Raw genomic sequence first — 54602 nt, 5'->3', positions numbered from 1 at the left:
TCGAGACGTCGACGCTGCCAAGTTCGGGCAAAATCAGCGCTTCGGCGCGGTAACGCGCATCCTTTGCGGATTTCCGATTGCCTTCCATCCAAAGCAGATAATCCTCAATGGCAACTTGGACGGAGTAGGCGCCCGCAACCTTGCCGGTATCACCAGACATAGCCTTGTGGAGTTCCCTGGCCTTATCCTGCGCCTGCCAGAAGGTCAGCAGTGTCGAGCCGTTCGCGTCCAACTGGTCGTCGGCATCGGCTATTGTTTCGACGCGGTAATTTTGATCGCCGACATACATGCGAACGACCCAACGCCCCGCATCCTTGCCCTTCCGATAGCCAAGGTGAAGCCCTGCGCCGATGCTCTTGTAATATGGTTTGCCGCGCGGCTTGAGCTTCGCCCGAGCATCCTTGCTGTCCAGTGTCGCATCACGAACTCGCTTTGCCATGAAGGTATCCCGCCCGTCCCGTGTCCAACTATTTGTCCAATATACAGGCGTAGACCGTATTGGACAAGCACAAACATAACTGGATGCAAAGCCTTACAGGACAACGGGTTCAGGAAATATGAATGGACAGCGCTGGACGGCTTAGAAGCCCTTTCACGGCGGTAACAGGGGTTCGATTCCCCTTGGGCGTACCAGATTTTTCAGACCTCGGTCTCTCCTTCCCGATTCTACACAGCGAGTGCCCGGCAGATTTGGCAGGGCGGCACCGCATCGACAATTTGAGGATCACGGCGTCCGTTGCGGCCGATGCTCAAGCCTGTTGCGGTGACCGCTCGGATTCTCGACCTTGTCGAGCAAACGGGCCGGTGGTTAAATGGACCGTAAGGGAGCGCTCACATGGCAGTTCACCTTTCGGCGGATACACGCGCTCCTGCGGCAACGCCTCCAAAATATCTCTTTGGTCCGCTCGCGGACTTTCTGATGCTTGGCGGCAGCGCATTCCTGATTTTGCCCGTGCTGTATTTCGTGCCGCTGAGATACGAAGGGCTCGTTGCGGCGACGATGCTTTTCCTGGCTTATCTGATCAACTATCCGCACTTCGCCCACTCCTACCAACTCTTCTACCGCAATTTTGGGCGGAAGCTGCGTGGCGACGGATACGACAGGAACCTGCAGATCCGCTACATCTTCGCCGGCATCGTCGTTCCTCTGCTCATGGGCGCATTTTTCGCTTATGGCTCGATAACGGCTAACGCCCGGCTCTTGGGGAATGCAACCAACGCGATGTTCTTTTTCGTGGGTTGGCACTACGTCAAGCAAGGCTACGGCATGTTGATGGTGGATGCCGTCCTGAAGCGCCGGTTCTTCACCGATCCGGACAAGAAAATCCTGCTGGTCAACAGCTATGCCGTTTGGCTGTTCGCGTGGCTTCAGACGAACACGGCGGTCAGCCAGGGAAAATACCTGGGGCTGGAATATTACACGTTTGCCACCCCTGCATGGCTCAATGCGATTGCACTCTCGGCCGCGGCCGCTTCCACGGCTGCCACGGTTGTGATGCTGATCAATCGCTGGACCAGGAATGGCGGCAGCCTGCCATATAACGGCATCATCGCCTACAGCGCGTCGCTATATCTTTGGATTCTGATCGTAAGGACAAATCCGCTCTGGCTGCTCGTAGTGCCGGCGCTCCATTCCTTGCAGTACCTGGCGGTGGTCTGGCGCTATCAGAGCAATGTCGAGCGTGATGCGCGCGATGCCGAAAAAATTCCGCAATCCAGAATCCTGTCGATTCTTGGTCCGGCCTACAGAGTGCGGCTCCTGGAGTTCATCAGTGCTGGCCTCCTCCTCGGTGGTCTGGGCTTCTGGCTGATTCCGACCGCGCTGACCGCCATTGTCCCCTATGACCGGGAGGTCCTTGGATCGTCGCTGTTCTTCTTCATCGTGTTGATTTTCATCAACGTACACCACTACTTCCTCGATAACGTGATGTGGCGCCGCGGCAACCCCGAGGTGTCGAGATATCTGTTCCGTTAGAGCTTTTTGCACCCAAGCGGAACCGCTTAGCGTAATGCGGAATGGACCAGGGATGGGCTCCAATCCTGTCCCGGTCGACAATCCAGCCGCATCGGGATTTTGGAGGCCTCGCCTCGGAATCGAACCGAGGCTTCCGAGATTTGCAGTCTCTAGCGTAGCCGCTCCGCCACGAGGCCATACGTGCTTTCGTAAAGGGCAGGAGTTTAAAGACTCTTGATATCTTGGGTAAAAATTTCGGCAATCCCGCCCTGCAAAAGAGCCTGTTACTGGGCGGAATGGAACCGTTCCAAACGTCCTTCGCCGACATGGCAGGGACAGCCCACGTCTAGCTGCCGACCAGCGGCACGGTAACGGTCGTCGCATAATTGATCGGAAAGGCACTGAAGTACGGGAAGTCTATGACGAACGCATAGGCAGCGGTCAGGTGCGCCATGCGAAAGCCGCCGCTCACGGGATCGATGGCGATCGTGACGTTGACATCCTTCAGACCCAGCGCAAGCAGTTTCTGCGTCGCGATCGCCTGGATGTCGGCCTGAGTCAGCGTGTTGTTAAGCTGCAGGGACCGTGCGGACGCCTCCAGCGTGTACCGAACGCTTGAGGCCGAATTCATCGACCAGCCGAAGGCGAAGATTCCGAATAGCAGCATGATGAGGAACGGTGCGATCAGCGCGAATTCGAGCGCGGCTCCGCCCGATCGATCGGCCCTGAAGCCCCTCGCATTACCGAACACGGATCAACTCCTGGTGGCCGATCGTGCTGGGGGCGGAAAAGACGCCGAAGGTGAAGGGCGGGGTCCAGGTGGCCGATGCCTGGATCTGAACAAAGACCGCCGACAACTTCGGTCCGCTGCACAGCGTCGAGGCGTCGACCACCGTCGTCCCGCATTTGTGGATCCGGCTCAGCGTGACCTGTCCGTCGTCCGGCCGCTTCTCCCAGCTCGAAAGGGCAACGGCCTGCGTTGCCGCATCGTCAGTCGACCCAGCCAGCACCAGGTTTGCCGCTGTCTTGACGCCGGCGCGCATCGACAGTGAGCTCGTGACGTATGACCAGCCGTCGACGATGCCGAGCAGCGCCAGGCACAGGAAGGGCAGCACCATCGCGAACTCAACGGCCGCAGCGCCTACCTCATCTTTAAGAATTGAGTACGATCGGCGATCCACGGAAGGTTACTCGACCAGCATCACGGACTGCGCGGCGAAAATATCGCCCATTCCCAGGCTCGTGCAATCCTGATTGATGGTCGCGTTGCCGGACCATTGGATCATGTCGGCGACAACCTGAGTGCACCCGCTTTTGCCGGAGAAATTCCCGAGATAGTTTACCTGCTGCCTGGGGAAGTAGAGCGCGCCGGTCAGCAGCGAGGTTGCCGTGCCGTTAAAGGTACTCTGTCCGCCGGTGGCCGTTCTGTCGCCATACATCAGCACGCCCGAGTAACTGCCGGACGTCGGCGCGCTCAGATTGACCGTGGCGTTGCCGTTCATCGACACACGCGAGGCGCCGGCGAGGTAGATGGTGACGCCGTCACCGAAGACGTTGGCGTTCGCATTCACTTTGAAATCGCCCCCCTGGACGACGTAGACCCCAGGCGAAAGGGTGACATCGCCGCTGAGGCTGAGTCCACTGCAGTAGGTCCCCGGCTGGATCGTTTGCGTCGTCTTGTTGCCATTGATATTCTTGCAGGGGTTCGAGGCCGCCGGGGCCGGCAAGCCGGCAAATGGATCCGCGGCAGGCAGCGCCTGGGTGATCGGGGCCGCGCAAACGGTGGTGACGGGATTGCTGAGAGAGACGCCGCCCGCCGTTATCAGACAATCGGCCTGGAGACCCGCCGATCCCTGAAGCTTGATGGCATCCGAGGCGATCGAATTGGCCATCACCGAGCAGCCGGTGAACTTCACGCCGGTGTTGCCTGAAAACAGGGCAGCCTGCGAGGCGGTCGGATCGAGCGCGAGTATGCAGGCCTTCGAAGCATTGGTGATGAGGGCCACGGCCCTCGCCTGTTCTGGAACCTGGGTCTGAGTGAAGATCAGGGTGAACATCCGATCGAGCTTTTGGCCGACGATCACCTCAACCGCTTTCTTGGCCGTGTTCGGTCCGGACGCGGGCGGCGTATTGACGACGATCGTGCCTGCGCCAAGCCCATTCGTCGCGGCCGACTGGGTCGCCGCCGCGACGATCGTCGGCGTATCGGAACCCGAGATCTGCTCCAGCGCGCCGGCATAGGCCGCGGCATCCGCCGTGGCCTGCAGTCTCAAGCTGTTATAGTACCAATAGGAGGTTTCCACGCCAAAACCCGCCGCACCGACAACGATCGGCAGGGTGAGGGCAAAGATGGTGGCGACGTTCGCGGCTCTGCTGCGACCTATGCCAGCCGCCGTCAGCCGTATCCGGGTGAAGCAGTTGAATACCATGATCAATTAGAAAGCACGCATATATGAACGAATGGCTAAAACTTAGGCTCATTTTCGATCAGGGGTGCCATTGTTTGATCGGAGATGCCATCGTCTGATCGGCGTCCGCCGCTTCAGGCGGAAAGAACTGGCACGGACTCACTGTTCGACTCAGCCAACAATTCTCTTTGCACGGCCAGGAAGAACCTGCGCACTTCGTCGCTGGCTGCCGTTCTGTCCCTGCCCGTCCCGACAACGAGATCGAGCAACTCCGTCGCTTTTGCCTTCCAGAACGAGGTGGCGGTCTCGCCATGCAGATTGCCGAGCTTGGCGGCAACTTCCCTGACCAAGAATAGCTGACGATCGATCGGGAACGCACGGACTTTTTCTGGGTACATCTTCCGAACCATGAAACTGACGCAACGAATCAACCATTGCCGAACAAGCAATGGCTAACAGCGAAGGTGGAAACGGAAGCTTAACGGTGACCGGCCGATGCGTCGCGCACGCGAATTGTCATGTACTTTCGAACCCGAACTGGTTCACCCGGCGGCCCTCAGGCCGGCAGTGCTCTCGCCTCGCCGCCGCGCTTGCGCGGCACCATCATGTCGCCGGCCATCAGTCCGGTGACACGGCAGAACGCCATGAACGCCCGGCAGGCGTCTTCGGTCTCGACCACATCCACCGTGGCACCGAAACAGGCATTGAAGGCTTTCTGATACACCGGCCCCTGCCGGCGTGCCGGCCAATCCTGCAGAAAATCGAGCGCCTGCTCGACGCTGTAGATTTCCTCGACGGGCAAGCCGGGGCCTGGTGCGATGCGCACCGGCACCTCGAATTGCAATCTGTCCATTCGACATCTCCCGAACCGGCATCGCCCAAGCAACGCCGTTCGTCGTCAAAAGTTGCTTCGTTCGTTTTGTGCCACGGAAATGTGTCGTCACTGCGGAAAGTCGCCGCTTTGCTGCAGCGGCAAAGGCAAAGCCTGCCGGCACCAGGCGGCCCGGCAGTGGAAAGCAACGCCGCGAAAAAACGGGAAAGCATTGCCTCGGCAAGCGAATATCCGGGCGGCTGAGACCGCATCAGGCAGTTCTTCCTTGAACCTTTCGCCCCCAAGTGCCAAATCTGGTGGCACTTACGCGTCTCACTCCTGCCGCGCGCCACCTTCTATATGGACAAAATGGTCACCTATCTCGACGCCGCCACTGCACCGCTCAGAAACACCGGCCAGATCCGCCTCTATGGCGAGGAAGGCTTTGCCGGCATGCGCAAGGCATGCGACCTCACCGCGCGCTGCCTGGACGAGCTGGTGCCAATGGTCGGTCCCGGCGTCACCACGGACACGATCGACCGTTTCGTCTTCGAGTTCGGCATGGACAACGGCGCGCTGCCGGCCACACTCAACTATCGCGGTTACACGAAATCGTCCTGCACCTCGATCAACCATGTCGTCTGTCACGGCATTCCCGACAACAAGCCGCTGAAGGATGGCGATATCGTCAACATCGACGTGACCTACATCCTCGATGGCTGGCACGGCGATTCCTCGCGCATGTATCCGGTCGGCACGATCAAGCGCGCCGCCGAACGCCTGCTCGAGGTCACCCATGAGTGTCTGATGCGCGGCATCGCCGCGGTCAGGCCGGGCGCGCGCACCGGCGCCATCGGCGCCGCCATCCAGACCTACGCCGAAGCGGAGCGCTGCTCCGTGGTGCGCGACTTCTGCGGCCACGGTGTCGGCCAGCTGTTCCATGATGCCCCCAACATCCTGCATTATGGCAGCGCCAATGAAGGCGTGGAAATGCGCGCCGGCATGATCTTCACCATCGAACCGATGATCAATCTTGGCCGGCCGCATGTGAAAGTCCTGTCGGACGGCTGGACGGCGGTGACGCGCGATCGCTCGCTGTCGGCGCAGTATGAGCACACGATCGGCGTGACCGACACCGGCTGCGAGATTTTCACGCTGTCGCCCAAAAAGCTCGACCGCCCCGGCCTGCCGATTTAGGACGCCGTGGCGAGGGTCTTGAATAGCGGCCTATTTCCAGTGTTTGCGCGGCCGCCAGTCTTCGTCCTCATTCATATCTCGTAGCCAGCGCATTATTGCCCGGCAACTGCGCGGACGGCCATCGCTAACCCTGCCATTGATGCAGGGATCGTAGCGTTCGCGCCGGTAATTGTCGTGCCGTTCCCGATAACGCTCCCGGCGGTCCAGCATGCGCAGGAGCTCCCGGCAGTTAACGGCTGGCCGTCGCTGTAACGGCCGTCTGTGCAGGGATCATCGTATTGGATGAAATGGATCGGGAGGTTCTGATCAGAGCGGCTACCGGCGGGTACGGCATCGATCACCAGGGCAGCCATTGCAGGGCTGAAGCTCAGAAGCAGCCCGGCAGACAGCAGGATACGAACGAGGCTGGGCATCTTGGTTCTCCGATGCGGGGCCATCAATGGCGATGCCGTGAGCTTGCGCGACCCCCATTGCCGCAACATTGCGTCGAGGTCGGTGGCTAACTTATTCCTTGCCGCCGAAAAGACCTCGACCGCCCCCGCCCGCCGTCCTAGTGTTTCGCGGGGATCAGCGATCATTGCTCGGGCTGGATGGGCGGCACATGGCGACACAGGGCGATGACGACGAGCGGAGTTTCTTCTCCGAGGTGCCAGTGCGGCAAGCCACGAAGGCCAGACAGGCTCCCGCCGAAAAGCCTCACTATCTCGGCCACCGTGATCGTCTGCGCGAGCGCTTTGCCTCGGCCGGCCCGGATGCCTTGCCCGACTATGAACTGCTGGAACTCCTGCTTTTCCGCCTGATCCCGCGCGCCGACACCAAGCCGGTCGCGAAGGCGCTGCTGGCCCGCTTCGGCACGTTGGCCGAAGTGCTCGGCGCGCCCGTCGGCCTATTGCAGGAGGTCACGGGCATCGGCCCGACCGTGGCGCTCGAGCTGAAGGTCATCGCGGCGACCGCCCAGCGCATGGCGCGCGGCGAGGTTCAGGGCCGCGAAATCCTCTCGTCATGGCAGCAGCTCCTCGACTATTGCCGCTCGGCCATGGCGTTCGAGGCGCGCGAGCAGTTCCGCATCCTTTTCCTCGACAAGAAGAACGCGCTGATATCAGACGAGGTGCAGCAGACAGGCACGGTCGACCACACGCCCGTCTATCCCAGGGAAGTGGTCAAGCGCGCGCTCGAACTGTCGGCCACCGCGATCATCCTGGTCCACAATCACCCCTCCGGCGACCCGACGCCGTCGCGTGCCGATATCGAGATGACGAAAGAGATCATCGAAGCCGCCAAGCGGCTGGGCATTTCCGTGCATGACCACATCATCATCGGGCGAAAGGGCTATTCCAGCATGAAGGGCCTGCTGCTGATCTAGGTCTTGTATTCGCGAGACGGCAACGCCACGGCGCTGGCGATTATCCTGGCCGGAATTTGAAATCATTCAATTGTGGAAAGAACGATGCTGATGCCGCGCACTCGCGGATCAATCTTCCAGTGGCAACAGCCCAAAAGATCGCCACTCTTCTAAAATCAAGGCCGATCGGTCTTGCAGCTGCCGGCAATCTGGCTGACCGCCTCGTCGAAGCCGGCGAGGTCGAAATCGGCTTGGCCACGCCCCGACAACAATCCGAAGCGCCATGACAGCAGCAGGCGGTTTGCCGGAACGAGGCGCTTGATGCCATCGGCGCCGTCGCGCATCAGCTGCCTGCCGCGCGTGCCGACGGACCAGCTCTCGTCAAATTTGCCGGCGCCGTCGATGGTCACCGACATGGTGATTTTCCGGCTTGCGGAGACCGCGTCGTTCAATTGCAGCCATTCGGTCCAGGCCGGCTCGCCGTCAGCCCGGCAAGCGATGGTCAGCACCGGGCTGTAGCTCAGCGCGCCGCCTCCGGTGATCAGTTTGTTGGTGGCATAGACCGACGCCGTGACGAGGCCGTCATTGGCCGTGTCAAAACGCCAATTGTCCGTACCGGCCCCGGCAGCGCCGCAGGCCAAGGCAAGGAAAAGCACCGTGGCGGCAGCGCGCCTCATTCCCACGAACACCCCCAACGACATCACCAATTACCTCTGGTCTTCCAACCAACCAGATAATGATCAAGGCTTCGTATCGCCACCGGTGCCCATCAGGAACGAATCCGATGTTGCAGTTTGGCAACGAAAAAGGCCGCCCGGAGGCGGCCTTTCGGAATTCACTGCAATGGGTGGCCTATTCGGCGTCCTTGGCGGCCTTCTTTTTCGGCGCGGCCTTTTTCTTCGGCTCTTCCGTCTCGTCAGCGGCATCGCTTGCCTTGGCTTCGGCCTTCTTCGACGCGGCTTTCTTGGCCGGCTTCGCCTTGGCCTTGGTCTCGTCTTCCTCGTCGTCGGCCATCAGCTCTTCCTTGCTGACCTTGACGTCGGTGACCGAGATCTGTTCGAGCAGGTGGTCGACAACCTTCTCCTCGAACATCGGCGCCCTGAGCGCGTTGAGCGCCTCGGGATTGCTGCGATAGAACTCGAAGGCTTCCTGCTGCTGGTTGGCCGGGAAGCGGCGAACCTGCTCGAACAGGCCGCGTTGCAGTTCCTCGTCCGAAACCGTGACGCCGGCCTTCTCGCCGATCTCGGCCAGCACCAGGCCAAGGCGCACGCGGCGCTCGGCAAGGCGCATGTATTCGGCGCGCGCATCTTCCTCGGTCGTCTCTTCGTCGGCGAAGGTGCGGCCGGCGGCTTCCAGGTCGCGGTTGACCTGCGCCCAGATGTTGTTGAACTCGGCTTCGACGAGCTTCGACGGCGCTTCGAACGAATAGGCCGCATCGAGCTGATCGAGCAGCTGGCGCTTGACCTTCTGGCGCGTCATCGAACCGAACTGGTTCTCGATCTGGCCGCGCACGATGTCACGCAGGCGCTCGAGCGATTCCAGGCCAAGGTTCTTGGCGGTCTCGTCGTTGATTTCGAGCTCGCCGGGCTTCGACACTTCCTTGACGGTGACCTCGAAGGTCGCTTCCTTGCCGGCCAGATGCGCCGCCTGGTAGTTTTCCGGGAAGGTCACGGTGATCTGCTTCTCGTCACCGGCCTTGGCGCCGATCAGTTGATCCTCGAAGCCCGGAATGAACTCCTTGGAGCCCAGCACCAGCGGCTGGTCGTTGCCGGCGCCGCCAGCGAAAGCCTCGCCGTCGATCTTGCCGACATAGTCGATCGTGACGCGGTCGCCTTCGGCGGCCTTGCCGGTCTTCGGCTCGTAGCTGCGCGCCGATTCGGCGACGCGCTTGACCTGGTCGTCGATTTCCGAATCCGGAACGTCGAACACCTGGCGCGTCACCTTGATGTCGGAGAAATCCTTGATCTCGATCGCCGGAATGACCTCATAGTTGAGGCGGAACTCGAAGTCGGCGCCGCCGGCCAGGATCTTCTCGGCTTCTTTCTCGTCCTCGGTCATGATGACCTCAGGCTGCATGGCGGCCTTTTCGCCGCGCCCGGTGATGATCGAGCGGGTCGAGTCGTTGAGGATCTCGTTGACCACTTCGGCCATGAACGACTTGCCATAGACCTTGCGCAGGTGCTGCACCGGCACCTTGCCCGGACGGAAGCCGTTGATGCGGACCTTGTTGCGGGCGTCCGACAGCCGCGCCATCAGCTTGGCTTCCATATCACCGGCCGGCACGGTGATCTTGATCTCGCGCTTGAGACCGGAATTGAGAGTTTCGGTGACCTGCATCGTAAAACCTTTGTTTTCACCAATGAGGCTGCCAAACGGCTCCCTGCCGTTCACAGCCTGCCGGTAATTCTTGCCGGGAATGGCTTTTGGTACGGAACCTGGCGATTTGACCGGAAATACGGCTCAAACTCTCCCAAACTGCGTTCCAAAATGTGAATAAGTTCTTGTTTTTCCTACTTCTTATCACATCTTGTAGAAGCGGATCGTCGCGTTCCGTCACATTTGACACGCCTTTTGTCACAGGCGAGCCTAATTTTCAACAGTCTTCGCGTTTAGGCGAATAACCAACATTCCGGCCCTGAGCCGACATCTTGTCTCCGACATTGACAGAATGATGGCTACATGGGATTGCCGGGCCACGCGGGTATGGCGGAACTGGTAGACGCACCAGATTTAGGTTCTGGCGAGAGATCGTGGGGGTTCGAGTCCCTCTACCCGCACCACTTTTTCGCGCTTTGAGCGTCGGGTGGCAGGCCACCCGACGCTCGCTAGACGAAGGAGCGTCCTGCGAAACCTGGCGAAGAGGACCGGCGTCGTTATCGCGCGTCCCACGGTCTAATAAAGCGGCTCCTCGAAAAGCGTCTTGTCGCCATCCATCAGCGCCTTGATCTGCGCCGTGCCGTCGGCGGCGAGCGCCAGCTTGATCCCGAACGGGCGCACCCGCATGTCGCTCTGGATCGCCATCCCCTCGCCTTCGGGCAGATAGAAGCGCTCGATGCCGTAATCCGGCGCGATCGTCATGCCTTCGCCGCGAAGATCCCAACCTGCGGCGACATGGCCCGAAATGTCGGCTTCGTCCGCGGCGGCCGGCGTCGGTGCCGTGCCGAACCAGGCGGCGGTCGGCGTCCAGTAGCCGTCGGCGCCCTTCTTCAGCCGGACCACGATCGAGGTGTCGTCGCTGGACTGTTTGTCGGACGCAATGTTGGCGATCATTTTCACCGGTATGCGCGAGATGTCATAGCCGAGGACGATATAGTCGCCGCGCAGCAAGTCGCGCGGATCGACTGGTTGGATCTTCAGCAGCACTTCCTTGCCGTTACGCAGGATCGCCGCACGGCTGGCAATGATCCAACTGAGAAAACCGAGTTGGACGAGCGCCAGCACCAGCGCCGAGATGACAAGCCTCTTCCCGGTCATCATGCCGTGGCTCCCCCAATGGCCGGACCCTTCATGCGTTTTTCGACGCGGATGATGACGATCGCAAGCACGCCCTGCAGCAGCGCGGCGGCGAGGAAGAAGCCGGCGGTGTCGAGCATCGACTGAAGCGTCACGACATAAATGATGGCGAGTTCGAAGGCGAAGCCGAGATAGGCCAGCCAGCGCAGCCCGCGGCTCTCACGGCCTGCGAACACGACAGCCGCGACGATGCCGGCCAATGCGACGACCGAAGCGATGACGAAACCGCTGTTGTAGGTGCTCTCGTCAGCCAGTTCGAACTGGATGATGGCCAGGCCGGTGAGGAAGCCGAGCAGCGCGTGTAGGGGCAAACGACCGCCGAGTTGCACGATCCTGTCGACCGGTTCCGGCGCAAGAACGGCAGCTGCGAAAAGCGCGACGGAGACGATGACCAGAGGGATCGCTACCGGCAGTGTCGCGTGATCCATGGCCAGGAGCACCAAATAGAAAAGCAGCGACAGGATGATCAGATGCCGCGCCGGCTGGCTGCGGGTCCAGAACGATACGGCAAACAGCACCACCGCCATGACGATGAAGGCGTGCGGAAACTCGCTACGGCTGTAATAGTCGAACCCTTTCAGGAACAGCCAGGCATCGGCGATACCGATCGCTGTCACGGTCAGCGCGTTGGAGCGCAGCGCCACGGCCGCCAATGCCGTGCCGGCGCCCCAGGTGACCAGGGCGGAAGCCTCGTCGCCGGACAAATGGTACATCTGCCCGATCAGCGCGATCGAAGCGCCGAACGCGGCCGCCGCCACGACCCACAGGGCTTCGCCGATCGCCGCATGGTCGCGCGTCTTCAGCACCGCCCCGCCGACATAGCCGCCAAGGATAACGGCGAACAGCGCGGCCACCCGTGCCAGCCGCGGGATCGCTTCCCAATTGGCGGCGACGAAGATCAGGATGGCCGCTCCAAAGAGCAGGGCTGCCATCATCGCGAGGATCGAGCCGAAGCTGAGCGACTGGCGGCCGTTGGCGTCGACGTCACGGGTCAGGGAATCGGCTGTGGCGGCGTCGATCAGGCCTGCCTGCCGCCACCGCGCGATATCGGACCTTAGTCGTGATGAATAGCCCGCCATTCCCCTTCTCCCCCAGTTGGTCTTTTTTCAGCCGATCAGCCCAAACCGTTGACGTCACGGCACTTTCTGATTCTGGCTTCTTTGTGTCGGGTCGGTGAAACCGCGTTAATGTTGCATTGCACAATTTGCATTGCTGCCATGCAGCCATAGCGCTTTTAAATCGATATGGGTCCCCCTACTTATGGTTCGTACACAAACGGAATGATCCGCAAGAAAGACGAAACGAGAACTACCATGAACCTGATCCGCAACTACCGCAACTGGCGCCGCTACCGGGACACCGTCTCCGAGCTGAGCCGCCTGAGCAACCGTGAACTGACCGACCTCGGCATCAGCCGCAGCGACATCCCTTACGTCGCTCGCAAGGCGGTCTAATCCTTCGGGCCGCAAATGGTCCGAACCAGTTTTGAAAAAGAGAACGACAATGAACTTGATCCGCAACTATCGTAACTGGCGCGTTTATCGCGAGACGGTTACCGAGCTGGGTCGCCTTTCGAACCGCCAGCTGCATGATCTCGGTATCGTCCGCGACGAAATCAAGATCATCGCCCGCCAGGCGATCTAACCAAGGAATTTCGCTGGGGTCGACCTCCTCCCCGACCCAAGCGAAATTCGGTCCGCCCTTACCTCTCCCAAGGGTTGACCATCAAAACGGCGCCCGCCGCACCTCCTCCCGCGGCGGGCGTTGTTTCCCCGGGGCAAAAGGATTTTGCCCCAGAGGTTTCGCCCTCTCTAAAAATGCGAAGAGAATTTCGTCTGAGCCGACCTCCTCCCCGGCGATGACGAATAGGCCCAACCTTCACCTCCTCCCGAAGGTTGGCCACCCAAACGGCGCCCGCCGCACCTCCTCCCGCGGCGGGCGCTGTTTCCCCGGGACAAACGAATTTTACCCCAGAGGTTTCGCCCTCTCTAAAAATGCGAAGAGAATTTCGTCTGAGCCGACCTCCTCCCCGGCGATGATGAATACGGTCGGCCTTCACCTCCTCCTGAGGGTCGACCCCCAAAACGACACCCGCCGGACCTCCTCCCCCGGCGGGTGTCGTTGTATTCAGGGGCAGGTGTTCCCGACCAGGCGTTTCGCGTTACCGCCACGCGACAATTGCAATCGCCGCGGCAAGCGATTATTCCGGCGGCCATGAGCAAAAATCCAATCCATATCATCGGCGGCGGCCTCGCCGGTTCCGAAGCGGCATGGCAGGCGGCCGAGGCCGGTGTTCCCGTCATCCTGCATGAAATGCGCCCGGTTCGCGGCACCGATGCCCACAAGACCGATGGCCTGGCCGAACTCGTCTGTTCCAATTCCTTCCGCTCCGACGACGCCGAAAACAACGCCGTCGGCCTGCTGCATGCCGAAATGCGGCTGGCCGGCTCGCTGATCATGAGCGCCGGCGACGCCAACCAGGTGCCGGCAGGCGGCGCGCTGGCCGTCGACCGCGATGGTTTTTCCGACGCAGTGACGAAAAAGCTCGAGGCACATCCGCTGATCACCATCGAGCGCGAGGAAGTTCCCGGCCTGCCGCCGGCGGAGTGGGACCAGGCGATCATCGCCACCGGGCCGCTGACCGCGCCGTCGCTTGCCCAGTCGATCGCCGAAGCGACCGGCGCCGATGCGCTCGCTTTCTTCGATGCCATCGCGCCGATCATCCATTTCGACACGATCGACATGGATACCTGCTGGTTCCAGTCGCGCTACGACAAGGTCGGGCCTGGCGGCACCGGCAAGGATTATATCAACTGTCCCATGGACAAGGATCAGTACCTCGCCTTCGTGCAGGCGCTGGTCGACGGCCAGAAGACCGAGTTCAAGCAATGGGAAGGCACGCCCTATTTCGACGGGTGCCTGCCGATCGAGATCATGGCCGAACGCGGCGTCGAGACGCTGCGCTACGGACCGATGAAGCCGATGGGCCTCACCAATGCGCACAATCCGACGGTGAAGGCCTATGCGGTCGTCCAGTTGCGGCAGGACAATGCGCTGGGCACGCTCTACAACATGGTCGGCTTTCAGACCAAGCTGAAGCACGCCGAACAGGTGCGCGTGTTCCGCACCATTCCGGGCCTCGAAAACGCCGACTTCGCCCGCCTTGGCGGCCTGCACCGCAACACCTACATCAACTCGCCGACCTTGCTGGACGCCTCGCTGCAGCTGAAGTCGCGACCCGGCCTGCGCTTCGCCGGCCAGATCACCGGCTGCGAAGGCTATGTCGAGAGCGCCGCCATCGGCCTGCTCGCCGGGCGCTTCGCCGCGGCCGAGCGGCTCGGCCATGCACCATCGCTACCGCCGCTTACCACCGCCTTCGGCGCGCTGCTCAACCACATCACCGGTGGCCACATCGTTTCCGACGACGAGCCGGGCAAACGCTCTTTCCAGCCGATGAACGTCAATTTCGGCCTGTTCCCGCCGGTCGAGGCGCCGAAGAGCGAGGGCAAGCGCATGCGCGGCAAGGACAAGACCGTCGCCAAGCGCCACGCCATCACCTCGCGTGCCCTGCAAGACTGCCGTGAATGGCTGGGTGTGCCGGCGCAGACGGCTGAGGCTGCCGAATAAGCTCGCGGCCTGATGGACGCTCGGCGTAAAGTAGGATACTATCCTACTTTACGCCGAGCGGAGCCGTTCCATGGAAGCAGCCGAGAAACTATCCGTCACCGTCACACCCGCGATGGCACGCATGATCCGCGAAAGAGTCGAGGACGGTTCGTTCGGCTCGGCCAGCGAGGTTATCCGCGCAGCTCTTCGCGCTTTCCAACGCGAAGAAGAGGAACACGCCGAGCGCATGGCCTCGATCAGGGCGCGTGTGAAGGCGTCGATCGAGGATACGAGACCCGCCGTTCCGCTCAATGAGGCAATCGACAGAGTAAAGAACCGCATTTCGCAACTGGCGCGAGACAATGATGATTCAGCGTCTCGCCGTCGTTCTTAGCGAAGGAGCTATATCCGACCTTGAGGCTATCGCCGCCTATGTGCTTGAGAGCAGCGGAAGCGAAAGCATCACCAACGGTTTCGTTGACCGGATCAAGGAACGCTGCCTGGGCGTTGGAAACGTCCCTCGTGGCGGTCGCCCGCGTGATGACATCGCGCCGGGACTGAGGACGGTTCCTTTCGAACACTCCGCTGTTATAGCCTACGTGGTCGAAAGCGATGTCGTTCACATCGTCAACATCTTCTACGGCGGCCGCGACTACGAAGCGCTGATGCGCGATAGCGACAAGCCCTCTTGATCGGACAGCTACTCGGCCGGCTCGGCGGTCGCTAACGGCAAGCCTGGCTTGCCCGCCTCCGCAGGATTTCGCCTGACATAAGCAGCCTTCAGCGTCTCCGAAGTTTCGCGTGAGCCGTCATGGCTCCAGCCTGGTGGCTTGATCAGGTAGTTCAGTCGCTCGCTCACTGTCAGCCCCGGCGCGAAGGCATCCCTGAACATGCCGATCCATTCGTGGAACGCCACTTTCAGCGGATTGAAAGTGCCGAGATTTTTCACGATTCCGTAGCGCGGGCGGTCCTCTTCCAACTCCTCGACAAAGGTACCGAACATGCGGTCCCATATGATCAGCGTGCCCGCATAGTTGGCGTCGAGATAGCGCGGGTTGGTGGCGTGGTGGACGCGGTGGTGCGAGGGCGTGTTGAAGATGAACTCGAACCAGTTCCACATTTTGCCGATCGTCTCGGTGTGGATCCAGAACTGCCAGACCAGGTTGAAACCGAAGGTGAAGGCAATCACCGCCGGATGGAAGCCGAGCAGCACCAGCGGCGCCTGCAGCACGAACATGAAGGTGAACAGGCCGGTCCAGCTTTGCCTGAGCGCCGTCGACAAATTGTAGTGCTGGCTGGAATGGTGGTTGACGTGCTCCGCCCACACCCAGCGCACCCGGTGCGCGATGCGGTGGTAGACGTAGTAGCGCAGGTCATCGAGCAGGAAGGCCGCCAGGAACACCCAAACCGACAGGCCGAGATTGAAGACCCGGAACTGCCATAGCCACAACAGCGCCCAGTAGGACACGACGCCGAGCAGCAGCCCGGCGACGACATTGCCGGTGCCCATCATCAGGCTGGTCAGCGTGTCGCGGGTCTCGAACGAGCCCTTGGCGCGACCGGTCCGCACCAGCCAGAGCTCGATCAGGATCGCGGCGACGAAAAACGGAATGGCCAGTTGGGTGACCTGCGGAAACTCATAGCTGTCCATCACGCTGCCTCCTTCGCGGAACTCGTGTCTCGCGGCCCAAGAGCGTTCAGCAAGGCCTGCACGTCGGCGGCGTTGGCGAAGCGGAAGCGGCCGCCCGTCCAAGTGAAGTCCGTCAGCCGCAGGTGGATCGTGTTCGTCTCGTCGGTTTTGGACACAACGGCGTCCCGAGGCGTTACGACGCGGGTCAGAAAGCAGTCGCCGATACCGTGGACGATGCCCGTGCGGCCATGGGCAAGATCGAGAAAAGCGGATCGGCTGTCCGCGGTTAGTCGAACCGCGGTCACAATCTCGTCGGGAAAGTCCTCTGCGAAACGGCCCGTGGCTTGATCCGCGCCGGTCAGAGTGACCATATTGCTGCCGCCGGTGAAATGCACGGCGGCTACCGACAGCGCGATGCCCAGAACGACGATCACGACCAGCACGGGCAAGCTCATGAACGGGAATCTCCTCCGGGCCAGCCTGTCGTCTTAGGCGACAGTTCTCGGCAGGCGGACTTCTTAACACGATTGACGTTTACGTCAATGTGTCGGCCAGCCCTTGCCCGCATGGCGCAACAGCAGCCAGTGCCGGCGCAACGCCGACAGCCGTGCCACGCCCCCGAGCGGGGTCCGGCGCGAGCCTTCCATCTTGTCGAGATAAGCGCGTGACAGCGCCAGCGGCAGGAATGCCGGACGCAACGACCCCGGCAGCGCGGCGGCACCCCGCTCGAAGGCGGAAAGATGTTCGCGCGCCAGCGAGATCATCGCGGCCACGGCGCGCTGGGCGCCAGGACCGCCATCGCCGGCAATAAACTCTTCCGGCGACGAGCCCGCGGCCGCCAGGATGTCAGCCGGGACAAAACACTGCCCGCGCCCGCGGTGCAGCGGCAACAGAAGCAAAAGGCCCGTCATTGCCTGCGCGCAACCTGCCCTGCCCGCCAGTTCGGCGAACCTTGGCGCCTCGACAGGATCGAGCACCATTGCCGCAAGCTGGATCAGCGCGGCTGCCGTCTCGCCGCAATAGCCTTCCAGATCGGTGCGCGACGGCATCGGATCGTCGTAGAGATCGAAAATGCGTGCTTCGAGCATGTTCTCAAAGGCCAGTTTCGGCAGCTTGAACGCCGCAATGGTGGTGTTCAAGGCTTCGGCAACGGGATGGCCCGCGCCCGCCTCGCCGCCGGCGGCGATGACATCGCGCCACCATTGCAGCCGGACCTCCCCGGGCAAAGGCTCATGGATGCGGTCACGAATGCCTGATATCTCGGCATTGAATGCGTACAGCGAAAACAGCGCCTTGCGCTTGTCGGCCGGCGCGTAGAGCGCGGTGAGATACCGATCATGGTCGGCGACGCGCACCGCATCCATGACGATTTCAGTATTCTGCGACATATCAATCGACAGCGATGAGCGCGGCTGCCACGGCGCGGTTTTCAGCCAGAAGGACATTGTAGGTCCGCACTGCTGCCCCAGTCGACATCGGGTCGGACGCTATGCCGGCATCCTTCAGCGCGGCCCGCAGTGCCGCCGGCAACGGCCTGAGATCCCGACCCATGCCAACCAGCAGGATCTCGACCTTGTCGGCCTCGGCGAGCAGCCTGTCGAAATCCGCGACAGTCAGCGCCAGGGGATTTGCCGGCTCCCAACCATGGATGCCTGTGGGCAGGCACATGAGAGAGCCGCGATGCGACATGTCGGCAAAGCGGAAGCCGCCATTGCCATAGGCCTCGATCGGCGCGCGGCCGGGGAAATGCGCCTCGCGGATGATGATGCCTTTGCCGGCCATCACTCTATCACCCCTCGCGGCCGCGTCAGGTCGCGACGGCCTTGCCGCCGCTGACCGGCTTTTCCTCGTCGGCCGAAGCCTGCGGCCGCAGCTTGAACAGGATCAGCAACGGCGCCGCGATGAAGATCGACGAATACGTGCCGAACACGACGCCGAACAGCATCGCCAGCGTGAAGGAGCGGATCACTTCGCCGCCGAACAGCACCAGCGCCAGCAGCGCCAAGCTGGTCGTCACGGACGTCAGCGTCGTTCTCGACAACGTCTCGTTAATGGCGTTGTTCAACAGCTGCGGCAACGGCATTCGCTTGTATTTTCGCAGATCCTCGCGGACGCGGTCATAGACCACGATCGTGTCGTTCAGCGAATAACCGATAATGGTCAGGATCGCCGCCAGTGACGACTGGTTGAACTCGAGCCCGGTGATGACGAAGAAACCGAGCGTCATGACCACATCGTGCACTGTCGCGACAATGGCGCCGACCGCGAACTGCCATTCGAAGCGGAACCAGACATAGATCAGGATGCCGGCCAGCGCGACGATCATGGCGATCGTGCCTTGCTTGGCCAACTCGCCGGAAACCGTCGGGCCCACCACTTCGACGCGACGGAAATTATACTGATCCTGCAGCTCGCCGCGCACCTTGTCGATCACGGTCTGCTCGGCATTTTCACCGGCATCCTGCGTGCCGACGCGGATCAACACGTCGTTGGGTGCACCGAACTGCTGCACCTGCACTTCGCCGATGTTCAGTTCCGTCAATCTGCTGCGGATGTCACCAATATTGGCATCGCCGCTCTTCGACTGCACCTCGATCAGGGAACCGCCCTTGAAGTCGATGCCGTAATTGATGCCGACGCTCATGAACAACACGACGGACAATATCGACAATGTGCTGGACAGCGCGAACGTCCACCGGCGGATACCCATGAACGGAATTTTCGTGCCCGGCGGAACGAAAGTCACCGGTGCGCGCGGCAGTTCCTTCGGACGTGCGCGGCGCAGCCAGATCGACACCAGCAGGCGGGTGAAGGTGAAAGCGGTGAAGACCGTGGTCAGGATGCCGATGGCATAGGTGATGGCAAAGCCCTTCACGGGTCCGGTACCGAGATAGAACAGCACCACTGTCGCAATCAGCGAGGTGACATTGGAATCGACGATGGTCGCCAGCGCCTTCGAGAAGCCGGTGTCGATCGCCTGGATCACCGAGCGGCCGGCGCGTCGCTCCTCGCGGATACGCTCGTAGATCAGCACGTTGGAATCGACCGCCATGCCGATGGTCAGCACGATACCGGCAATACCGGGCAAGGTCAGCGTCGCGCCGAGCAGCGACAGCAGCCCGACGATCATCGCCACGTGCACCGCCAGCGCGATATTGGCGAGGAAGCCGAGGAAACCGTAGGCGACGAACATGAATGCCACGACGAGGATCGAACCGATGATGCCCGCGACCTTGCCCGCATGGATCGAATCCTGGCCCAGGCCCGGACCCACGGTACGCTCCTCGATGACCGTCAATGTCGCGGGCAGCGCGCCGGCGCGCAGCAGCACGGCGAGGTCGTTGGCGCTTTGGGCTGTGAAATTGCCGGAAATCTGGCCGGTGCCGCCAAGGATCGGTTCACGGATCTGCGGCGCCGAAATCACCTGGTTGTCGAGGATGATGGCGAACAGCTTGCCGACGTTCTGCGCGGTGGCCTGGCCGAAGCGGGCGGCACCCTTGGAATCGAAGCGGAACGAAACCACCGGCTCGTTGTTCTGCGAATTGTACGTCGCCTGTGCGTCGACGAGGTTTTCACCCGACACGATAACGCGGTTCTCGATCAGGTATGGAACCGGCGGATCGTCCTGGGAATAGAGCACCGACGAACCGGCTGGCGGGCGCCCCTTGAGCGCGTCCTGCACCGGCATCGACTGGTCGACCATCTGGAAGGTCAGCTTCGCGGTCTGGCCGAGAATTTCCTTCAGCCGCTGCGGATCCTGCAGGCCAGGCACCTGGACGAGGATGCGGTCCTCGCCTTGCCGCTGCACGATAGGCTCGGTCGTGCCGAGTTCGTTGACGCGGCGCTCGACCACCTCGATCGATTGTGCCAACGCGGTCGACGTGCGGTATTTGATGCCGGCGTCGGTGACGGTGAACTTGAGCAGGCCCGGCTCGGAATCATCCAGCGCCATTTCCTGGATGGAACCGCCGGTGAACAAGCCGGCGGCGACAGGATCGGTCAAAGTCTTCAATGCCTTCTTGGCGGCATCGAGCTGGGCGGGATCGGTGATGCGGACCTGCAGGGTCTTGCCGCTGCCGGCAAGACCGGTATAGCCGATCTTGGCATCGCGCAGCAGTGTGCGGATTTCGTCGCGCGTCGTCTCCAACCGATCCTTGATCAGATCGTTCTGGTTCATCTCCAGCAGGATGTGCGAACCGCCCTGCAGGTCAAGGCCGAGCGTCATCTGCCGCTTCGGCACCCAACTGGGCAGCTGAGCCAGCGTGCTGGCGGGGAACAGGTTGGGCGCGGCGAGGATCACTGTGGCGGCCACGGCCAGCCAGATCAGGATCATCTTGAAGCGCGAGAAATAAAGCATAGGGCGTCGTCCGTCAGAGCGTGTCCGCGGATCGCTCCGCCTTGAATCTGGTTATTTCTTGGCGTTCTGGTTGGCGACCGGTTCGCCCTTGACTCGCACATCGGCGATCGTCGAGCGCAGCGCCGTCACCTTGGTGCCGCCGCCAAGATCGATCTCCAGCTCGTTGTCGTCGATCACTTTCGTCACCTTGCCGACAAAGCCGCCGCCGGTGACGACAGTGTCGCCGCGACGAACCGCCGCCAGCATCTCGCCGCGCTTCTTCAGCTGCGTGCGCTGTGGGCGGATGATCAGAAAATACATGATCACGAAAATCAGGACAAACGGCAAAATGCTGATGAACATATCGGGAGAGGCGCCGCCGATGCCTTGGGCGTATGCCGGTGTCACGAACATCGAGGTACTCCTGAATTTTGAAAAACAGCCACCAAACGATCAAGCGGGATTTGGCGGCCCCTAGAAATTTGGCCGGAATATAGTCGGTAAAGTTGTCAATGCAACTGCGCGGCCGGGCAAATCGGCTGCTTTTCCGGCCTGTTTAGCCGTGTTAGAGCAGGATCGCGAAAACCGCGAGCCAGCTTTCGGAAAAGATCACGCTCGAACAAATGGTTGCAACCAGTTTCGAAACCGCCGGAATCGAACCGGACCTACCTGCCACCGCAAAAACCGAAGCAAAAAAGACCCGACATGACCGATACCAGCATCGACGCCCTGAACCAGAAACTTGACCGCCTGATCGAGGCGGTCAGCCGCCTCGCGCCGCCGCCGGCGCCTGAAACCGACCTCGACGTGGCCGACTGCTTCGTCTGGCAGGCCGATCCCGGATATCTGGAGCCGGTGCGCAAGGTCAACCGCGTCGATATCGGCCTGATCCGCGGTGTCGACCGCGTCCGCGACATCCTCGTCGACAACACTGAGCGCTTCGCCGCCGGTTTCGCCGCCAACAACGTCCTGTTGTGGGGTGCCCGCGGCATGGGCAAATCGTCGCTGGTCAAAGCCGTACACGCGCAGATCAATGCCAAGGCGAAGCCCGGCCTGCCACTCAAGCTGATAGAAATCCACCGCGAGGACATCGACACGCTGCCGAAGCTGATGGGCCTGCTGAAGGCGGCCCCCTTCCGCGTCATCCTGTTTTGCGACGATCTGTCCTTTGACCATGACGATACGTCCTACAAGTCGCTGAAGGCAGCACTCGAAGGCGGCGTCGAGGGCCGTCCGGCCAACGTCATCTTCTACGCGACCTCGAACCGCCGCCACCTGTTGCCGCGCGACATGATCGACAATGAGCGCTCGACCGCCATCAACCCATCGGAAGCGGTCGAGGAAAAGGTCTCGCTATCCGACCGTTTCGGGCTGTGGCTCGGCTTCCATAAATGCTCGCAGGACGAATATCTCGACATGGTCAACGGCTATGCCAGCCATCATGGCCTCGACATCGACCCCGAGCAGTTGCGCGCCGAAGCGCTGGAATGGGCCACCACACGCGGCAGCCGCTCAGGCCGCGTCGCCTGGCAATTCACCCAGGATCTGGCCGGCAGGCTCGGCAAGCCATTGAAGGATTGAGGCGTTGGATCGCGTCGCCAACCCGATCGACCGACAGCGTCATTTGGGCGGCGGCGTCCGTCGCAAATCGCGCGGCGTTTGACCGATCTCGCGGCGCATCCAATGCGCCAGGTGTGACTGGTGCGCGAAGCCCGTCATTTCAGCTACTTCGCTTGTGCTGAGGTCGCCTCGCTGCAGCAGAACGCGTGCGCGTTCAACGCGACGCCGTAACACATAGCGGTGCAAGGTGACGCCCGTTGCCACTTTGAACCATGTCCGCAAATGCGAGCTGCTCGCGCCGGCAACGCGGCTTAGTCGATGAATCGAAAGCGGCTCGTGAAGAGACGCCTCGATGTGCTCCAGCACGCGTTTGAGCTGGGTATCCGACAAACGGTTCGTTCGACCGATATCAGGTTCACCAAGGCCGAGCAGCCTCACCGCCAGTGCGGCGCCAATGCTGTCGGCAAACAAAGGGCCGCTTGGCGAATCTGCATTCAGTTCGCTCCCGAGCGCCCAGGCGAGATGTGCGATGCGCTGGTCGCGAAGCAGGTGGCGCGTGTCGAGCCGCAATGCTTGCCCCTTGCCGCCAAGCTCCGCCACCACCCTTTCCATCAGCGCTGGCTGCAACGCAATCTCGATCGTGTCGAACGGGGTTTCGGCCTCGAAGCCGCCCTCCTGGCCGGCTGGCACCAGGTCGATATCCCCGGCGCGCCTGACGAAATATCGCCCAACCTGATCGCAGTAGGAGCGTGTCGCCGCGCTGGCATGCACCATGATGCGATGGTGTGGAGCCCGGGACAGGCGGTGGACTCCGGCTTCGATATGCCGGGAGGCCATTGTTACATCGAACACGGCTTGAGCCGGAGCGTATTGCGACTGCATGCTCTCTCTCGATTCATGGCAAAACCTGTCCGAGATTTGGCAATTCCCGCGCGATTTTCAATGCCGTCGACCTGTACTCACGCCTCTCCATCAAACTTGGACGAGAGGTTACACCATGAGTTTCTATGTTGTTGTCGGAGCGGGCCCGGTCGGTCGCGAAACCGCTCGCCTTCTTGGCGAGGAAGGACATGATGTCGTTCTCACCAGCCGAAGCGTCGGCTCCAACGCATTGCGGAACGTGCGGCCCATGCAGGCCGATGCTACCGATGCGTCGGAACTCGCGCGTGTCTGCCAAGGCGCCGATGCCATCTTCATGTGCGCCATGGCCACCTATCACAGGTGGCCAACCGATTTTTTCCCCATCATCGACGGCACCGTGCGCGCGGCCGAAGCGGTCGGCGCGAAACTCATCGTGTTGGGCAACCTCTATGGCTATGGGGAAAATGCCGATAGCCCGCTTCGTTCCGACCTGTCCCTGGATCCTACTTCGAAGAAGGGAACGGCCAGGGCGATCATGTGGCAGCGAGCCGCCCGTGCCGACGTGCCGGCAATCGAAGTGCGGTCCAGCGACTATCTCGGCCACAGCGCGATCAGCTACTTCTCGCTGGTCGCCCTGCCCTCCATCATCGAAGGGAAGCCTACCGCTTTCATTGGAAACCTCGATGCGACGCATGCCTGGGCCTTCACCAAGGACGTCGCCAGGACGCTGGTCGCGGCTTCCCGCTTCACGGGCGAATGGGGACGGGCGTTTCACGTCCCCTCGCAATACGCCTCACCCCGGGAGCTCATCCAGAAAACCGCTGCGATGCTTCGACAGGAGGTTTCAGAAATCCGTTCTTATTCGATTGCCGAGATGGAAGCATTGGGTATGCATGAGCTCATCGAGATGAGCTATCTTTTCGAGAACCCCTTGCTGGTGGATTCTTCCGACGCCGAGGTGCTTCTCGGTATCAAGGCCAGCAGCCTTGAGGTCATGATCGCCGACACGCTGCGTGATCATCTCCGCGCTTGAGGGCCGGCCTTCGACAGAACTGAAAAAGCCCGCTCCTTGCGGAACGGGCTGAGCCGGCGGGCTGGACTGGAGGTCAGGCGGCCCGCATATCGCTTTTTTTCTTCTATTCGAGATAGCCTGACGGATCGACCGGGGCGGAGTTCTTGCGCACTTCGAAGTGCAGCTTCGGCGAATCCGTCGTGCCGCTCATGCCCGAGAGCGCGATTTCCTGGCCGCGCTTGACCTTCTGGCCGCGCTGGACCTCGATCGAGCTGGCATGGCCATAGACGGTGACCAGGCCGTTCTCGTGGCGCACCAGCACCGTGTTGCCGAATTCCTTGAGGCCGTCGCCGGCATAAATGACGACGCCGTTCTCGGCCGCCTTGACCGGCGTGCCCGTGGGCACGGCGATATCGACGCCGTCCTTGCCGGATCCGAAACCGGAGATCACCCGGCCGCGCACCGGCCAGCGCATCTTGCCGATGCCGGTGGCATCGGGTGCCACCGCGTCGTCGTCCTCGGCCTGCTGGATGACCTTGGCGTCCTTCTTCGGCGGCGTGTAGGAGGCCAGCGTTTCCGAAGGCGTGGCCTTTGCCGGGGCTTGCGTGGTTGCGGTGGTCACCGGATCGACCTTGGCCGGCTTGGCGCTGGCAACCGTCGCCGTTCCGCCGCCCGGCACCTTCAAGGTCTGGCCGATTTTCAATATGCCGTCCTTCATGCCGTTGGCCTGCTTCAGCGCGACCACGCCGACGCCGGTCTTTCTGGCAATCGAGGACATCGTGTCACCCGACTGGACCGTATACGTACCGGCGGCGCCGGTTGCCTTGGCCATCTGCGCCGGCTTGGGTTCCTTGGGCTGGTTCGCCGTGGCCGACGCATCGACCTGGGCGGCGGACTTGCCCTCCTTCAGCTTAGGCTGCTGCGGCAGCACCGCCACCTTGTCCGGCGCGCTGGCCGGCAGGTCATGCTTGCCGTCCTTTGCCGGCTTTGCGTCGGCGACCTTCGGCTCGGCCTTGCTCGAATAGGCATAGGCCGGGATGACGATCTTCTGGCCGGTCTTCAGCCCCTTGGTCGGGCTCAGGCCATTCACCTTCATGATGACATCGGCCGGCACCTTGTAATGCGCCGCCAGGCCGGAAATGGTCTCGCCGTCCCTGACGGTGATTTCGGTCGCGTGCGGCGTGCCTGCCTGGGCCATCCTCGGCTCGTCGGGCTGGGCATTCTTGAAAGGCTTGGCGGCCGGCGCGACAGTGCCGGTCGTCGTCCTGTCGACATGAGGAGCGGGCCGAACCAAGGCCGGCGCCGATGCGACACGCACCGGATTGGCGGCAGGCGCGAGCGCTGGAGCCGGCTGCGCCTGCGCGGAAGCCGGCGGCGGCAAAGGCCGGCTCGAAACCGGATCGAGGCTGGAACGGCTCACCGACTGCGTGTGGCTGCCATCAAGCGGAGCAGCCGAGACATCGCCCGGATAAGGCTGCACCGCATCCTGCTTGTTGATGATGGCACGTTGATTGTTGGTCGAGGACGTGAAGACGTCGTCGACACTGTTGAACCGCGAAGCCTGGGAACTGCACCCGGCCGCCGCGCCTGCAATCATCAGAACAGCGCAGCCCCGCGCCAGATTGCGACTATTTGTCTTCAAAACACTGAGTTGCATCGCACTAACCCGCACAAACGCTGCACCAACTGGACAGGATTAAAGCGCGTTAATGTTACTGGCCGGTTAACCCATTAGAATCCGACGAAAATTTTCTTAAAACATTTGGGGATGATCAGCGGCACGATGGCGAGCCCGAAAGAGATCCGGCGGCCGGCCGGAAACTAGATAACCGCTGCAATGCTTCGCAGGATCGGCTGCAGCCGCACGAGGCCGATATCCTCGCGCTCGAAACGGCTGCCGACCTTGGTGAGCTTGGCCAGCACCTGCTCGCCCTCCTCCGGCCCGATCGGCGCGATGACGATGCCGCCGCTCGACAATTGGTCGAGCAGGAAGCGCGGCAAACTGTCGAATGCAGCCCAGGCGACGATGCGGTCAAACGGCCCTTCATTGGGCAATCCGTTGGAACCATCGGCCTGCCGCACGATGGCATTGCCTATGCCGAGTGCCTCGAAACGCTGCCTGGCTTGCTCGACCAGCGTCTTGTACCGATCCACGGTCACGATCCGCGCCGCCAGCCGCGACATGACAGCCGATGTGTAGCCGGAACCGGTGCCGATCTCGAGCACGCGGTTTCCCGTTTCAATGGCCAATGCGGCGATCACCGCCGCCTGCAGATCCGCCCCTTCGATCGCTTCGCCGCATTCGATCGGCAGCATGCGGTCCGACCAGGCGATCTGGTGGTATTGCGCTGCCAGGAAGCCGCGTCGCGGCGTCGCCTCGAAAGCCGCGATCAGCGCCTTCGGCACCGTTCCCCTGCCGCGCAGGCGCAGCAGGAAAGCGGCAAATCCTTCGCGATCATCGATTGGAAAGCCCTGATTCATGCAAGCGCCTTGCTCAGCTGGTCACGGATCTCATGCGCGGTAAGGTCAAGCTGCAGCGGCGTCACAGACACCAGCCTGTTGCGCAGGGCAAAGAGATCGGTGCCCTGCTTGCCCTCGACCGGCTCGCGGCCGAAGCGCAGCCAGTAATAAGGCAGGCCGCGCCCGTGCACCAGCTTGCCCTGCGTGGTGACCACCGTGCCGGCCACTTCCTCGGGAAGGCAGTTGGGAAAATTGACGTTGAGCAGGACGCCGTCCGGCAGCGGCGTCGCGACGAGCTTCTTCAGCAGTGCCGGCGCCAGCGCTTCGGTGGTCTCATAGGGGACGACGCGATCCTCGCCGACAGTGCTGTAGCCCTGGCTGAGCGCTATCGACCGGATACCGAGCAGCGCGCCTTCCATGGCGCCGGCGACGGTACCGGAATAGGTCACGTCGTCGGCGATGTTGGCGCCCGAATTGATGCCGGACAGGATCAGGTCGGGTGCACCGGGCAGGATCTTCTTGACGCCCATGATGACGCAATCGGTCGGCGTGCCGCGCACGGCAAAATGCTTCTCGCCGATTTTCCGCAACCGCAGCGGCTCCGAGATCGACAGCGAATGCGCATAGCCCGACTGGTCCTGTTCCGGCGCCACCACCCAGACATCGTCGGAAAGGGTGCGGGCGACGCGCTCGAGCGACGCCAGGCCCTCGGCATGGATGCCGTCGTCATTGGTCAGAAGAATGCGCATTATTTCGATTCGATCTTTTCCAGCCCGCCCATGTAAGGCCGCAGCACTTCAGGAATGGTTACGCTGCCATCCTCATTCTGATAGTTTTCGATGACAGCTATGAGCGCGCGGCCGACAGCGGTGCCCGAACCGTTCAGCGTATGGACGAAGCGGTTGCCCTTACCATCCTTGTCCTTGTAACGGGCATCCATACGGCGCGCCTGGAAATCGCCGCAGACAGAGCAGGACGAGATTTCGCGATAGGCGTTCTGGCCGGGCAACCAGACCTCGATGTCATAGGTCTTGCGCGCGCCAAAACCCATATCGCCGGTGCAGAGCACCATGGTCCGGAACGGCAGCTCAAGCCGCTTCAAGACTTCCTCGGCGCATTGTGTCATCCGCTCATGCTCGGCGAGCGAGGATTCCTGGTCGGTGATCGAGACCAGCTCGACCTTGTAGAATTGATGCTGGCGCAGCATGCCGCGCGTATCGCGTCCCGCCGAGCCTGCCTCGGAACGAAAGCAGGGCGTCAGCGCCGTGAAGCGCAGCGGCAGCTTTTCATGCGCCGTGATTTCTTCGCGCACGAGGTTGGTGAGCGGCACTTCGGCGGTCGGGATCAGGCCAAGCCTGCCCTCTCCATGTGGCGTGAAGAACAGATCCTCCTCGAACTTCGGCAACTGGTTGGTGCCGAACAGAACGTCGTCCTTCACCATCAGCGGCGGGATCACTTCCTCATAGCCATGCTCCGTCGTGTGCAGGTCGAGCATGAACTGGCCGATGGCGCGTTCCATCCGCGCCAGACCACTCCTGAGCACGGTGAAGCGCGATCCCGACAGTTTCGCCGCGCGCTCGAAATCCATCATGCCGAGCGCTTCGCCGATCTCGAAATGCTCCTTCACCCAGTTCGGCCGTGTCGGCACCTTGCCGACGACATGCTTGACGACATTGTCGTGCTCGTCCTTGCCGACCGGCACGTCGCCGAACGGCACATTCGGCAGCACCGCCAGCGCATCGTTCAGCGCCTTGTCAAGCTCGCGCTCGCGCGCCTCGCCGTTCTGGATGAAGGTCTTGATCTCGCCGACTTCGGCCTTGAGTTTCTCGGCAAGGGCGGCATCGCCCGAACGCATGGCGTTGCCGATCTCCTTCGAGGCGGCGTTGCGGCGCTCCTGCCTGGTCTGCAGCTCGGTGACATGTTCGCGCCGCGCCTCATCCTTGGCGATCAGCCCGTCAACCGTGGACTGCGCCTCATCCGCCGACCACGAGCGCTTGATGAGCGCCTCGACAAGGGCCTTCGGGTTGTCGCGAATCCATTTGATGTCAAGCATGGTGTCCGTCCTCAAGCTGGGTTTGAGGGGCGTAAACCGCATCCTTGATCGATGCAAGATGGGCCGGGCGGCGGTTGTCGTTTTCCGCCGCCGCCGATGCCCTACGAGGCCGCCGGCGCTGGCGGCTCGTCCGGCGCCTTGTCGGCCACGGTCTCGCCGGCTTCCTGCTTCTCGCGCGCAAGCCGCTGTTTCTCCTGGTCGCGCTCGATCCACCGCGCGGCCCAGATGGAAACCTCGTAGAGAAGGATGGTCGGAATGGCCAAGCCGATCTGGCTCATCGGATCCGGAGGTGTCAGCACCGCGGCAACGATGAAGGCGATGACGATCGCCCATTTGCGTTTTTCGGCCAGCGCCTTGGACGACAGCATGCCGACGCGCGTCATCAGGCTGGTTACCACCGGCAGCTGGAACACCAGGCCGAAGGAGAAGATCAACGTCATGATCAGGCTGAGATATTCCGACACTTTCGGCAGCAGCGAAATCTGTACCTGGTCATCGGTGCCGACCTGCTGCATGGCGAGGAAGAACCACATCACCATCGGCGTGAAGAAGAAATAGACCAGCGAGGCGCCCATCAGGAACAGGATGGGCGATGCGATCAGGAACGGCAGGAAGGCATTGCGCTCGTTCTTGTAGAGCCCGGGCGCAATGAATTTGTAGATCTGCGTGGCGATCAGCGGAAAGGCGATGACCATGCCGCCGAACATGGCGAGCTTGACCTGCGTGAAGAAGAATTCCTGCGGCGCGGTATAGATCAGCTCGACCTTGTGCGGGTCCAGCCCTGCCCATTTCGTCGCCCATTTGAAGGGGACAACCAGAAGGTTGAACAGCCTCTTGGCGAAGAAGAAGCAAACCAGGAAGGCTACGAAGAAGCCACCGAGAGACCAGATCAAGCGCCTGCGCAGCTCGATCAGATGCTCCATCAGAGGCGCCGACGATTTTTCGATCTCGTCCTTTTCCTTGTCCGAAACGCTCACTTGGCGGCTCCAGCCGTCTTTTTGGCTGCCGGCTTCTTGGCCCCAGCAGGTTTCGGTTCGGTTTTCGCGGACGCCTTGGCAGAAGGCGCCTTGGCTGCAGGCGCCTTGGCGACGGCAGGCTTCGTCACAGCCGCGGTTTCAGGAACTGCCGCTGTCGTGGCCTTTGTCGACGCTTTGGGCGTGGGTGCGGTTTTTGCCGCCCCCGCGGGTGAGGCTTTTGCCGCCACCACCTTAATGGATGGCGCTTTTGAAGCCGGCACCGCCTTGGCGGTTTTCCTGGATGCCTTCGGTTCCGTGGAAGCCGCCACCACCGATTCATCGGTCATCGCCGGGAACATCGATGCTGGGGGCGTGACTTCCGGGCCATTGACGCCAGGCATGGTCGTTGCACCGTTTTTCAACGGCTCGGCCGCCTGGGGCGTCGCCGCTGCAGGGGCCGATGGATCGGCGGCCGGCTTCGGCTTCATCGCCGCGTCGACGCCGGCGCGCACATCGGCCGCCGCCTGCTCGAACGGATTGAGCTGCTTCTTGATCTCGGCGACTGGGCTGAGACCCCGGAGTTCGTCGACCGACTTCTTGACGTCGTCGAGCTCGGCTTCCTTCAAGGCCTCGTTGAATTGCTTCTGGAAATCGGCGGCCATGGCGCGCAGCTTCGCCGTCGTGCGGCCGAATGTGCGCAGCATGTTGGGCAAATCCTTGGGCCCGACGACCACGATCATGACGATCGCGATCACCAGCATTTCGGTCCAGCCGACTTCAAACATGGCAATCTGTTCCGACTAGAACTTTTGGCTCAGCTCTTGCTGGCCTTTTCCTTCGCGGCCGAAACGGTCTCATCGGCACGGTGTTCGACGGTGCGCTTGTCGTCGGCAACGTCGTCGTCGGCCATGCCCTTCTTGAAGCTCTTGATGCCCTTGGCCATGTCACCCATCAGCTCGGGAATCTTGCCGCGGCCGAACACCAGCAGCACGATCACCAGCACGATCATCCAGTGCCAAATCGAAAATGAACCCATAACCAAATCTCTCTCGAATGTTTTCCCTGGCGATGATCTATGCGTTTTCGCTTTGGGATTCAAACACAACCGCGACAGAGTTTATGAAAGGCCGACGGATGTCACGCATTTTCGGCGATGCGGCCCGCTACCAAACGGCGCATGTAAAGCCGCAAAGCAGCTTTTGAAAGGCGCTCGTGGTCAATCTTCCGTGACGCGCGGCGTCAGCAGACCGAGCTCCTCGAAGTCGATGTCGGTCAGCGGATCCTCGTCCTCGGTCAGCGCGTCGGGATCGGCCGGCGGTTGCGGGATGGAGAAATTCGACGGCATGCGGCCCGATAGCAGGCCGGCGCCCTTCAGTTCCTCCATGCCTGGAAGATCACGGATTTCCTCGAGTGCGAAATGGTCGAGGAAGGTTTCGGTGGTGCCATAGGTAACGGGGCGGCCGGGCGTTTTGCGGCGGCCGCGCATGCGCACCCATTCCGTTTCGAGCAGCGTGTCGAGCGTGCCCTTCGAGGTTTCGACACCTCTGATGTCCTCGATCTCGGCGCGCGTCACCGGCTGGTGGTAGGCTATGATCGCCAGCACCTCGAGCGCCGCCCGTGACAGCTTGCGCTGCTGCACCGTATCGCGGCTCATCAGGAAAGCCAGGTCGCCAGCGGTTCGGAAGGCCCAGGCATCGCCAACCCGCACCAGATTGACGCCGCGCCGGGCGTAGATCTGCTGCAGCTCCCTCATGGCTAGCGCGACATTGATGCCATCGGGAAGGCGTGCGGCAAGCTGCTTTTCGCTGACGGGTTCGGCGCTGGCGAACACGATCGCCTCCGCCATGCGCACGGCTTCCGCCATATGCAGACGCTCGGCCGGGTTCTGCACCTGCTCGGCCACATCCTCGGAGAACAACTCCTGCCCAGGCTCGTCCTCGACCTTGAACGGGACAACCGAAGCGTTGGCGCGTTCGCTCATGATGCCACCTCGACTGCCTTGATTGCTTGCGTGCGGCCGCGCAAATAGATCGGGGCAAATGTCTGATCCTGCCGCACGTCCATCGTGCCGTCGCGCACCAGTTCCAATGTTGCCGCGAAGGAACTGGCGATCGCCGTGCGCCTTTCCTCGGGGCTTGTCATGTACACGATCAGGAAACTTTCCAGTGTCGTCCAGTCGCTTACAGCCCCGACAAGGCGGGTCAGGATGTCGCGCGCGTCCTTGAGCGACCAGACACCGCGCCTGGCGATCGTCACGTTGTTGATCGCCTGCTTCTGCCGCTGCTGGGCATAGGCCGTCAGCAAGTCGTAGAGCGACGCCGAATAGGCGTTGCGCTTCTCGATGATCACCATTTCCGGCATGCCGCGCGCGAATACGTCGCGACCGAGCCGGTTGCGGTTGACCAGACGCGCAGACGCGTCGCGCATGGCTTCGAGCCGCTTCAGCCGGAACTGCAGCAACGCCGCCAGTTCCTCACCGCTTTCGCCCTCCTCGCCCGGCTGCTTGGGGATCAGCAGCTTCGACTTGAGGAAGGCCAGCCAAGCCGCCATCACCAGATAGTCGGCGGCAAGTTCGAGCCGCAGCGCCCTCGCCGTCTCGACAAAGGTCAGATATTGCTCGACCAGTGCCAGGATCGAAATGCGCGCCAGATCGACCTTCTGGGTACGGGCAAGATGCAGGAGAAGGTCGAGCGGGCCCTCGAAGCCGGCCACGTCAACGACCAGCGACGGATCGCCGGTGACGCGTGAATCGTCATTCTCGGCCCACAGGCGGTCCATCGGTGCGGCCTTCGGAGCCTTGCTTTCCAATGCTTCCGCCACTGCCCTGTCACTTCCCTTGGCTATGCCACCGCGTCGAAATAGGTGGCGAATTCAGCGCGTATCTCGGTTTCTTCTACCGTGTCGCTTTTCTTTATATAGGTCATTGCCCGCTTGGCGCGCTCCAGCGACTTGCCTTCAAGCCCTTTGGTGCGCGATGCGATCCCCGCCATCTCCTCGAAAACGCCGTTGCAGTGAAGGACCAGATCACAGCCGGCCGCAAGGATCGAGGCGGCCTTTGTCGGGAAATCCCCAGAAAGTGCCTTCATCGAGGTGTCGTCGCTCATCAATAGCCCGTCGAAGCCGATCTCGCGGCGGATGATCTCGTCGATGACCTTGCCGGAAGTGGTCGCCGGGTTCTTGGGATCGATGGCGCTGTAGACGACATGCGCGGTCATGGCCATCGGCAGATGGTTGAGTTCGCGGAACGGGGCAAAGTCGTGCCGTTGCAGATCGCTGAGCGAGGCGTCGACGACAGGCAGCTCGAAATGCGTGTCGGCAAACGCCCGGCCGTGCCCCGGAACATGCTTCATCACGGGCAGCACGCCGCCCGCCATCAGGCCTTCGGCCGCGGCGCGGCCGAGTTCGATGACCGGACGCGGGTCCTTGCCATAGGCGCGCGCGCCGATGACATCGCTGGCCCCTTCGATCGGGACGTCGAGCACCGGCAGGCAATCCGCCGATATACCATAGCGCAGGAGGTCGAAGGCATGCAGCCGCGCCATCAGCCAGGCGGCGCGCACGCCAGCGTCGTGATCGTCGCGCCAAAGCGCCCCCAGCGCGCCACCGGCCGGATAGTTCGGCGCCAGCGGCGGTCGCAGGCGCTGCACCCTGCCGCCTTCCTGGTCGATGAACACCAGCGCGTCCGGGCGCCCGATGCAATCGCGCATCTCGGCGACGAGATCGCGGATCTGCTCGGCCTCGCCGATGTTGCGGGCGAACAGGATGAAGGCCCACGGGCACTCATTGCGATAGAAACGGATCTCTTCGCGGGTGAGCGTTTTCCCGGCACAGCCGAGGATCATGGATTTTGATTCGGTCATTTCAGGAGTCTAGGGCTTCGCGCGGTCAAAGGGAATCATCCCTGACCGCACGGCCGGCTGCAAAACAGGCTTCCACATGAAAAAGTCGGCGCGGCCTTGGGCCGCGCCGACTTTGAGAGATTGGATCAACGTCTAGAGCATGATGCCGAAAAGTGTGAAGCTGTTTTCGGACGACATCATGCTCTATCTCTTTGACTTAGAGACGGATTCAGATTTCAGGTCGACTCGACCTGAAATCATCCGGCTCTAGCGCGATACGAAGCAGTTGCCGCCCGCGGTCTTGTAGCTGGTGCACAAATTGATCGCATCGTTGCGCGACTGAGCCGGAACGCGCACGCGGTAGAACGTGCCCTTGCCGGCGATCTCGGCCTTGACGATGTTGGCCGTGCGGCCGGAGAGCACGCTGCCGTAGCGGCGCTGCAGGTCCTGGTAGGTCGACTGGGCACTCTCTACCGTCGGCTGAGAAGCGATCTGCATCGACCACGAACCGCTGCCGGTCGCGGTCGAGGCGGGATCGATGGAAGCGACCTGATCTGGCTTGACCTCGCCGACCACGTCGACCGGCTGGTCGGACGGACGCTGCGGCGCGATCGCAACCTTGGCCGGCGTGTTGGCCGACTGCGCCTTGGCAGGCTTGGCCGCGGGCTTCAGAGCCGGCTCATCGTCGGCCTGCGCGGCGGCGGGCGCCACGGTTCCAGTCTGGTCGGTGCCAGTCTGGGCGGTACCGGTCTGGGCGGCGCCAGTCTGGTCGGCGCCAGTCTGGTCGGCCCCGGTCTGATCGGTATTGGCCTGCGCGGCAGGCGCCACATGCTGTGGTGCCGGATCGGTCGGCTCCGCCGCGGCGACCTGGGGTGCGGCCGGTGCCGGATCCTCACGCGCCACCAGCGAGCCGTCGGACTTGACCACCATGGTCCTAACCTTGCGCGGCGCAACGGCAACGACATCGTTGCTGGTGCCCTTGTCGGCTTCCTGCAGGACCTGCGCGATGCGATCCTCCGACTTCGGCGTGGGCGCCGCAATGTTGGCGGGGGCCGCACCAGCGGTCGAGACGTCGCCTCCGCCATCCGTGCCGGCGGCAGCGTTCTGGTCGGGAGAAAGATCGACGGCGCGGGCCGGGTCCTTCGCCTGCACGTCCACCGGCTCCTCGGCGTTGGTGACGAGCTTCTGCTGGACCGGCTCGGCCGGCTTCGCGCCCTTGACCACCGCGTCATAGACCTTGTTGTCCTGGTTCGGCACCACGGTGCCGCCCGGATTTTCCGGCTTGATCTTGATCGGTGAATTATCGGCCTTGACGATCACCGGAGCCTCACTGCCGCCCTTGCCGCCGAAAGACAGCGCAAAGGCGCCAAGACCGCCCGCGACCGCCACGGCACCGACTATCGCCGCGATGAAGAGGCCGCGCCGGCCGGACGACCGGGCGGCTTCCCGCTCGCCGAGACCCGGAACCGACATCGCTTCGTCCAGTTCGGGATCGTAGTCGAGTTCATCGACGGTGAAATCGTCCGCCTGCGAGATCGGCTGGCTGCCGGGCAGATCATCGAAGCCTTCAGCAGCATCGGCATAGGTCGAGGCCGCCGCCGCGCGGGCAGGCATTTCCGCCGGCCGTGCCGCATAGGTCCGCGCTTCCGGCTGATAGGTCGGCCTGGATTCTTCATATTCCGGATTGACCGCGTCATATCCCGGATTGGCGTTGCCATATCCCGGATTGGCGTTGCCATATCCCGGATTGGCGTCGCCATATCCCGGATTGGCCGCGCCGTATCCCGGATTGAACCCGGCATTGTAGGATTCGTCCGCATAGGCGGCGCTAGTGGCAGAAGCAGGCGCGACCTCCACCGAATTCATTTCAGTCAGAAGGCTGGCGAATTCGGCGTCGAGATCGTCATAACCGGATGCTACCGGCTCATCGTCTTCGAAATGCAACTCTGGAATGTCGAGATCGTCGGCCAGCGCCACGACGCGCTCCGGCACATCGACCGTCTCGACATCGGGCATCTCTTCATAACGCGAGGACTGCTGCGCCTGCGGTGCCGATGGAGCCACGTAGGGAGCGGCTGCAACCGGCTCGGCCGGCCGGTAGGACGGCACGGCGGCCGTTTCCGGTGCTGCCGTCCAGGCCGCCATCGAGGCGGCAGGCTGCGCGGCAAATGCCGGCTGTTGGGGAACCGGTGTCACGCGGCTCCACGAACGGGCCGGCTCCGACGGCGCGGAGCGTTCCGCCAGCCAATCGAGCGAATCGGCTTGATCCTGCAGGGAAGCTGTTTCCTCATGCGGGTCAACGCCCTCGGCCCGGATGGCGTCGATGGCGCCATTGTCGAAATTGACCTCGCCCTGTTCAGCGGTCTCCGAGCCGAAATCATGGTCCTGAAGCTCGTCGAGCAGCAGGTCGTCGAGGTCAACGTCGGCGGCCTGGTCGGAACCGGACTGATGCACATCCTGGGACGCTGCTTCATCGAGATCCCAGTCGAGATCACCAACAAGATCGACAGGTTCCTCCGCGGCCTTTGCAGTCGAGACGAGTGGCGGCTGAACAGGCGCGGCGGCCGGCTGGGGCACGACCGGCTGAGCCATGGCCGGCTCCCTGGCCGACGGCAGCGTGCGCGCGGTCATGGCGCCAAGAAGCGCGTTCAACTCGTCTTCGAGGCTTCGTTCGTCCGTGATGGGCGCCTGCACTGGGGGCGCGATGGCTGCCGCCATCGGCTGCGCGGGAGCCGCGGCAATTTCGGCGGCTGGCTCTTCGGCGGGCTCGGCAAACGCCTCGTCCAAATCCAGGTCGAAAGCGTCATCCGAAATGGCTTCAGCGCCTGGAACCTCGTCCTTCGTGCCGATGACATCGGCAAGCAACTCATGTGCTCGCGGCTCCTCAAAAGCTTCTGGCTCGTCGGCCTGAACGTCAAAATCCACGTCGACATCGGCCATGGCATCGTCGAACTGACCATCGAAATCCTCGCCGGAGATCGACTGGGTCTCATCTGCGGTGGCCGGCGCCGGCTCTGGATATTCGGCAGCAGCCACTTGGCGCTGATCCGCCGAATGGTCGTCGAGCATCAGCTCGTCCTCGAGCGAGATCGCAACGGCATCGTCGAATTCTTGATCGGAAGCCGGCTCGGCCGTTGCCGCCACTTCTGCAACCGGCGATTCAACGGCATACCGGGGCTCGGCGGCCTCGTCCTCGATATGGAAATCCCGGTCGAGGGAAGCGGCAAGCTCGTCTTCCATCGGCAGATCGTCGTCGAAGGCCGAAACGTCTTCGAGCGAGCTGGCCACGGTATTGTCGAAATCGATGTCGACGGCAGGCTCGACGGACGGCACAGCTTCCGTGGCGCCGGCATGGCTGGCGGCCACCGTCCGGTCATCGACCTCAGCCATGTCCAGGTGAAAATCGTCATCAAGCGACAGCGCGAGATCGTCATCCGATACATCGATTGCCACCGGCTCGAATGCCGGCTCATGAGCCTCGACAAGCGGAGCGGCGACGCTGTCGGCAGCGTCGAATTCGCCCATAAGTTCCTTCTCGAGATCGATGTCGAAATCGCCCTCTCCCGCAGCCTGATCGGCGACCATGGCTTTCGGCTCGGCCGGCGCCTGCGGCTTGACCGGCTGGCGGGGGTCGAATCCCATGATCCTGGTCAGCTCCGCGAACGGATCATCGGCGGCGATGTCGTTGTTGTCGGCTACTCTCAGCTGGGTTCTGTCTGCCATTATTGTTCCCGAACTCGCACTCATTCGGACGCCATGGACGTCGCGCAGGGTTGGCCCTTACCAGCGCAATGTGGGCAAAAGGTGACAGGTTTTTTAGTCAAACCTAACGCATTTCGGTGGGCGCGGCGGCCCCGATCAACGTCAGGCCGGACGTCAGAACATCCGAAACAGCCTGCACCAGCCCTAGTCTGGCATGCGTCAATTGTCGGTCGTTAACCTTAACAAAACGTAAGTCCGGATTATCCGTACCCCGGTTCCAGTGTCCATGGAAACTGGAAGCCAGATCATAAAGATAAAATGCCAGCCGATGCGGCTCGAGCGCAAGAGCGGCGGACTCGATCAGGCGCGGATATTCCGCAAGCTTCCTGATCAAGCCGATTTCCCCTTCGTCGGTCAACGACGTTGACGCTGCCGCCAGGCTGTTGCGGTCGAAATTCGCCTCGCCCAATTGCTCACTCGCCTGCCGGAACACCGAATGACAGCGCGCCGAAGCGTACTGCACGTAAAACACCGGATTGTCCTTGGACTGTTCGGTCACCTTGGCGAAATCGAAATCGAGCGGCGCATCGTTCTTGCGATAAAGCATCATGAAGCGGATCGGATCGCGTCCGACTTCTTCCACCACCTCGCGCAGCGTCACGAAGTCACCGGACCGCTTCGACATCCGCACCGGCTCGCCATCGCGAAACAGCTTGACGAGATTGCACAGGAGAACGGTGAGCTTGACGTCGTCGCCGGCAATAGCCCGCGCCAAGGCTTCCAGGCGCTTGACGTAGCCGCCATGGTCGGCGCCGAGAACATAGATCAGGTCGACGAAGCCGCGGTCGACCTTGTCCTTGAGATAAGCCACGTCGGCCGCGAAATAGGTGAACGAGCCGTCGGACTTGACCAGCGCCCGATCCATGTCGTCGCCGACGGCGGTCGACCGGAACAGCGTCTGTTCGCGGTCTTCCCAGTCGTCCGGCTTCTCGCCCTTGGGCGGCGGCAGCTTGCCCTTGTAGATATGGCCCTTCAGCGTCAGGTCGTTGATCGCCGAGCGGATCTTCCTGGCATTGTCGGCATGCAGCGTGCGTTCGGAGAAGAACACGTCGTGATGCACGTTGAGCAGTGCAAGGTCCTCGCGGATCATCACCATCATCGCATCTATGGTGCGATCCTTGACGATGGCCAATGCCTCGTCATCCGGCATCTGCAGCAAGGAACGGCCAAACTCCCTGACCAGAGCCTCGCCGACGGAGACCAGATAGTCACCGGGATAAAGTCCTGCCGGAATCTCGCCGATATCGTCGCCAAGCGCCTCGCGATAGCGCAACATCGCCGAGCGCCCGAGCACGTCGATCTGCGACCCGGCGTCGTTGATTACATATTCCTTGGTCACGTCGTAACCGGCGAACGCCATCAGGTTGGCGAGCGCATCCCCGACGACGGCGCCCCGGCAATGGCCGACATGCATCGGCCCGGTCGGATTGGCCGAGACATATTCTACATTGGTTTTCCGGCCGGCGCCGATCGTCGAGCGGCCATAGTTGGGACCCTCGCCCAAAAGCGCCGACAGATGCGCCTGCCAGAAACCGTCCTGGAGCCTGAGATTGACGAAGCCGGGACCGGCGACCTCGGCGGCGGCGACATCCTTGTCGGCCCGCAGGGCGTCTGCCAATCTCTCGGCCAGCGCGCGCGGGTTCTGTCCGGTTGGCTTGGCCAGCACCATCGCCGCATTGGTCGCGAGATCGCCATGGCTGGCGTCGCGCGGCGGCTCGACGGCGATGCGCGACAGATCAGGCGAAACGCCGTCCTGGTCCTTCAGGTCTAGCGCTTCGACAGCCTTTGTGACTCGCGCGGTGAAATCGGCGAAGATGTTCATGGTGTATGCTCGGTGGCTTTATGACGAATCCGGCCCTTCGGCCGGCAAATCGAGCCCGCCCTAGCTCAAATCCGGGGTGCGGTCAAACAAACGCCTGTGTTCCTTGAGCGCGTAGGTGTCGGTCATGCCGGCCAGGAAATCGGCGACGCTGCGCGCTTTGATGCGATCCTCGGCGCGGTCCAGCCCTTCGCGCCAGCCGTCCGGCATGGCGCGCGGGTCGGCAAAATAGACGTCGAACAGGTCCCGGACGATCTGCTCGGCGTCCGCACGCACCCGCATGACCTCCTCGTGCCGGTAGAGGTGCTTGTAGAGGAAGGCCTTCAGTTCCTTCTCGGCTTCCGCCATCTCGATCGAAAATGTTACCATCGTTTCGCCCGCCGCCCTGACCGCGTCAGCGCTCAGCGGCCTGATCCGCTCCAGATTGGCGGTGGTCGACTTGATCACATCCTCGACCATTGCCGTGATCTGGCGCCGCATCAATTCGTGGCCGGTGCGCACGTCATCAAGCCTGGGATAGCGCTCGCGCACAGCTTTCAGGATCGTTCCAGGCAGCGAAACGGCCTTCAGCATGTCAAGCGTCAGCAGCCCTGACCTCAGCCCATCATCGATATCATGCGTGTTGTAGGCAATGTCGTCGGCAATCGCCGCGCACTGCGCTTCGATGCCGGCGAACCGGTCGAGCTCGAGATCCTGCAGTTGCGAGTAGTCGCGGATCGCCTGCGGTACCGGCCCTTTCAGGCCTTGGCCGCTACTGTCGGTGAGCGGACCATTGTGCTTGACCAGGCCTTCCAGCGTTTCCCAGCTCAGATTGAGCCCGTCGAATTCAGCGTAGCGCGCCTCCAGCCTGGTCACGATGCGCAGCGATTGTGCGTTGTGGTCGAAGCCGCCCCACGCCGCCATCTTTTCGTTCAGCGCGTCCTCGCCTGTGTGGCCAAAAGGCGTGTGGCCGAAATCATGCACCAGCGCCACCGCTTCGGCGAGATCCTCGTCGCCACGCAGCGCCCGCGCCAGGGCACGTGCGATCTGCGCCACTTCGATCGAATGGGTCAGCCTTGTGCGGTAGTGGTCGCCTTCGTGCGCGATGAAGACCTGCGTCTTGTGCTTGAGCCGCCGAAACGCCGTCGAATGGATGATCCGGTCGCGGTCACGCTGGAACGGTGTGCGGGTCGGACTTTCCACCTCGTCGAACAGACGGCCCCGCGAACGTGCGGGATCCGTGGCGTAGGCCGCGCGCGGCCGATAGCCAAAACCGATGTCGCCAAGCTCATTTGTCATGGCTGATGCTGCCGCAGTTGACTTGCCCCGTCGCGCTTCATACCTATCATGTGAAACCGAAAGCAAGGTGACGCCCATGGGCGCGGATGCCAAGACTGCCATGAAAGTCGATATGACCGAGGCCGCGGCCAAGCGGATTGCCAGGATTGTTTCGGCCGAAGCCGGCAAGACGGCGCTGCGTGTGTCCGTCGAAGGTGGCGGCTGCTCCGGCTTTTCCTACAAATTCGATCTGGTCGACACACGCAATGACGACGACGTCGCCATCGAGAAGGATGGCGCCACGGTGCTGATCGACGACATGTCGCTGGTCTATATGGGTGGCTCGGTGATCGATTTCGTCGACGATCTGATGGGACAGTCGTTCCAGATCAGGAACCCGAATGCGGTTGCCTCCTGCGGCTGCGGCACCAGCTTCTCCATCTAGGACCGAGATGCCCGCAACTGGCGCGGTTCGTCAGGTTGCGCTCTCAGCCGGTCGCGACCTCGACGCGACGCTGGCCTTTTGGCGCGACGTCCTCGGCATGAGCATTCATGCCCGCTACGATCCGCCCGGCATCGCCTTCATCATGGCAGGCAATGTCAGGCTGTTGTTCACCGACGGCATCCCGGCCGGCACCCTCTATCTCGACATGTCAGGCCTCGAAGCCTTTTATGCCGAGGCCAAGGCAGCCGGCATTCCCTTCACCGCGCCGCCGGCGCTCGTCCATCGCGACACCGAGGGCCGGTTCGGCCCGGCGGGGGAAAGCGAATGGATGGCCTTTATAAAGGACCCGGCAGGCAATACGATCGGACTCGTTGAACGCCGCCCGCCGCAGGAACAATGAGACCGTCATGAAAATCGTCACCTGGAACATCAACGGCGTGCGCGCCCGCATCGGCAACCTGACCCATTGGCTGACCGAGAGCGCGCCCGACATCGTCTGCCTGCAGGAGATCAAGACGGTCGACGAGCAGTTCCCGCGTGCCGAGATCGAGGCGCTTGGCTATAATGTCGAAACCCATGGCCAGAAGGGCTTCAACGGTGTCGCCCTGCTGTCGAAGCTTCCTTTCGACGAGGTCATCAGGGGCCTGCCGGGCGACGACATCGACGAGCAGGCCCGTTTCATCGAGGGTGTTTTTTCCACCGACAAGGGCGCGCTTCGTGTCGCCTCGCTCTATCTGCCCAACGGCAACCCGATCGATGACGAGAAGAAGTTCCCCTACAAGCTGTCGTGGATGGCGCGGCTGGAGCGGTGGGCGCAGGAGCGCCTGAGGCTGGAAGAGGCGCTGGTGCTGGCCGGCGACTACAATGTCATCCCCGAGCCCATCGACGCGAAGTTTCCGGAGAACTGGCTGGGCGACGCGCTGTTCCAGCCGCGGACGCGGCAGGCCTTCCGCCGGCTGCTGAACCTCGGCTTCACCGAAGCGGTGCGCGCGGTCACCGATGCGCCTGATACCTACACGTTCTGGGATTATCAGGCCGGCGCCTGGCAGAAGAACAACGGCATCCGCATCGACCATCTGCTGTTGTCGCCGGAAGCCGCAAACCGGTTCTCATCGGCTTCGATCGAAAAACATGTGCGCGCCTGGGAAAAACCGTCCGATCACGTCCCGGTAGCGATCAACCTCGCGCTGCAGCCGGCCGGATAACCAGAGAAACCCTCATATCGCCACATTCCGGCGCATGATGGGAGATCATCATGGCGGCCGGGGTTCCCATGACCATTCGATTTGCTCTTTGTCCGTTCGGCTTGGCACTCGCCACGGCCGCGATCGTGCCGGCCTTCGCCGCGCAGGAATGTCTTGCCAATGGAAAATCCTATCCGGTCGGCCAGGTCGCCTGCCTGACGGTCGCCGATCAGAGTCATTTGGCCCGCTGCGACATGGTGCTCAACAACACATCGTGGACAAAGGTCGGCGATAGCTGCCCCGCAAACACGATGGCGCCGCACCTGCACGTCACGCCGATCTCCACACCCGCGCCAAGCATGGTGCCGACCGAACCAACCGAAAACTGATTTTCTGGTTCCTCGAAAGAACCTTACTGATCGACGTTGCTGCCCTTGGTCAGGATATCGTCGGCCAGTGAGATCGCGGTGCGACGGTCGGCTTCGCCGGCAGCGGCGAAGGCCTCTTCCTGCATGCCGCGAATCCAGGGCTGATCGGCCGGGGAAGCACGCTCGAGGGCCGCTGTCATCATCGCCAGGCCGCGCACGACCTTGCCGCTCTGGAACAACAGATGGCCAAGCGTCGCCTGCGCGCCGGCATGGCCCTTCTCGGCGGCGAGCTGGAACCAGCGCCCGGCCTGCTTGACGCTGGCCTTCACGCCGCCTTCACCCTTCAGGAACATCTGCCCCATCTCGAACTGGGCGTTCGGATTGCGGTAGTTGGCGGCGGCGCGCATGTAGTATTCCTGCGCCGCCACCTCGTTCTCGCTGACCGGGCTGCCGGGAATGCCCTTGCGCAGATAGTCGCCCAGCGCCACCAGCGCGTCGGAGACGTAACTTTCTTCCGGAGAGCCGGGCTCGACGTCCTGGTCGACGATCTCCGAGAAGAACTTGAATGCCTCATAATCGTCGCGGGCCACGCCGTCGCCTTCGGCATACATGCGCGCAAGTTTCCAGGTGGCGCCGATCTGGCCGTTTTCGGCGGCGTATTTATAGGCCTCGGCCGCCTGTTCCTTGTGGCCGTTCTTGTAGGCGGAGAAGCCGAACTGGAACACCGCCCAGGGACTCGACTGCGGCTTCACGCCGGTCTTGTCGTCGAACACCTTGTCGTCGAAAGCCATGGCCTGGCCCACGGCGCCAAAGATCGCAACCGCGACCAGTGCCGGAAGGACAGATGACCTCAGCAACTCTGGTGTTGACTTCAACAACTCAGATATCCGCATAGCAGTGTGTTTCTTTCGCACCGCCCGGATGGGTGACCGCGCCATCCCTGGCGGACCCTACCGTCTGTGCGTATTTCCATATCGCGCCCGACTGATAGTCGGTCGTACGTGCCTTCCATGTCTTCGCCCGAGCCGCCAGCTCGCTATCGGACAGCGCCACCTCGATCGTGCCCTTCACCGCGTCGATCGTGATCACGTCGCCATCCCTGACGAGACCGATCGGACCACCAACCGCAGCTTCCGGCCCGACATGGCCGATGCAGAAGCCGCGTGTCGCGCCCGAGAAGCGACCGTCCGTGATCAGTGCCACCTTGCCGCCCATGCCCTGGCCGTAGAGTGCCGCCGTCGTCGACAGCATCTCGCGCATGCCAGGACCGCCGCGCGGTCCCTCATAGCGGATGACCAGAATCTCGCCTTCCCGGTAGTTGCGATGCGTCACCGCTTCGAAACATTCCTCTTCCGAATCGAAGCAGCGCGCCGGGCCGGAGAATTTCAACTCCGCCATGCCCGCGACCTTCACGATCGCGCCTTCGGGGGCAAGGTTTCCCTTCAAGCCCACGACACCGCCGGTTTGGGTAATAGGTCTGTCGGCCGGGCGGACCACATCCTGGTGTTCATTCCAGGCAACGTGCTCCATATTTTCGGCCAAAGTGCGGCCAGTGACCGTCAGGCAATCGCCATGCAGATAGCCATGGTCGAGCAGCGTCTTCATCAGCAGCGGAATGCCGCCAGCCTCGAACATGTCCTTGGCGACATATTTGCCGCCCGGCTTGAGATCGGCGATGTAAGGCGTCTTCTCGAAGATCCGCGCCACGTCGAACAGGTCGAATTTCAGTCCGGCCTCATGCGCGATCGCCGGCAGGTGCAGTGCCGCATTGGTCGAGCCACCGGTGGCAGAGACCACGGTCGCCGCGTTTTCCAGCGCCTTCAGCGTGACGATGTCGCGCGGGCGGATGTTTTTGGCGATGAGCTCCATGATTTTTTCGCCGGAGGCGAAATTGAAGCGGTCGCGCATTTCGTAGGGCGCGGGCGCGCCGCAGGAATAGGGTAGCGCGAGGCCGATCGCCTCCGCGACGGTGGCCATGGTGTTGGCGGTGAACTGGGCACCGCAGGAGCCGGCCGAGGGACAGGCGGCCTGCTCGATTTCGAGCAGCTCGGCATCGCCGATCGTGCCGACCGAGTGCTGCCCGACAGCCTCGAACACATCCTGCACGGTGATTTGGCGGCCGCGATAGCTGCCGGGCAGGATCGAGCCGCCATAAATGAAGATCGACGGCACATTGAGCCGCACCATGGCCATCATCATGCCGGGCAGCGACTTGTCGCAGCCGGCGAGACCGACCAGCGCGTCGTAGCAATGGCCGCGCATGGTGAGCTCGACCGAATCGGCGATGACCTCGCGCGACACCAGCGACGACTTCATGCCCTGGTGGCCCATGGCGATGCCGTCGGTGACGGTGATGGTGCAGAATTCGCGCGGCGTGCCGTTGGCGGCGGCCACGCCCTTCTTGACCACCTGCGCCTGGCGCATCAGCGAAATGTTGCAGGGTGCCGCTTCGTTCCAGCAGGAGGCGACGCCGACCAGCGGCTGCGCGATCTCTGCCGCCGAGAGGCCCATGGCATACAGATAGGACCGGTGCGGCGCACGCGCCGGACCGACAGTCACATGGCGGCTAGGGAGCTTAGCCTTTGAGATGACCTTGGCGTCCATTCTCTTCCTTGCCGCGGGCGGTGCGGCCCGTCCCATCGCCGAGCCTTTTGGCGCGGGTCCCGAGACAAGATCGAGGTGCGCCGGGTTTATGGCGGGAAATGGGCAATTTCCTCGACCTGACTTCCAGCGCAGGGGTTGTTCAGGAAGTGTTGCCAAAACGTCACAATTGGACGAGGCGGCCCCAGTGGGGATTATATGCAACGAAGCTTGAATGATGGGCGTATCGGCGATGCCGGTGCCAACAAAAAAGGCCGGGCAATGCCCCGGCCTTCCATTATAATTTCAAAAGCTTAGAACTTGATCTTGAGGCCGCCAGAAAGCGCCGTGACCAGATCGTTACCGAAGTCGTAGCTGGCATCGGTACCGGCCACGTACCCGTTTTCATCGGTAAGCGTACCGGAGTGGCCGCTGGTCAGCACGCCAATCGCGCCAGCCAGACGAAGTTCGATATTGGGGCGGGGCGTGTAAGCGACGCCGCCACCCAATGTCCAGGTGTCAGTCTGTGAGCCGTAGCCATGTGAGGTACCGCGATCCCAGGTAAGCTGGCCGGCGGCGCTCCATTGATCGTTGAATTTGTGACCGATGCCGCCCGAAACGGTCCAGCCGTCACGATACATCAGATCGAGAGAAGTCCACCTGACCGGCTGCGGAGAGGTCGTTGTACAAGCAGCAATCCCTCTCGTGGCCTGCGAGCAGATCGGAATGCTCTGTAAAACACTCCAGTTGACCCACTTGATCGAGCCGAAGGCAAGCCAGTCAGGAGCTATGCCCGACTGTAGCTTAAATTCCACGGAATCCGGCATCGAAGCTTCACCGTAGATCGGAATAATCGGACCACCGACATGAGTCAGATCAAGGGTGCCCGCAATGTTATCCAGCCTCACCTGGGAATTATAGACGAGGCTAGCCCGCAACGCGATCTCAGGAATTTCGTAGGCCAGCCCCGCTCGCCAGCCCCAACCGCTGCTCGTCAGGTCGACGCGACCGGTACCGGAGAAATTCGGCAGAAACGGCGTCACAAGGTCTTCCTTGAAACCATAGACTTCCTGGTAAAACACACCGCCAATGAAGCGGACTTGGCCCTTGCCAGCATCCATTTTATAGGAGCAGGTGCCCGCGTAATTGTTGCTTTTGATTTCAGTTTCCATGTTGGACTGCGCGCCAACCCATTGGCCAGGGGCCGTGTGCGCCCCCCAAGGCTGCGAGTAGTCGAACATGCAGTCGACCCCCGGCACGACCTGGGCCTTAACGCCGATGCGCGGCACCCAGTAATTCTCGCTATCGTTGGCAGTGGTCGAGCCTACGACGGTACCGTTGAGCGGATCCGTATCCTTTGCGTTCTTGAGCTTGCGATCCGGCATCACATAGGTCGTTTCCGCTTCCGTTGCGAACGGCGCCGGATCGAACAGAAGATCGATATCATATCCGCCACGCTCAATGCCGCCGGCATGCGCCGAACTCATCGCCGCACCCACCACAGCCAGCGAAAAGCATCCTGCTCCCAGCAGTGCTTTCAGATGCAAATTGTTCATGGATGTCCTCCCCGAATAACTAGTGCATCAAGCTAGAACCAATTCAGGTTAACGGTGCAACAACGAATTGATTGGCGTACATGTACATGTTCCCGCAACGTATTTTGGACAAAATGCGAGCGGATGCCGCGGCGCCAAAAAAGGGCCTTTGGCGAGGTTTGCCTTTCCCAAAAAAGGAAAAAAACGGCCAGAAAGGCCCAAAAAAAGCCGATTTAAGGGGTCTTCGGCCCCATTGTTACATTATGGCAACAATGGGGCAAAAACTTCCGTTTACGTCAACATTAACGCAACGGAATGCCGATTTTCGAGGCAAAAGGCTACCCATTTTAGAGGGTGCTAAAGTCTCGCGAATCTGCCTTTCAGCCGGCGTCACGAACCCTGGTCAACGCCACCGAAAGCTTGTCCTGCGCGGCGCGATATTCGGCGAGCTTTTCCCGCTCGCCTTCCACGATCTCGGCCGGCGCGCTGGCGACGAATTTCTCATTCGACAGCTTCTTGTGCAGGCGCGCGATTTCCTCGGTCACCTTGACCAGTTCCTTCTGCAGCCGCCCGGCCTCCGCGGTGAGGTCGATCAGGCTGCCAAGGGGCAGGCAGATCGTCGCCTCGTTGAGCACGATCTGTGCCGACCCCTTGGGTGCCGCATCGGCGAGCGAGATGTCGCCGACACGCGCCAGCCGCTTGATCGCCGACTCCTCGCGAACCAGCCGCTCGCGCGTCACATCGTTGGCGCCGACCACGACCAGCGGCGCTATGGCTGCCGGCGGCACGTTCATCTCCGAGCGCACCGAGCGGATGCCGGAGACGAGATCGACCAGCCAGTTGATGTCGCCAGCCGCTTCATGGTCCTCGAAATCCGGCGACGGCCATGCGGCATGGCACAGCAGCGAGTCCCGATCCCTGCCCTCGCCCGCCGTCTGCGCCCACAGCTCCTCGGTCATGAACGGCATCATCGGATGCAGGAGCTTGTAGATCTCGTCGAGCACGAAGGCGACGCAGGCGCGGCTTTCGGCCTTGGCGGCCTCGTCCGAGCCCATGAACACCGGCTTCAAGAGTTCCAGATACCAGTCGCAGAACAGGTTCCAGACGAAGCGGTAGGCGGCTCCAGCCGCCTCGTTGAAGCGATACGAGGTGATGCCGTCGGTGACCTCGCGCGCGGCGCGCGTCAGTTCGGTCAGGATCCAGCGGTTGACCGCCAGCTTGGCGTCGTTCAGCCAGAAATCGTCATTGCGCGCGACTTCGTTCATCTCGGCGAAACGCGTCGCGTTCCACAGCTTGGTGCCGAAATTGCGGTAGCCGGCGATACGCGCCGGATCGAGCTTAACATCGCGCCCTTGGGCAGCCATCACCGTTAGGGTGAAACGCAGCGCATCGGCACCATATTCGTCGATCAGGTCGAGCGGATCGATGACGTTGCCTTTCGACTTCGACATCTTGGCGCCGTTCTTGTCGCGCACCAGCGCATGCATATAAACGGTGTGGAACGGCTCCTCGCCCATGAAGTGGAGGCCCATCATCATCATGCGGGCGACCCAGAAGAAGATAAGATCGAAGCCGGTCACCAGCACGTCGGTCTGATAATAAGTCTTCAGCTCCGGCGTCTGCTCCGGCCAGCCCAGCGTCGAGAAAGGCCACAGCGCCGACGAGAACCAGGTGTCGAGCACATCCTCGTCGCGGGTCAGGATCTCGCCCGGCTTGAAGTTCTCGAGCTTGTCCTCGACCCAGGCCTTCCACGGCCCTTCCAGCGCCAGATAATATTCGATGGCGGCGCTCAGCGCCTCTTCCTCGGTCTTCTCGACGAAGACACGCCCATCTGGCCCGTACCAGGCCGGAATCTGGTGACCCCACCAGAGCTGGCGCGAAATACACCAGGGTTCGATATTCTCCATCCACTGGAAGTAGGTCTTGTCCCAGCTGTTGGGGATGATTTTGGTGCGCCCCTCGCGCACCGAGGCGATCGCCGGCTTGGCGAGTTCCGCCGCATTGGCGTACCACTGCTCGGTCAGGAACGGTTCGATCGGCACGCCGCCGCGGTCGCCATGCGGCACCGCATGGCGGTGCGGCTCGACCTTGTCGAGGAAGCCGCCGGCCTCCATCAGCTCGACGATCTTCTTGCGCGCAACGAAACGGTCGAGGCCGTCGAGTTCGTCCCATACGGCCTGGCGCTCCGGCGTCACCTCGACGCCGGCGAGGAAGTCCTCATTATCCCTGAGCTTGATGGCCGCTTCGACGGTCAGGATGTTGATCGCCGGCAGCTTGTGGCGCTTGCCGACCTCGAAGTCGTTGAAATCATGCGCCGGCGTGATCTTGACCGCTCCGGACCCCTTTTCCGGATCGGAATACTCGTCGGCCACGACAGGGATCTTGCGCCCGACGATCGGCAGGACGACATTCTTGCCGACGAGATGCCGGAACCGGTCGTCCTCTGGATTCACCGCGACAGCCGTGTCGCCCAGCATTGTCTCGGGACGAGTCGTCGCCACGATAACGAAGGTTTTTGGATTCTCGGGATCGAACGTCACGCCTTCGACCGGATAGCGGAAATGCCAGAGGTTGCCGTTGACCTCCTGCTGCTCGACCTCGAGATCGGAGATCGCGGTCAACAGTTTCGGGTCCCAGTTCACAAGGCGCTTGTCCTTGTAGATCAGCCCTTCCTTGTAGAGCGTGACGAAGACTTCGAGCACGGCCTTGGAGAGGCCCTCGTCCATGGTGAAGCGTTCGCGCGACCAGTCGGCGGAAGCGCCGAGACGTTTCAGCTGGTTGAAGATCGCGCCGCCCGATTCGGCCTTCCACTCCCACACTTTCTCGATGAATTCCTCGCGGGTGAGATCGCGGCGGTGGATCTGCTTTTCCATCAGCTGCCGCTCGACCACCATCTGCGTGGCGATGCCGGCATGATCCATGCCGGGCTGCCACAGGACGTTCTTGCCACGCATGCGCTCGAAGCGCACCAGAATGTCCTGCAGCGTGTTGTTGAGCGCATGGCCCATATGCAGCGAGCCGGTGACGTTGGGCGGCGGAATGACGATGGTGAAGGCCTCGGCCCCCTCCTCCGCCCCAGCGCCGGCGCGAAACGCGTCGGCTTCCTCCCACACCTTGGCGATCTTCGGCTCGACGGTTTTTGCGTCGTAGGTCTTTTCAAGCATGGGAAAACGGTCCGCGCTGTCGGGAATTTTGCTGGTTCGGTGTAAATCGGAAGGTCTTGGCCAAGTCAACCGCGAGGGATGTCCTGAGGCTTCACAAGCAGATAGGCGTCGGCCTATTCATTTCAACGGACGGGCCGTGGGCGTCTTGACGCCAATGGATCGCTGGACCCAGACCCTGGGGCTCGCGCACCTTCATTGTCAGCGACTCCGACGGCAACCTGCTCGCCTTCGCCAGTTCGGCAACCAGTGACTGATCCAGCCACAACGGAAACGCCGCCTCGGCGGCGGCGCTTCTTCGGGATGCAAGCCTGGACGCTATTGGGCTCCGCGTGCCACGCGCTCGATCTCTTCGCGCACCAGCCTCTCGACCAGCGTCGGCAGATTGTTGTCCAGCCAATCCTGCAGCATCGGCCGCAGCATTTCTTCGGCCATCTCGTCGAATGTCTTCTTGCTGCGGCTGGCAAAGGCGTCGGACAGTTCGCCGAAGGCGGCCGCGACCTGGCGGCCGGTATGTTCGGACAGAATCGCGGGACGCACCACGGGCGTTTCGTTCGCCGCCGTGCGCGCCTCAGCCGTACCCGTTGGAGCATCGCTTGAAGGAGCCGGGTCGATCGCAGGTTCCGCCGCCACTGGTTTGCTCGCCGAAACCTCCGGCTGTGCCGCTGGCTTGCGGACGCTCCGGTCCGGCATCGCCTTGGCTTGCTCGCCAACCGCCGCGATCTCGCGCCGCCAATCGGCGACGATGGCTTCACTTGTCGCAACCTCCGCGGGAGCCGCTGGCGCGTCGGCGGCAGGCTCGGCGGCAACCCGGGCGCTGACCTCGGCCAGGGTCATCGGCGTCCTGCCCGGAGCCGGATCGGCACGCGGCGGCGCATCCATGCGCGCAATCGCCGGCTGCGCCTGGATTGTTTCGGTCACAGCGACCGGCTTCCTGACCTCGGGAGCGGCATGCAATTCGGCGCGAAACGCATCGATGTCGGCGGCTGCCACAGCGCTCGGTGGCGGCTCCAGGTCCTGCTGCAATTCGTCGGCCTCGCCGGGCTGCTTGCGGCCATTGTCGCTGTCTTCGATGATCCTCCTGATGGAAGCCAGTATCTCTTCCATGGAAGGTTCGCGCTGTGCGCTGCTTGCCGTTGCCATCGTCACATCCGCCGCCCTTGTGACCCGTTGCAGATTTCCGCTCCGGCAAAAGCCGGATTCGAATCATGGCGACAGCGTAACCGACGGATCGCCGCACGAGAATCCCCAATCTGGGGACATGTGGGATTTCAACAGATTAGAGCAAATCCGCCAAAGCCGTGTGACGGTCCCGTCAGCCACCGGCCAAAGGACAACGATGGTCCAACGGTGTCGATCGAATCCTAGCCAGAAAACGCCGATCGAGCGAACGGCCTAGCGGCCGTCCGGCGTGCGCAGGCCGATCCACTTGTCCTTGACGGCATTGTAGTGCTCTTCGGGCCTATACTTCGTCACCTGCAGCGCAAGCCGGTCGACAGACAAGCGGCCAATCGCCTGAAGGATGGCATAGCTCGCCACGACAACGTCGTGTTGGGAATTGGCCTGGTTGATCTTGGCGGTAATCACGGTGGCCTGCGCATTGAGCACGTCAAGCGTCGTGCGCTGGCCGACATTGCGTTCCTCGATGACGCCGTTCAGCGCCAATTGTGCGGCGTCGATAACCTGCCTGTTGGCGGATACGCTTTGCTGCGCGGCGGTGTATTGCGACCATGCCGTGGCGATGGCCTGGCGCACCTGGTCGCGGGTAACGTCGACCTGGATGCGTGCTTGCCCCAGCGATTCCTTGTTCTGCCGCACGACCGCCGACGTCCGGCCGCCGGAATAGATTGGAATGGTCAGCGTCGCGCCGATATTGGCCGAGGTCGAATTGCCGTTGGAACCGGTGATGTCGGGAATGGACTTGCGGTAATCTTCCGAAACGCCGGCCGAAGCCGACAGCTGCGGCAACAGCGCGCCTTCAGCCGATTTGACTGAAAACGCTGCGGCGTCGACCAGATGCTGAGTGGCAAGGATGGCCGGGTGTTCGGCCGAGCCGACGGCGATCGCCGCGTCGAGGCTCGACGGCAGCAACCGGCCCAATGGCGAAGCGGGCCTGAGCTTGCCAGGCTCGTCGCCGACGACTTGGTGATAGGTCGCAGCGCTGGCCAGCGCCTGTGCGCGGGCCGCGCTCAGCGATGCCACCGCGGACGCTCGTGAGGCATCGGCCTGCGCGACATCGGTGCGCGTGCCTTCGCCGACTTCGAAGCGCGAGCGCGCGGCGCGCGCCTGCTCGCTCAGGAACTGCAGGTTCTGCTCGGTCAGCACCGCGATCTGCCGGTCCCGAATCACGTCCATATAGGCCATGGCCGCGTTGAACAGCGTGTTTTCCTCGGTATTGCGCAGGCTTTCTACCGACGCCTTGACCTGGGATTCGGCGGCCGCGACATTGTTCCTCGTCTGAAACCCGTCGAACAGCGATTGATTGATCTGAATGCCGTAGCTGCCGCTTGTCAGTTTCGAACTGCCGCCGCCATTTGCCCGGCGCGTGTTCGTATAATCGATGTTGGCTGAACCTGTAACCGTCGGCCGCCAGCCCGACTTGGCGATGGCCACACTCTCGTCGGTGACACGCACGCCGGCGCGCGATGCATTCAGCGTGGAATTGTACTGATAGGCTTTTGAAAGCGCGCCGGTGATGGTTTCAGCCGAAGCAGCCAGTGGGGATAGCGCGGTCGCCGAAACAAGGACGGCGGTGAAAAGTGACTTGCGTACTGACGGCACGGTGTATCCCTCATTCGTTTTCCATGGGAACCGCGCCGCGCCGGCTTCTCCTTCCAGAGCAGGCGGCGTGGCGTGTTTATGTTCCCTGTCGCTCAGCCCAAAGTGCCCCCAGTCTGGGATCAGCAACGATCGTTCAAATGCAAGCGACCATGACAAGGTCTTTGCTGCAAGGCAAATCATTCAGAATTCGAAAGCATGCTCACGTTCGAACCCGGGTAGTGGCTTAATTGCCGCATTAAACGCCCTTCTCCCGGTTACAACCCCCCCGGCTTTGACAAAAAGTCGCGCCACGCCTGAATTGCCCTGGCCCTCGACCGCCACCAGGCGGCCGCCTTCGGCGAGTTGGTCGAGCAACGCCGACGGCACTTTACTGACACTGCCGCCGATGAAGATGACCTCGTAAGGCGCCTTCGCGGCATGGCCTTGCGCCAGGGCGCCCTGAACCACGGTCACATTGCCGCAGCCAAGCCCGGACAGGGTCGACGCGGCGGTTTGCGCCAGTGCCGAATCGCTTTCGAGCGCCACGACGGATCTCGCCAGGCGCGACAGGATGGCCGAGGCATAACCGGTGCCGCAACCGACATCGAGCGCCGAGTCGGTCGGGTTGATCTCGGCCAGTTGCATCAGCTTGGCCAATGGCGAAGCTTCCATCAGGTAACGCGGGCCATCGGCGCTGTCGGCGATGCGGATGTCCTCGTCGATATAGGCCAGATCGCGCTGGCGATCGCCGACGAAGACCTCGCGCGGCACCGAAAGCATCGCGTCGAGCAGCGGCGCGCTGGTCACGTCGGTGGTGCGAACCTGACCATCGACCATCTTGACGCGAAGTTCGGAAAAATCAGCGCTCATGCTCCAACCAATCTGCTTGCCGCGCCAGAATCGCGGTTCATTTCGACCGGAACTTCAGGCTCCGGCGCTGACGCGCTGGAGCCCGGGTATTGGAGGCCTCGCCCGGAATCGAACCGGGGTGCAAGGATTTGCAGTCCTCTGCGTAACCACTCCGCCACGAGGCCTCATTGCTCCCGGCGTTCCACCCGGTTCCAATAGGTTGCGGCGAAAATGCCGTCAAGCGGCCACGCGCATTCCAAAACGGTTTCCTTGCGCCGGCTCCGCGCCCTGTTAGATCGCCGTCGGAGCCGCCCACTCACATTGGCAATCCGTTAAGCATGGCAAATGATCGAGCGAAACTCCGCCCACCGGCTTGCGTTGAGAAACAGGGAGGACTGCATCATGGCCCTGGCCAAACCGAAGGACGAAACGCACGAAACCGAAAGCGTGCCGCTGCTGGGATGCGAGGAATTGGTGCGCTATGCCATCGACTGCCTGAGAATAGAAGGCACCGGCAGGCTTTCACCCCGCGACCGGGCGCGCCTGGCCTCGGCTTCAGCCGTCCTGAGGGAGATCAGCGAAGATCTGAAAGCAGGCCAGCAACCGGATTCGGAGGAATCCGGCACCGACACGGAAAAACAGCGCGACGATTGATTCTCGTCGAAGGCGATCGCCATGCGACATGCATCGGTATCGGCCGCTCAATTTGGCCGGCGTCGCCGCTCCCACCAGACGACCAGGCGGCGCCGGTGGCGGCGCACCATGGCAATTTCGTAGGAGAGCACCAGCAATCCGAGCGGCACCATCCAGAAGCCGAGGATCGGCAAGAACCCGAGAATGCCGCCAAGGGTCAATAGCACGCCGATCGTGATTCTGAGGCCGCGCGACTGCGGCATGGTGAATTCGCGCCCGAACACCGAGATCTTTCGTGCGGGTATCGGGTTTTCGTCCGCTGCCGTCATCGCGAAGAACCGCCTGTGTTAGGGCTCGACAATCTCATTTTACGAAAGCCGCGACCGCCCTTTCGGTTCCGCGCCCCGTCGCCAAGACGGCTAATATGAGGGTGGGCAAGGCCGATTGCGAGAAACGCCTGAGCGAAAAAGTCTCGGAAAAATGCGAAATGCTTCTTTGCAAAGCCGAAACGGGTTTGCTATAGGCTGCGCCACTTGCTCAAAGAGCCTCCGTTCCCCGGTAGCTCAGTGGTAGAGCAACCGGCTGTTAACCGGTTGGTCGCTGGTTCGAATCCGGCCCGGGGAGCCAATTTCTCAAGGTCCGTTCCGGACACATAGGTTACGGTTTATACCGGAGACATGGGTAACACTTTTGGCCCGAAGGGGTTTTGGA

At 62.1% G+C, this 54602-nt stretch carries 54 protein-coding genes and 4 tRNA genes (1 of these 58 running past the window's edge); 17 read left to right on the top strand and 41 right to left on the bottom strand.

From position 1 onward, the window contains the following. On the bottom strand, positions 1–439 hold the start of the coding sequence (locus FJW04_RS21885) for a site-specific integrase (protein ID WP_140716656.1). 836 nt of this gene lie to the left of the window's left edge; the window shows 439 of its 1275 coding nt (coding positions 1–439); the start codon lies at positions 437–439; its stop codon lies beyond the left edge, outside the window. Positions 440–835: 396 nt separating this feature from the next. Here FJW04_RS21885 and FJW04_RS21880 point away from each other — a divergent pair, with 396 nt between their 5' ends. Beyond that, the gene (locus FJW04_RS21880; protein WP_140616111.1) at positions 836–1975 is read left to right on the top strand and encodes a hypothetical protein; all 1140 of its coding nucleotides are present in this window, start codon (positions 836–838) and stop codon (positions 1973–1975) included. A 100-nt stretch (positions 1976–2075) separates the two neighbouring features. Here the strand turns inward: FJW04_RS21880 and FJW04_RS21875 are convergent. The 6 genes from FJW04_RS21875 to FJW04_RS21850 form a co-directional block, all read right to left on the bottom strand. Beyond that, a tRNA-Cys gene (locus FJW04_RS21875) sits at positions 2076–2151 on the bottom strand. A gap of 149 nt (positions 2152–2300) precedes the next feature. Continuing rightward, complete coding sequence (locus FJW04_RS21870; RefSeq protein ID WP_140661131.1) at positions 2301–2705, bottom strand: TadE/TadG family type IV pilus assembly protein; 405 nt, start codon at positions 2703–2705, stop codon at positions 2301–2303. Further along, positions 2695–3135: a TadE/TadG family type IV pilus assembly protein gene (locus tag FJW04_RS21865; protein WP_140716654.1), complete on the bottom strand. Its 441-nt coding sequence runs from the start codon at positions 3133–3135 to the stop codon at positions 2695–2697. Before FJW04_RS21865 ends, FJW04_RS21870 begins: the two co-directional genes overlap by 11 nt. A gap of 6 nt (positions 3136–3141) precedes the next feature. Next, entirely contained in the window at positions 3142–4383 is a 1242-nt protein-coding gene (locus FJW04_RS21860; RefSeq protein ID WP_015317561.1) for a pilus assembly protein TadG-related protein, read from the bottom strand. Positions 4384–4496: 113 nt separating this feature from the next. Further along, positions 4497–4760: a DUF6074 family protein gene (locus tag FJW04_RS21855; RefSeq protein ID WP_140661130.1), complete on the bottom strand. Its 264-nt coding sequence runs from the start codon at positions 4758–4760 to the stop codon at positions 4497–4499. Positions 4761–4918: 158 nt separating this feature from the next. Then, the gene (locus tag FJW04_RS21850; RefSeq protein ID WP_015317559.1) at positions 4919–5215 is read right to left on the bottom strand and encodes a DUF982 domain-containing protein; all 297 of its coding nucleotides are present in this window, start codon (positions 5213–5215) and stop codon (positions 4919–4921) included. Between the two features lie 327 nt (positions 5216–5542). Between FJW04_RS21850 and map the strand changes: the two genes are divergently transcribed. After that, entirely contained in the window at positions 5543–6370 is an 828-nt protein-coding gene (map, locus tag FJW04_RS21845; RefSeq protein ID WP_140716652.1) for a type I methionyl aminopeptidase, read from the top strand. 92 nt (positions 6371–6462) lie between these two features. On the opposite strand, the gene FJW04_RS21840 is transcribed toward map, so the two are convergent. After that, positions 6463–6783, bottom strand: a complete 321-nt coding sequence (locus FJW04_RS21840; protein WP_140716650.1) for a hypothetical protein — start codon at positions 6781–6783, stop codon at positions 6463–6465. A 188-nt stretch (positions 6784–6971) separates the two neighbouring features. Here FJW04_RS21840 and radC point away from each other — a divergent pair, with 188 nt between their 5' ends. Next, complete coding sequence (radC, locus tag FJW04_RS21835) at positions 6972–7733, top strand: DNA repair protein RadC (RefSeq protein WP_140616103.1); 762 nt, start codon at positions 6972–6974, stop codon at positions 7731–7733. Between the two features lie 155 nt (positions 7734–7888). Here radC and FJW04_RS21830 read toward each other — a convergent pair whose 3' ends face one another. Next, positions 7889–8389 (bottom strand): hypothetical protein, encoded by a 501-nt coding sequence (locus FJW04_RS21830; RefSeq protein WP_224621970.1) that lies wholly within the window; start codon positions 8387–8389, stop codon positions 7889–7891. 175 nt (positions 8390–8564) lie between these two features. Next, on the bottom strand, positions 8565–10049 hold the full coding sequence (tig, locus tag FJW04_RS21825) for a trigger factor (RefSeq protein WP_140661129.1): 1485 nt from the start codon (positions 10047–10049) through the stop codon (positions 8565–8567). A 360-nt stretch (positions 10050–10409) separates the two neighbouring features. Here tig and FJW04_RS21820 point away from each other — a divergent pair. Then, positions 10410–10492, top strand: a tRNA-Leu gene (locus FJW04_RS21820). Between the two features lie 112 nt (positions 10493–10604). On the opposite strand, the gene FJW04_RS21815 is transcribed toward FJW04_RS21820, so the two are convergent. Continuing rightward, positions 10605–11189, bottom strand: coding sequence for a GDYXXLXY domain-containing protein (locus tag FJW04_RS21815; protein WP_140661128.1), 585 nt, complete (start codon positions 11187–11189; stop codon positions 10605–10607). Continuing rightward, entirely contained in the window at positions 11186–12304 is a 1119-nt protein-coding gene (locus tag FJW04_RS21810) for a DUF2157 domain-containing protein (protein ID WP_140716648.1), read from the bottom strand. The genes FJW04_RS21815 and FJW04_RS21810 overlap by 4 nt, the downstream gene beginning before the upstream one ends. A 234-nt stretch (positions 12305–12538) precedes the next feature. On the opposite strand from FJW04_RS21810, the gene FJW04_RS21805 reads away from it, so the two are divergent. From FJW04_RS21805 to FJW04_RS21785, 5 genes are all read left to right on the top strand, one after another. Further along, entirely contained in the window at positions 12539–12679 is a 141-nt protein-coding gene (locus tag FJW04_RS21805; RefSeq protein ID WP_013531315.1) for a DUF1127 domain-containing protein, read from the top strand. Between the two features lie 49 nt (positions 12680–12728). Then, complete coding sequence (locus FJW04_RS21800; RefSeq protein ID WP_013531314.1) at positions 12729–12869, top strand: DUF1127 domain-containing protein; 141 nt, start codon at positions 12729–12731, stop codon at positions 12867–12869. 570 nt (positions 12870–13439) lie between these two features. After that, positions 13440–14852 carry a methylenetetrahydrofolate--tRNA-(uracil(54)-C(5))-methyltransferase (FADH(2)-oxidizing) TrmFO gene (gene trmFO / locus FJW04_RS21795; RefSeq protein ID WP_140661126.1) on the top strand — a complete coding sequence of 471 codons (1413 nt, stop codon included), beginning with the start codon at positions 13440–13442 and terminating at the stop codon, positions 14850–14852. A gap of 70 nt (positions 14853–14922) precedes the next feature. After that, positions 14923–15225 (top strand): type II toxin-antitoxin system ParD family antitoxin, encoded by a 303-nt coding sequence (locus tag FJW04_RS21790; RefSeq protein WP_015317549.1) that lies wholly within the window; start codon positions 14923–14925, stop codon positions 15223–15225. Further along, a complete protein-coding gene (locus tag FJW04_RS21785; protein WP_140661125.1) occupies positions 15197–15523 on the top strand; it encodes a type II toxin-antitoxin system RelE/ParE family toxin in 327 nt (108 codons plus the stop codon). The genes FJW04_RS21790 and FJW04_RS21785 overlap by 29 nt, the downstream gene beginning before the upstream one ends. Before the next feature lie 8 nt (positions 15524–15531). On the opposite strand, the gene FJW04_RS21780 is transcribed toward FJW04_RS21785, so the two are convergent. The 6 genes from FJW04_RS21780 to yajC all read right to left on the bottom strand — a co-directional run bounded on the left by FJW04_RS21780 (position 15532) and on the right by yajC (position 21211). Beyond that, positions 15532–16482 carry a sterol desaturase family protein gene (locus tag FJW04_RS21780; protein ID WP_181166278.1) on the bottom strand — a complete coding sequence of 317 codons (951 nt, stop codon included), beginning with the start codon at positions 16480–16482 and terminating at the stop codon, positions 15532–15534. After that, on the bottom strand, positions 16482–16916 hold the full coding sequence (locus tag FJW04_RS21775) for a hypothetical protein (protein ID WP_140716644.1): 435 nt from the start codon (positions 16914–16916) through the stop codon (positions 16482–16484). The genes FJW04_RS21780 and FJW04_RS21775 overlap by 1 nt, the downstream gene beginning before the upstream one ends. An 84-nt stretch (positions 16917–17000) precedes the next feature. Next, positions 17001–17849, bottom strand: coding sequence for a phytoene/squalene synthase family protein (locus tag FJW04_RS21770; RefSeq protein ID WP_181173023.1), 849 nt, complete (start codon positions 17847–17849; stop codon positions 17001–17003). A gap of 1 nt (position 17850) precedes the next feature. Then, positions 17851–18243 carry an Mth938-like domain-containing protein gene (locus FJW04_RS21765; protein ID WP_140661122.1) on the bottom strand — a complete coding sequence of 131 codons (393 nt, stop codon included), beginning with the start codon at positions 18241–18243 and terminating at the stop codon, positions 17851–17853. A 25-nt stretch (positions 18244–18268) separates the two neighbouring features. Next, positions 18269–20818, bottom strand: a complete 2550-nt coding sequence (gene secDF, locus FJW04_RS21760; RefSeq protein ID WP_140716642.1) for a protein translocase subunit SecDF — start codon at positions 20816–20818, stop codon at positions 18269–18271. 51 nt (positions 20819–20869) lie between these two features. Continuing rightward, complete coding sequence (gene yajC / locus FJW04_RS21755; RefSeq protein ID WP_010909882.1) at positions 20870–21211, bottom strand: preprotein translocase subunit YajC; 342 nt, start codon at positions 21209–21211, stop codon at positions 20870–20872. 291 nt (positions 21212–21502) lie between these two features. Between yajC and FJW04_RS21750 the strand changes: the two genes are divergently transcribed. Next, complete coding sequence (locus tag FJW04_RS21750) at positions 21503–22378, top strand: ATP-binding protein (protein WP_140716640.1); 876 nt, start codon at positions 21503–21505, stop codon at positions 22376–22378. 39 nt (positions 22379–22417) lie between these two features. Here FJW04_RS21750 and FJW04_RS21745 read toward each other — a convergent pair whose 3' ends face one another. Continuing rightward, entirely contained in the window at positions 22418–23239 is an 822-nt protein-coding gene (locus tag FJW04_RS21745; protein WP_140716638.1) for an AraC family transcriptional regulator, read from the bottom strand. 115 nt (positions 23240–23354) lie between these two features. On the opposite strand from FJW04_RS21745, the gene FJW04_RS21740 reads away from it, so the two are divergent. Next, entirely contained in the window at positions 23355–24251 is an 897-nt protein-coding gene (locus FJW04_RS21740) for an NAD-dependent epimerase/dehydratase family protein (RefSeq protein ID WP_140716904.1), read from the top strand. Between the two features lie 103 nt (positions 24252–24354). Here FJW04_RS21740 and FJW04_RS21735 read toward each other — a convergent pair whose 3' ends face one another. The 13 genes from FJW04_RS21735 to FJW04_RS21675 all read right to left on the bottom strand — a co-directional run bounded on the left by FJW04_RS21735 (position 24355) and on the right by FJW04_RS21675 (position 40397). Next, entirely contained in the window at positions 24355–25887 is a 1533-nt protein-coding gene (locus tag FJW04_RS21735) for a peptidoglycan DD-metalloendopeptidase family protein (protein WP_140716636.1), read from the bottom strand. Between the two features lie 164 nt (positions 25888–26051). Next, complete coding sequence (locus FJW04_RS21730; protein WP_015317538.1) at positions 26052–26711, bottom strand: protein-L-isoaspartate(D-aspartate) O-methyltransferase; 660 nt, start codon at positions 26709–26711, stop codon at positions 26052–26054. Further along, entirely contained in the window at positions 26708–27439 is a 732-nt protein-coding gene (gene surE, locus FJW04_RS21725) for a 5'/3'-nucleotidase SurE (RefSeq protein WP_140716634.1), read from the bottom strand. The genes FJW04_RS21730 and surE overlap by 4 nt, the downstream gene beginning before the upstream one ends. Next, positions 27439–28743: a serine--tRNA ligase gene (serS, locus tag FJW04_RS21720; RefSeq protein ID WP_140716632.1), complete on the bottom strand. Its 1305-nt coding sequence runs from the start codon at positions 28741–28743 to the stop codon at positions 27439–27441. The genes surE and serS overlap by 1 nt, the downstream gene beginning before the upstream one ends. A gap of 101 nt (positions 28744–28844) precedes the next feature. Beyond that, the gene (tatC, locus tag FJW04_RS21715; protein ID WP_023769965.1) at positions 28845–29720 is read right to left on the bottom strand and encodes a twin-arginine translocase subunit TatC; all 876 of its coding nucleotides are present in this window, start codon (positions 29718–29720) and stop codon (positions 28845–28847) included. Further along, positions 29717–30484: a Sec-independent protein translocase protein TatB gene (tatB, locus tag FJW04_RS21710; RefSeq protein WP_140716630.1), complete on the bottom strand. Its 768-nt coding sequence runs from the start codon at positions 30482–30484 to the stop codon at positions 29717–29719. The genes tatC and tatB overlap by 4 nt, the downstream gene beginning before the upstream one ends. Before the next feature lie 29 nt (positions 30485–30513). Beyond that, entirely contained in the window at positions 30514–30735 is a 222-nt protein-coding gene (locus tag FJW04_RS21705) for a twin-arginine translocase TatA/TatE family subunit (RefSeq protein ID WP_015317533.1), read from the bottom strand. A 180-nt stretch (positions 30736–30915) separates the two neighbouring features. Beyond that, on the bottom strand, positions 30916–31680 hold the full coding sequence (gene scpB / locus FJW04_RS21700) for an SMC-Scp complex subunit ScpB (protein WP_140716628.1): 765 nt from the start codon (positions 31678–31680) through the stop codon (positions 30916–30918). Next, positions 31677–32477, bottom strand: a complete 801-nt coding sequence (locus FJW04_RS21695; RefSeq protein ID WP_140716902.1) for a ScpA family protein — start codon at positions 32475–32477, stop codon at positions 31677–31679. Before FJW04_RS21695 ends, scpB begins: the two co-directional genes overlap by 4 nt. Before the next feature lie 62 nt (positions 32478–32539). Further along, positions 32540–33559 (bottom strand): beta-N-acetylhexosaminidase, encoded by a 1020-nt coding sequence (gene nagZ / locus FJW04_RS21690; RefSeq protein WP_140716626.1) that lies wholly within the window; start codon positions 33557–33559, stop codon positions 32540–32542. Between the two features lie 246 nt (positions 33560–33805). After that, positions 33806–37261: an SPOR domain-containing protein gene (locus FJW04_RS21685; RefSeq protein ID WP_140716624.1), complete on the bottom strand. Its 3456-nt coding sequence runs from the start codon at positions 37259–37261 to the stop codon at positions 33806–33808. 103 nt (positions 37262–37364) lie between these two features. Beyond that, a complete protein-coding gene (gene argS, locus FJW04_RS21680) occupies positions 37365–39122 on the bottom strand; it encodes an arginine--tRNA ligase (RefSeq protein WP_140716622.1) in 1758 nt (585 codons plus the stop codon). Positions 39123–39182: 60 nt separating this feature from the next. After that, entirely contained in the window at positions 39183–40397 is a 1215-nt protein-coding gene (locus FJW04_RS21675) for a deoxyguanosinetriphosphate triphosphohydrolase (RefSeq protein WP_140716620.1), read from the bottom strand. Between the two features lie 76 nt (positions 40398–40473). Between FJW04_RS21675 and erpA the strand changes: the two genes are divergently transcribed. From erpA to FJW04_RS21655, 4 genes are read left to right on the top strand one after another with little or no spacing between them, the layout of a single operon-like run. Next, on the top strand, positions 40474–40821 hold the full coding sequence (gene erpA, locus FJW04_RS21670; protein WP_140661113.1) for an iron-sulfur cluster insertion protein ErpA: 348 nt from the start codon (positions 40474–40476) through the stop codon (positions 40819–40821). A 7-nt stretch (positions 40822–40828) separates the two neighbouring features. Then, positions 40829–41221 (top strand): VOC family protein, encoded by a 393-nt coding sequence (locus tag FJW04_RS21665; RefSeq protein ID WP_140716618.1) that lies wholly within the window; start codon positions 40829–40831, stop codon positions 41219–41221. Between the two features lie 7 nt (positions 41222–41228). Beyond that, entirely contained in the window at positions 41229–42026 is a 798-nt protein-coding gene (xth, locus tag FJW04_RS21660) for an exodeoxyribonuclease III (RefSeq protein WP_140716616.1), read from the top strand. Between the two features lie 50 nt (positions 42027–42076). Next, on the top strand, positions 42077–42394 hold the full coding sequence (locus FJW04_RS21655; RefSeq protein WP_181173022.1) for a hypothetical protein: 318 nt from the start codon (positions 42077–42079) through the stop codon (positions 42392–42394). 23 nt (positions 42395–42417) lie between these two features. Here FJW04_RS21655 and FJW04_RS21650 read toward each other — a convergent pair whose 3' ends face one another. The 8 genes from FJW04_RS21650 to FJW04_RS21615 all read right to left on the bottom strand — a co-directional run bounded on the left by FJW04_RS21650 (position 42418) and on the right by FJW04_RS21615 (position 53443). Beyond that, positions 42418–43266 carry a tetratricopeptide repeat protein gene (locus FJW04_RS21650; protein WP_140616060.1) on the bottom strand — a complete coding sequence of 283 codons (849 nt, stop codon included), beginning with the start codon at positions 43264–43266 and terminating at the stop codon, positions 42418–42420. Beyond that, entirely contained in the window at positions 43253–44977 is a 1725-nt protein-coding gene (gene ilvD, locus FJW04_RS21645; RefSeq protein WP_140716612.1) for a dihydroxy-acid dehydratase, read from the bottom strand. The genes FJW04_RS21650 and ilvD overlap by 14 nt, the downstream gene beginning before the upstream one ends. A gap of 290 nt (positions 44978–45267) precedes the next feature. Next, on the bottom strand, positions 45268–46509 hold the full coding sequence (locus tag FJW04_RS21640; RefSeq protein ID WP_140716610.1) for an OmpP1/FadL family transporter: 1242 nt from the start codon (positions 46507–46509) through the stop codon (positions 45268–45270). 359 nt (positions 46510–46868) lie between these two features. Then, positions 46869–49652: a valine--tRNA ligase gene (locus FJW04_RS21635; protein ID WP_140716608.1), complete on the bottom strand. Its 2784-nt coding sequence runs from the start codon at positions 49650–49652 to the stop codon at positions 46869–46871. A 315-nt stretch (positions 49653–49967) separates the two neighbouring features. Further along, on the bottom strand, positions 49968–50792 hold the full coding sequence (locus tag FJW04_RS21630) for a PopZ family protein (protein WP_140716606.1): 825 nt from the start codon (positions 50790–50792) through the stop codon (positions 49968–49970). A gap of 252 nt (positions 50793–51044) precedes the next feature. Then, positions 51045–52430 carry a TolC family outer membrane protein gene (locus FJW04_RS21625; protein WP_140716604.1) on the bottom strand — a complete coding sequence of 462 codons (1386 nt, stop codon included), beginning with the start codon at positions 52428–52430 and terminating at the stop codon, positions 51045–51047. 180 nt (positions 52431–52610) lie between these two features. Further along, on the bottom strand, positions 52611–53279 hold the full coding sequence (locus FJW04_RS21620; protein WP_015317516.1) for a protein-L-isoaspartate O-methyltransferase: 669 nt from the start codon (positions 53277–53279) through the stop codon (positions 52611–52613). 90 nt (positions 53280–53369) lie between these two features. Continuing rightward, a tRNA-Cys gene (locus FJW04_RS21615) sits at positions 53370–53443 on the bottom strand. Between the two features lie 217 nt (positions 53444–53660). Between FJW04_RS21615 and FJW04_RS21610 the strand changes: the two genes are divergently transcribed. Further along, entirely contained in the window at positions 53661–53912 is a 252-nt protein-coding gene (locus FJW04_RS21610) for a hypothetical protein (RefSeq protein WP_140716602.1), read from the top strand. Between the two features lie 47 nt (positions 53913–53959). On the opposite strand, the gene FJW04_RS21605 is transcribed toward FJW04_RS21610, so the two are convergent. Beyond that, complete coding sequence (locus tag FJW04_RS21605) at positions 53960–54220, bottom strand: hypothetical protein (RefSeq protein WP_015317514.1); 261 nt, start codon at positions 54218–54220, stop codon at positions 53960–53962. Between the two features lie 223 nt (positions 54221–54443). On the opposite strand from FJW04_RS21605, the gene FJW04_RS21600 reads away from it, so the two are divergent. Continuing rightward, a tRNA-Asn gene (locus tag FJW04_RS21600) sits at positions 54444–54518 on the top strand. Positions 54519–54602 lie beyond the last annotated feature (84 nt).

Source organism: Mesorhizobium sp. B2-7-3, assembly GCF_006440715.1.
GTDB lineage: Bacteria > Pseudomonadota > Alphaproteobacteria > Rhizobiales > Rhizobiaceae > Mesorhizobium > Mesorhizobium australicum.
This window is presented reverse-complemented; position numbering and strand designations above follow the sequence as displayed.

What these genes read in the sequence shown, in the direction of transcription:
- FJW04_RS21640 (WP_140716610.1), bottom strand. Translation starts at nt 46,509, where the DNA reads ATGAACAATTTGCATCTGAAAGCACTGCTGGGAGCAGGATGCTTTTCG.
- FJW04_RS21800 (WP_013531314.1), top strand. Translation starts at nt 12,729, where the DNA reads ATGAACTTGATCCGCAACTATCGTAACTGGCGCGTTTATCGCGAGACG.
- FJW04_RS21650 (WP_140616060.1), bottom strand. Translation starts at nt 43,266, where the DNA reads ATGCGGATATCTGAGTTGTTGAAGTCAACACCAGAGTTGCTGAGGTCA.
- FJW04_RS21705 (WP_015317533.1), bottom strand. Translation starts at nt 30,735, where the DNA reads ATGGGTTCATTTTCGATTTGGCACTGGATGATCGTGCTGGTGATCGTG.
- FJW04_RS21860 (WP_015317561.1), bottom strand. Translation starts at nt 4,383, where the DNA reads ATGGTATTCAACTGCTTCACCCGGATACGGCTGACGGCGGCTGGCATA.
- FJW04_RS21880 (WP_140616111.1), top strand. Translation starts at nt 836, where the DNA reads ATGGCAGTTCACCTTTCGGCGGATACACGCGCTCCTGCGGCAACGCCT.
- FJW04_RS21750 (WP_140716640.1), top strand. Translation starts at nt 21,503, where the DNA reads ATGACCGATACCAGCATCGACGCCCTGAACCAGAAACTTGACCGCCTG.
- xth (WP_140716616.1), top strand. Translation starts at nt 41,229, where the DNA reads ATGAAAATCGTCACCTGGAACATCAACGGCGTGCGCGCCCGCATCGGC.
- secDF (WP_140716642.1), bottom strand. Translation starts at nt 20,818, where the DNA reads ATGCTTTATTTCTCGCGCTTCAAGATGATCCTGATCTGGCTGGCCGTG.
- trmFO (WP_140661126.1), top strand. Translation starts at nt 13,440, where the DNA reads ATGAGCAAAAATCCAATCCATATCATCGGCGGCGGCCTCGCCGGTTCC.
- FJW04_RS21685 (WP_140716624.1), bottom strand. Translation starts at nt 37,261, where the DNA reads ATGGCAGACAGAACCCAGCTGAGAGTAGCCGACAACAACGACATCGCC.
- FJW04_RS21675 (WP_140716620.1), bottom strand. Translation starts at nt 40,397, where the DNA reads ATGACAAATGAGCTTGGCGACATCGGTTTTGGCTATCGGCCGCGCGCG.
- FJW04_RS21775 (WP_140716644.1), bottom strand. Translation starts at nt 16,916, where the DNA reads ATGAGCTTGCCCGTGCTGGTCGTGATCGTCGTTCTGGGCATCGCGCTG.
- FJW04_RS21765 (WP_140661122.1), bottom strand. Translation starts at nt 18,243, where the DNA reads ATGGCCGGCAAAGGCATCATCATCCGCGAGGCGCATTTCCCCGGCCGC.
- FJW04_RS21810 (WP_140716648.1), bottom strand. Translation starts at nt 12,304, where the DNA reads ATGGCGGGCTATTCATCACGACTAAGGTCCGATATCGCGCGGTGGCGG.
- FJW04_RS21745 (WP_140716638.1), bottom strand. Translation starts at nt 23,239, where the DNA reads ATGCAGTCGCAATACGCTCCGGCTCAAGCCGTGTTCGATGTAACAATG.
- tatB (WP_140716630.1), bottom strand. Translation starts at nt 30,484, where the DNA reads ATGTTTGAAGTCGGCTGGACCGAAATGCTGGTGATCGCGATCGTCATG.
- FJW04_RS21815 (WP_140661128.1), bottom strand. Translation starts at nt 11,189, where the DNA reads ATGATGACCGGGAAGAGGCTTGTCATCTCGGCGCTGGTGCTGGCGCTC.
- surE (WP_140716634.1), bottom strand. Translation starts at nt 27,439, where the DNA reads ATGCGCATTCTTCTGACCAATGACGACGGCATCCATGCCGAGGGCCTG.
- FJW04_RS21740 (WP_140716904.1), top strand. Translation starts at nt 23,355, where the DNA reads ATGAGTTTCTATGTTGTTGTCGGAGCGGGCCCGGTCGGTCGCGAAACC.
- scpB (WP_140716628.1), bottom strand. Translation starts at nt 31,680, where the DNA reads ATGAGCGAACGCGCCAACGCTTCGGTTGTCCCGTTCAAGGTCGAGGAC.
- FJW04_RS21735 (WP_140716636.1), bottom strand. Translation starts at nt 25,887, where the DNA reads ATGCAACTCAGTGTTTTGAAGACAAATAGTCGCAATCTGGCGCGGGGC.
- FJW04_RS21855 (WP_140661130.1), bottom strand. Translation starts at nt 4,760, where the DNA reads ATGTACCCAGAAAAAGTCCGTGCGTTCCCGATCGATCGTCAGCTATTC.
- serS (WP_140716632.1), bottom strand. Translation starts at nt 28,743, where the DNA reads ATGCTTGACATCAAATGGATTCGCGACAACCCGAAGGCCCTTGTCGAG.
- FJW04_RS21850 (WP_015317559.1), bottom strand. Translation starts at nt 5,215, where the DNA reads ATGGACAGATTGCAATTCGAGGTGCCGGTGCGCATCGCACCAGGCCCC.
- FJW04_RS21695 (WP_140716902.1), bottom strand. Translation starts at nt 32,477, where the DNA reads ATGGACCGCCTGTGGGCCGAGAATGACGATTCACGCGTCACCGGCGAT.
- FJW04_RS21635 (WP_140716608.1), bottom strand. Translation starts at nt 49,652, where the DNA reads ATGCTTGAAAAGACCTACGACGCAAAAACCGTCGAGCCGAAGATCGCC.
- FJW04_RS21780 (WP_181166278.1), bottom strand. Translation starts at nt 16,482, where the DNA reads ATGGACAGCTATGAGTTTCCGCAGGTCACCCAACTGGCCATTCCGTTT.
- FJW04_RS21610 (WP_140716602.1), top strand. Translation starts at nt 53,661, where the DNA reads ATGGCCCTGGCCAAACCGAAGGACGAAACGCACGAAACCGAAAGCGTG.
- FJW04_RS21770 (WP_181173023.1), bottom strand. Translation starts at nt 17,849, where the DNA reads ATGTCGCAGAATACTGAAATCGTCATGGATGCGGTGCGCGTCGCCGAC.
- FJW04_RS21830 (WP_224621970.1), bottom strand. Translation starts at nt 8,389, where the DNA reads ATGAGGCGCGCTGCCGCCACGGTGCTTTTCCTTGCCTTGGCCTGCGGC.
- FJW04_RS21805 (WP_013531315.1), top strand. Translation starts at nt 12,539, where the DNA reads ATGAACCTGATCCGCAACTACCGCAACTGGCGCCGCTACCGGGACACC.
- ilvD (WP_140716612.1), bottom strand. Translation starts at nt 44,977, where the DNA reads ATGGACGCCAAGGTCATCTCAAAGGCTAAGCTCCCTAGCCGCCATGTG.
- FJW04_RS21630 (WP_140716606.1), bottom strand. Translation starts at nt 50,792, where the DNA reads ATGGCAACGGCAAGCAGCGCACAGCGCGAACCTTCCATGGAAGAGATA.
- FJW04_RS21730 (WP_015317538.1), bottom strand. Translation starts at nt 26,711, where the DNA reads ATGAATCAGGGCTTTCCAATCGATGATCGCGAAGGATTTGCCGCTTTC.
- map (WP_140716652.1), top strand. Translation starts at nt 5,543, where the DNA reads ATGGTCACCTATCTCGACGCCGCCACTGCACCGCTCAGAAACACCGGC.
- FJW04_RS21605 (WP_015317514.1), bottom strand. Translation starts at nt 54,220, where the DNA reads ATGACGGCAGCGGACGAAAACCCGATACCCGCACGAAAGATCTCGGTG.
- FJW04_RS21785 (WP_140661125.1), top strand. Translation starts at nt 15,197, where the DNA reads ATGATTCAGCGTCTCGCCGTCGTTCTTAGCGAAGGAGCTATATCCGAC.
- FJW04_RS21840 (WP_140716650.1), bottom strand. Translation starts at nt 6,783, where the DNA reads ATGCCCAGCCTCGTTCGTATCCTGCTGTCTGCCGGGCTGCTTCTGAGC.
- tig (WP_140661129.1), bottom strand. Translation starts at nt 10,049, where the DNA reads ATGCAGGTCACCGAAACTCTCAATTCCGGTCTCAAGCGCGAGATCAAG.
- argS (WP_140716622.1), bottom strand. Translation starts at nt 39,122, where the DNA reads ATGAACATCTTCGCCGATTTCACCGCGCGAGTCACAAAGGCTGTCGAA.
- erpA (WP_140661113.1), top strand. Translation starts at nt 40,474, where the DNA reads ATGGGCGCGGATGCCAAGACTGCCATGAAAGTCGATATGACCGAGGCC.
- radC (WP_140616103.1), top strand. Translation starts at nt 6,972, where the DNA reads ATGGCGACACAGGGCGATGACGACGAGCGGAGTTTCTTCTCCGAGGTG.
- FJW04_RS21790 (WP_015317549.1), top strand. Translation starts at nt 14,923, where the DNA reads ATGGAAGCAGCCGAGAAACTATCCGTCACCGTCACACCCGCGATGGCA.
- yajC (WP_010909882.1), bottom strand. Translation starts at nt 21,211, where the DNA reads ATGTTCGTGACACCGGCATACGCCCAAGGCATCGGCGGCGCCTCTCCC.
- FJW04_RS21620 (WP_015317516.1), bottom strand. Translation starts at nt 53,279, where the DNA reads ATGAGCGCTGATTTTTCCGAACTTCGCGTCAAGATGGTCGATGGTCAG.
- FJW04_RS21665 (WP_140716618.1), top strand. Translation starts at nt 40,829, where the DNA reads ATGCCCGCAACTGGCGCGGTTCGTCAGGTTGCGCTCTCAGCCGGTCGC.
- nagZ (WP_140716626.1), bottom strand. Translation starts at nt 33,559, where the DNA reads ATGACCGAATCAAAATCCATGATCCTCGGCTGTGCCGGGAAAACGCTC.
- FJW04_RS21655 (WP_181173022.1), top strand. Translation starts at nt 42,077, where the DNA reads ATGGCGGCCGGGGTTCCCATGACCATTCGATTTGCTCTTTGTCCGTTC.